The organism is Ureibacillus thermophilus (assembly GCF_004331915.1).
GTDB lineage: Bacteria > Bacillota > Bacilli > Bacillales_A > Planococcaceae > Ureibacillus > Ureibacillus thermophilus.
Map to the genome: position 1 here is coordinate 1644780 of NZ_CP036528.1, position 57671 is coordinate 1702450.

General features: G+C 39.3%; 59 protein-coding genes and 1 pseudogene (1 of these 60 only partly in view). 56 read left to right on the forward strand and 4 right to left on the reverse strand.

Translation table 11 applies throughout. The features are described from left to right. Positions 1-103: 103 nt before the first annotated feature. Positions 104-352, reverse strand: a complete 249-nt coding sequence (locus DKZ56_RS08135; protein WP_208649523.1) for a ferredoxin — start codon at positions 350-352, stop codon at positions 104-106. Between the two features lie 108 nt (positions 353-460). Between DKZ56_RS08135 and DKZ56_RS08140 the strand changes: the two genes are divergently transcribed. The 38 genes from DKZ56_RS08140 (at position 461) to DKZ56_RS08325 (ending at position 35156) form a co-directional block, all read left to right on the forward strand. Further along, on the forward strand, positions 461-1501 hold the full coding sequence (locus DKZ56_RS08140; RefSeq protein WP_208649524.1) for a YpbB family protein: 1041 nt from the start codon (positions 461-463) through the stop codon (positions 1499-1501). After that, on the forward strand, positions 1492-2934 hold the full coding sequence (locus DKZ56_RS08145; protein WP_208649525.1) for a RecQ family ATP-dependent DNA helicase: 1443 nt from the start codon (positions 1492-1494) through the stop codon (positions 2932-2934). The genes DKZ56_RS08140 and DKZ56_RS08145 overlap by 10 nt, the downstream gene beginning before the upstream one ends. Before the next feature lie 114 nt (positions 2935-3048). Next, a complete protein-coding gene (locus DKZ56_RS08150) occupies positions 3049-3672 on the forward strand; it encodes a LysM peptidoglycan-binding domain-containing protein (RefSeq protein WP_208649526.1) in 624 nt (207 codons plus the stop codon). Positions 3673-3758: 86 nt separating this feature from the next. Continuing rightward, the gene (locus tag DKZ56_RS08155; protein WP_208649527.1) at positions 3759-4517 is read left to right on the forward strand and encodes a metallophosphoesterase; all 759 of its coding nucleotides are present in this window, start codon (positions 3759-3761) and stop codon (positions 4515-4517) included. 65 nt (positions 4518-4582) lie between these two features. Next, positions 4583-5554 carry a YpdA family putative bacillithiol disulfide reductase gene (locus DKZ56_RS08160; protein WP_208649528.1) on the forward strand — a complete coding sequence of 324 codons (972 nt, stop codon included), beginning with the start codon at positions 4583-4585 and terminating at the stop codon, positions 5552-5554. A 258-nt stretch (positions 5555-5812) separates the two neighbouring features. After that, complete coding sequence (gene prsW, locus DKZ56_RS08165; RefSeq protein WP_208649529.1) at positions 5813-6487, forward strand: glutamic-type intramembrane protease PrsW; 675 nt, start codon at positions 5813-5815, stop codon at positions 6485-6487. A 205-nt stretch (positions 6488-6692) separates the two neighbouring features. Continuing rightward, on the forward strand, positions 6693-7463 hold the full coding sequence (gene sleB / locus DKZ56_RS08170; RefSeq protein ID WP_245989646.1) for a spore cortex-lytic enzyme: 771 nt from the start codon (positions 6693-6695) through the stop codon (positions 7461-7463). A 12-nt stretch (positions 7464-7475) separates the two neighbouring features. Further along, positions 7476-8765, forward strand: coding sequence for a PepSY1/2 domain-containing protein (locus DKZ56_RS08175; RefSeq protein WP_208649531.1), 1290 nt, complete (start codon positions 7476-7478; stop codon positions 8763-8765). Between the two features lie 76 nt (positions 8766-8841). After that, entirely contained in the window at positions 8842-9498 is a 657-nt protein-coding gene (locus DKZ56_RS08180; protein WP_208649532.1) for a flagellar brake protein, read from the forward strand. A 119-nt stretch (positions 9499-9617) separates the two neighbouring features. Next, positions 9618-10292: a (d)CMP kinase gene (gene cmk, locus DKZ56_RS08185; protein WP_208649533.1), complete on the forward strand. Its 675-nt coding sequence runs from the start codon at positions 9618-9620 to the stop codon at positions 10290-10292. A 125-nt stretch (positions 10293-10417) separates the two neighbouring features. Next, positions 10418-11563 carry a 30S ribosomal protein S1 gene (gene rpsA, locus DKZ56_RS08190; RefSeq protein WP_208649534.1) on the forward strand — a complete coding sequence of 382 codons (1146 nt, stop codon included), beginning with the start codon at positions 10418-10420 and terminating at the stop codon, positions 11561-11563. A 129-nt stretch (positions 11564-11692) separates the two neighbouring features. Further along, entirely contained in the window at positions 11693-13006 is a 1314-nt protein-coding gene (gene der, locus DKZ56_RS08195; RefSeq protein WP_208649535.1) for a ribosome biogenesis GTPase Der, read from the forward strand. Between the two features lie 17 nt (positions 13007-13023). Next, positions 13024-14037 carry an NAD(P)H-dependent glycerol-3-phosphate dehydrogenase gene (locus tag DKZ56_RS08200; RefSeq protein WP_208649536.1) on the forward strand — a complete coding sequence of 338 codons (1014 nt, stop codon included), beginning with the start codon at positions 13024-13026 and terminating at the stop codon, positions 14035-14037. Positions 14038-14181: 144 nt separating this feature from the next. Further along, a complete protein-coding gene (locus DKZ56_RS08205; protein ID WP_208649537.1) occupies positions 14182-14448 on the forward strand; it encodes a DUF2768 domain-containing protein in 267 nt (88 codons plus the stop codon). A gap of 15 nt (positions 14449-14463) precedes the next feature. Beyond that, a complete protein-coding gene (locus DKZ56_RS08210; RefSeq protein ID WP_342775778.1) occupies positions 14464-15183 on the forward strand; it encodes a YphF family lipoprotein in 720 nt (239 codons plus the stop codon). 91 nt (positions 15184-15274) lie between these two features. Beyond that, the gene (spoIVA, locus tag DKZ56_RS08215) at positions 15275-16753 is read left to right on the forward strand and encodes a stage IV sporulation protein A (RefSeq protein ID WP_208652207.1); all 1479 of its coding nucleotides are present in this window, start codon (positions 15275-15277) and stop codon (positions 16751-16753) included. 215 nt (positions 16754-16968) lie between these two features. Next, positions 16969-17241 (forward strand): HU family DNA-binding protein, encoded by a 273-nt coding sequence (locus DKZ56_RS08220; RefSeq protein ID WP_208649539.1) that lies wholly within the window; start codon positions 16969-16971, stop codon positions 17239-17241. 219 nt (positions 17242-17460) lie between these two features. Further along, complete coding sequence (folE, locus tag DKZ56_RS08225) at positions 17461-18030, forward strand: GTP cyclohydrolase I FolE (protein WP_208649540.1); 570 nt, start codon at positions 17461-17463, stop codon at positions 18028-18030. Positions 18031-18087: 57 nt separating this feature from the next. Beyond that, positions 18088-18309, forward strand: a complete 222-nt coding sequence (mtrB, locus tag DKZ56_RS08230; RefSeq protein ID WP_208649541.1) for a trp RNA-binding attenuation protein MtrB — start codon at positions 18088-18090, stop codon at positions 18307-18309. Positions 18310-18376: 67 nt separating this feature from the next. After that, positions 18377-19129, forward strand: coding sequence for a heptaprenyl diphosphate synthase component 1 (locus DKZ56_RS08235; RefSeq protein ID WP_208649542.1), 753 nt, complete (start codon positions 18377-18379; stop codon positions 19127-19129). A gap of 16 nt (positions 19130-19145) precedes the next feature. Beyond that, complete coding sequence (locus DKZ56_RS08240) at positions 19146-19850, forward strand: demethylmenaquinone methyltransferase (protein ID WP_245989390.1); 705 nt, start codon at positions 19146-19148, stop codon at positions 19848-19850. 14 nt (positions 19851-19864) lie between these two features. Continuing rightward, complete coding sequence (hepT, locus tag DKZ56_RS08245) at positions 19865-20839, forward strand: heptaprenyl diphosphate synthase component II (protein ID WP_208649544.1); 975 nt, start codon at positions 19865-19867, stop codon at positions 20837-20839. 111 nt (positions 20840-20950) lie between these two features. Further along, the gene (gene ndk, locus DKZ56_RS08250) at positions 20951-21367 is read left to right on the forward strand and encodes a nucleoside-diphosphate kinase (RefSeq protein ID WP_208649545.1); all 417 of its coding nucleotides are present in this window, start codon (positions 20951-20953) and stop codon (positions 21365-21367) included. Between the two features lie 227 nt (positions 21368-21594). Then, the gene (locus DKZ56_RS08255; RefSeq protein ID WP_208649546.1) at positions 21595-22365 is read left to right on the forward strand and encodes a CheR family methyltransferase; all 771 of its coding nucleotides are present in this window, start codon (positions 21595-21597) and stop codon (positions 22363-22365) included. Positions 22366-22520: 155 nt separating this feature from the next. Continuing rightward, positions 22521-23702 carry a chorismate synthase gene (gene aroC, locus DKZ56_RS08260; protein ID WP_208649547.1) on the forward strand — a complete coding sequence of 394 codons (1182 nt, stop codon included), beginning with the start codon at positions 22521-22523 and terminating at the stop codon, positions 23700-23702. 2 nt (positions 23703-23704) lie between these two features. After that, positions 23705-24796 (forward strand): 3-dehydroquinate synthase, encoded by a 1092-nt coding sequence (aroB, locus tag DKZ56_RS08265; protein ID WP_208649548.1) that lies wholly within the window; start codon positions 23705-23707, stop codon positions 24794-24796. Continuing rightward, positions 24793-25164, forward strand: coding sequence for a chorismate mutase (gene aroH, locus DKZ56_RS08270; RefSeq protein WP_208649549.1), 372 nt, complete (start codon positions 24793-24795; stop codon positions 25162-25164). Before aroB ends, aroH begins: the two co-directional genes overlap by 4 nt. A gap of 15 nt (positions 25165-25179) precedes the next feature. Then, positions 25180-26280, forward strand: coding sequence for a histidinol-phosphate transaminase (gene hisC / locus DKZ56_RS08275; RefSeq protein WP_208649550.1), 1101 nt, complete (start codon positions 25180-25182; stop codon positions 26278-26280). Continuing rightward, positions 26277-27374, forward strand: a complete 1098-nt coding sequence (locus DKZ56_RS08280; RefSeq protein WP_208649551.1) for a prephenate dehydrogenase — start codon at positions 26277-26279, stop codon at positions 27372-27374. Before hisC ends, DKZ56_RS08280 begins: the two co-directional genes overlap by 4 nt. Positions 27375-27403: 29 nt before the next feature. Continuing rightward, positions 27404-28693 (forward strand): 3-phosphoshikimate 1-carboxyvinyltransferase, encoded by a 1290-nt coding sequence (aroA, locus tag DKZ56_RS08285; protein ID WP_208649552.1) that lies wholly within the window; start codon positions 27404-27406, stop codon positions 28691-28693. A 103-nt stretch (positions 28694-28796) separates the two neighbouring features. Further along, the gene (locus DKZ56_RS08290; RefSeq protein WP_245989392.1) at positions 28797-30053 is read left to right on the forward strand and encodes a tetratricopeptide repeat protein; all 1257 of its coding nucleotides are present in this window, start codon (positions 28797-28799) and stop codon (positions 30051-30053) included. A gap of 13 nt (positions 30054-30066) precedes the next feature. Next, positions 30067-30621, forward strand: a complete 555-nt coding sequence (locus tag DKZ56_RS08295) for a ReoY family proteolytic degradation factor (RefSeq protein WP_208649553.1) — start codon at positions 30067-30069, stop codon at positions 30619-30621. A 399-nt stretch (positions 30622-31020) separates the two neighbouring features. Continuing rightward, on the forward strand, positions 31021-31470 hold the full coding sequence (locus tag DKZ56_RS08300; RefSeq protein WP_208649554.1) for a YpiF family protein: 450 nt from the start codon (positions 31021-31023) through the stop codon (positions 31468-31470). A 163-nt stretch (positions 31471-31633) separates the two neighbouring features. Further along, positions 31634-32134 (forward strand): QcrA and Rieske domain-containing protein, encoded by a 501-nt coding sequence (locus DKZ56_RS08305; RefSeq protein WP_208649555.1) that lies wholly within the window; start codon positions 31634-31636, stop codon positions 32132-32134. Between the two features lie 22 nt (positions 32135-32156). Then, a complete protein-coding gene (gene qcrB, locus DKZ56_RS08310) occupies positions 32157-32831 on the forward strand; it encodes a menaquinol-cytochrome c reductase cytochrome b subunit (RefSeq protein WP_208649556.1) in 675 nt (224 codons plus the stop codon). Between the two features lie 45 nt (positions 32832-32876). Beyond that, positions 32877-33671, forward strand: coding sequence for a menaquinol-cytochrome c reductase cytochrome b/c subunit (locus tag DKZ56_RS08315; RefSeq protein ID WP_208649557.1), 795 nt, complete (start codon positions 32877-32879; stop codon positions 33669-33671). A gap of 151 nt (positions 33672-33822) precedes the next feature. After that, a complete protein-coding gene (gene lhaT / locus DKZ56_RS08320) occupies positions 33823-34425 on the forward strand; it encodes a lipoprotein heptaprenylglyceryl N-acetyltransferase LhaT (protein ID WP_208649558.1) in 603 nt (200 codons plus the stop codon). 53 nt (positions 34426-34478) lie between these two features. Then, the gene (locus DKZ56_RS08325) at positions 34479-35156 is read left to right on the forward strand and encodes a zinc metallopeptidase (protein WP_208649559.1); all 678 of its coding nucleotides are present in this window, start codon (positions 34479-34481) and stop codon (positions 35154-35156) included. A 740-nt stretch (positions 35157-35896) separates the two neighbouring features. Here DKZ56_RS08325 and DKZ56_RS08330 read toward each other — a convergent pair. Next, complete coding sequence (locus DKZ56_RS08330) at positions 35897-36748, reverse strand: YitT family protein (protein WP_208649560.1); 852 nt, start codon at positions 36746-36748, stop codon at positions 35897-35899. A 249-nt stretch (positions 36749-36997) separates the two neighbouring features. Here DKZ56_RS08330 and dapB point away from each other — a divergent pair, with 249 nt between their 5' ends. From dapB to DKZ56_RS08420, 18 genes and pseudogenes are all read left to right on the forward strand, one after another. Continuing rightward, positions 36998-37795 (forward strand): 4-hydroxy-tetrahydrodipicolinate reductase, encoded by a 798-nt coding sequence (dapB, locus tag DKZ56_RS08335; RefSeq protein ID WP_208649561.1) that lies wholly within the window; start codon positions 36998-37000, stop codon positions 37793-37795. Positions 37796-37819: 24 nt separating this feature from the next. Further along, entirely contained in the window at positions 37820-38230 is a 411-nt protein-coding gene (gene mgsA, locus DKZ56_RS08340) for a methylglyoxal synthase (protein WP_208652209.1), read from the forward strand. Positions 38231-38362: 132 nt separating this feature from the next. Next, the gene (bshA, locus tag DKZ56_RS08345) at positions 38363-39502 is read left to right on the forward strand and encodes an N-acetyl-alpha-D-glucosaminyl L-malate synthase BshA (RefSeq protein WP_208649562.1); all 1140 of its coding nucleotides are present in this window, start codon (positions 38363-38365) and stop codon (positions 39500-39502) included. Further along, positions 39499-40683 (forward strand): CCA tRNA nucleotidyltransferase, encoded by a 1185-nt coding sequence (locus DKZ56_RS08350; protein WP_208649563.1) that lies wholly within the window; start codon positions 39499-39501, stop codon positions 40681-40683. The genes bshA and DKZ56_RS08350 overlap by 4 nt, the downstream gene beginning before the upstream one ends. Further along, positions 40661-41647, forward strand: coding sequence for a biotin--[acetyl-CoA-carboxylase] ligase (locus tag DKZ56_RS08355; RefSeq protein ID WP_208649564.1), 987 nt, complete (start codon positions 40661-40663; stop codon positions 41645-41647). Before DKZ56_RS08350 ends, DKZ56_RS08355 begins: the two co-directional genes overlap by 23 nt. Positions 41648-41925: 278 nt before the next feature. Then, positions 41926-42759 (forward strand): 3-methyl-2-oxobutanoate hydroxymethyltransferase, encoded by an 834-nt coding sequence (gene panB, locus DKZ56_RS08360; protein WP_208649565.1) that lies wholly within the window; start codon positions 41926-41928, stop codon positions 42757-42759. A gap of 3 nt (positions 42760-42762) precedes the next feature. Beyond that, entirely contained in the window at positions 42763-43626 is an 864-nt protein-coding gene (gene panC / locus DKZ56_RS08365) for a pantoate--beta-alanine ligase (RefSeq protein WP_208649566.1), read from the forward strand. Beyond that, positions 43619-44002: an aspartate 1-decarboxylase gene (gene panD / locus DKZ56_RS08370; RefSeq protein WP_208649567.1), complete on the forward strand. Its 384-nt coding sequence runs from the start codon at positions 43619-43621 to the stop codon at positions 44000-44002. Before panC ends, panD begins: the two co-directional genes overlap by 8 nt. Before the next feature lie 593 nt (positions 44003-44595). Then, positions 44596-45799 (forward strand): annotated as a pseudogene (locus DKZ56_RS08375) (group II intron reverse transcriptase/maturase). Between the two features lie 151 nt (positions 45800-45950). Continuing rightward, positions 45951-47291: a dihydrolipoyl dehydrogenase gene (lpdA, locus tag DKZ56_RS08380; RefSeq protein ID WP_208649568.1), complete on the forward strand. Its 1341-nt coding sequence runs from the start codon at positions 45951-45953 to the stop codon at positions 47289-47291. Between the two features lie 107 nt (positions 47292-47398). Beyond that, entirely contained in the window at positions 47399-50173 is a 2775-nt protein-coding gene (gene dinG, locus DKZ56_RS08385; protein WP_208649569.1) for an ATP-dependent DNA helicase DinG, read from the forward strand. A gap of 43 nt (positions 50174-50216) precedes the next feature. Continuing rightward, positions 50217-50696 carry a cell wall elongation regulator TseB-like domain-containing protein gene (locus DKZ56_RS08390; RefSeq protein ID WP_208649570.1) on the forward strand — a complete coding sequence of 160 codons (480 nt, stop codon included), beginning with the start codon at positions 50217-50219 and terminating at the stop codon, positions 50694-50696. Between the two features lie 15 nt (positions 50697-50711). Then, positions 50712-51905, forward strand: a complete 1194-nt coding sequence (locus DKZ56_RS08395) for a pyridoxal phosphate-dependent aminotransferase (RefSeq protein WP_208649571.1) — start codon at positions 50712-50714, stop codon at positions 51903-51905. A gap of 65 nt (positions 51906-51970) precedes the next feature. Beyond that, positions 51971-52690 (forward strand): DnaD domain-containing protein, encoded by a 720-nt coding sequence (locus DKZ56_RS08400; protein WP_208649572.1) that lies wholly within the window; start codon positions 51971-51973, stop codon positions 52688-52690. 10 nt (positions 52691-52700) lie between these two features. Beyond that, a complete protein-coding gene (gene nth / locus DKZ56_RS08405) occupies positions 52701-53360 on the forward strand; it encodes an endonuclease III (protein ID WP_208649573.1) in 660 nt (219 codons plus the stop codon). Beyond that, on the forward strand, positions 53357-53710 hold the full coding sequence (locus DKZ56_RS08410; RefSeq protein ID WP_208649574.1) for a YpoC family protein: 354 nt from the start codon (positions 53357-53359) through the stop codon (positions 53708-53710). The genes nth and DKZ56_RS08410 overlap by 4 nt, the downstream gene beginning before the upstream one ends. A 138-nt stretch (positions 53711-53848) precedes the next feature. Beyond that, positions 53849-54055, forward strand: coding sequence for a helix-turn-helix transcriptional regulator (locus DKZ56_RS08415; protein WP_208649575.1), 207 nt, complete (start codon positions 53849-53851; stop codon positions 54053-54055). Then, positions 54052-54537: a hypothetical protein gene (locus DKZ56_RS08420; RefSeq protein WP_208649576.1), complete on the forward strand. Its 486-nt coding sequence runs from the start codon at positions 54052-54054 to the stop codon at positions 54535-54537. The genes DKZ56_RS08415 and DKZ56_RS08420 overlap by 4 nt, the downstream gene beginning before the upstream one ends. Before the next feature lie 74 nt (positions 54538-54611). Here DKZ56_RS08420 and DKZ56_RS08425 read toward each other — a convergent pair whose 3' ends face one another. Together DKZ56_RS08425 and recU are read right to left on the reverse strand one after the other, a co-directional pair. Next, positions 54612-57269 carry a penicillin-binding protein 1A gene (locus tag DKZ56_RS08425; RefSeq protein ID WP_208649577.1) on the reverse strand — a complete coding sequence of 886 codons (2658 nt, stop codon included), beginning with the start codon at positions 57267-57269 and terminating at the stop codon, positions 54612-54614. Between the two features lie 23 nt (positions 57270-57292). Beyond that, positions 57293-57671, reverse strand: partial view of a Holliday junction resolvase RecU gene (gene recU / locus DKZ56_RS08430; protein ID WP_208649578.1) — the 3' portion only. The gene runs 242 nt beyond the window's last position; the window shows 379 of its 621 coding nt (coding positions 243-621); its start codon lies off the right edge, out of view — the gene reads right to left on this strand; its stop codon occupies positions 57293-57295.

Consider the following 57671-nt stretch of genomic DNA (forward strand, 5'->3'; position numbering starts at 1 on the left):
TGAAAACTTGCGTCAATGATCTTAATTGAACCGCCGTATACGGAACCGTACGTACGGTGGTGTGAGAGGACGGGAGTTAATCGCTCCCTCCTACTCGATTGTCTTATTCAAATTTCAATGGATCCCCATCAAATGGTTCGTCTGCCACTTTAATGGAATCTGTTGGGCAGCCTTCAAAAGCATCTTGCATATCTTCCAGCAAATCTTCTGGTACTTCAGCAGTCCCCGTGTTATCATCTAAAATAACAAAGGCAATTCCTTCATCGTCATAATCATAAATGTCAGGAGCTGCTGCACCGCAAGCGCCGCAAGCAATGCATGTATCTTTATCTACAATTGTATATTTTGGCATATAAATCTCTCCTTCTTTCTATCGAGCTTCCTAGTTAAAGCTTCTTTATTATTCTAAAACTGTTTATATTACTTTTCAACATCAAGACTGTAAAATGGAGGTTCTGATTTGCTATTTCAGTATTTAGTCTTAAATATTCTAAAAATCCTAGAAAATGAACGAACCATTTCTTCCCCTTATCATTTGTTGAAAGGGAAGCGATCAGGCCAGACGATTCAAGATGTAGGCATTTTTCATTTGCATCCATACTTTGGCATCTTCCCAAAATTGTCGCGAAATACTTATGATGAAGTCATTCAAAAACTTGTAGAGCAGCAATACATTTTTTTAACAGAAAACAGTTTCCGATTGACTGATAAAGGAAATGCTGAGTGGCGGCAGTATGACCCTCTTCCTTTAAACGGATGGCAATATCGGGGAAATGAACACCTCTTTTTCTCAAGGCTATCCCTCGTCGTCCAAAGTTTATCCCATGCTAAAGAAAAGGTAATGACCTTCAGCCCCATTCAAAAGGATGAAGACATTCAAAGATGGGTGAAAGGATTTTTAATGAGACATGATTATAAATCGGGACTCCTCAGCCATAATCTATACGATGAAATGCTGCAAAGCCTTGGAAGCGCCAAAGTCCATGAACAGGCAAAAGAAATTGTGGTGAAGCGTTTAACAGGCTACAAAATCCATGGCTTTACTTGGGAGCAGCTCAGCAAGGAATTGGAGATAGAAGAATTGGATGTTCAACTGTTATTTGTTGCCTGCCTTCATCAATGGCTGAATGAAATTTTGTCAAACCCTCATCCATATCCTTATTTATATCAAATGACGAATCAAGTGCGTTCGGAAATTCCGTTGACCGGTTCAGCTTATTATACGGCCCTTTTATTTAAAAAAGGGTATTCTGTTGAACAAATAAGCCAAATACGGAAGCTAAAGCGAAGCACGATTGAAGACCATTTAGTGGAATTGGCAATCAACGACCCTACTTTTCCAATCGAACAGTTCATCCAATCCGAAGATATACAAAAAGTTCTTTATGCGGTAGAAGATTATCAAACGAAAAAGCTGAAAGTCCTCCGAGAAGTACTTCCCAATTTATCCTATTTCCAATTGCGTCTGGCTCTTGTGAGAGGTGAAATCAAATGCAATTAGAACAGCTCTTAAAAAAACATTTTGGTTATCCTTCCTTTCGCCCTGGCCAAAAGGAAGTCATTGAGCAATTATTAAATGGACGAGACACTATCGCCCTGCTTCCGACAGGTATGGGGAAATCGTTATGCTACCAGCTACCGGGATACATATTCAACATGCCGGTATTGATTATTTCGCCGCTACTTTCCCTCATGCAAGACCAAGTGGATCAGATGAAACAGTTTGGAGAGAAGAGAGTTGTGGCCATCAATTCTTTCTTAAATCGAAAGGAAAAGCAGCATGTATTAAATCATTTACATGGATATCGTTTTATTTTTATTTCTCCAGAAATGTTGGTCCAGCAGCAAGTCATGAATCGGCTGAATGAGTTGGATTTGGCTCTGATTGTGGTGGATGAGGCCCACTGCATTTCCCAGTGGGGATTTGATTTTCGCCCGGATTATTTAAAAATAGGGGAAGTATTCAAAGAAAACCGCCCGCCCATATTGGCATTATCCGCAACGGCGACGGAAAAAGTGCTGGAAGATATCCGCCGTTTCTTAATGATGAAAGCGCCTTTTGAATATATCCATTCTGTAGACCGCCCAAATATTCGCTTTGGAAAAAAGGTTTTTCAAACTAAGGAAGAAAAAATGGAATGGCTTCTCGAGCATGTTTCCCATACGGAAGGGCCAGGCATTATTTATACCCGCTCAAGAAAAAGAACGGAAGAATTGGCATCGCAATTGTTGGAGCGCGGGGTGTCCGTTTCTTCTTATCATGGAGGGAAAGAAGGGGAAGATCGTCAATTTATCCAGCAGCAGTTTATTGAAGGCTCCCTTGAGTGGATTGTAGCCACGAATGCTTTTGGCATGGGGGTTCATAAAGAAAATGTGCGCCAAATCATTCACGATACGATGCCATCGAATGTGGCGGATTATATGCAAGAAGTTGGAAGAGCGGGGCGGGATGGACAAGATGCCATTGCCATTTTATTGTATTGCGATGGAGATGAAGAAGTTGCCCGATTTATTGCTACAGAAGATTTGCCGAATGAAAATCATATAGAATGGTACGAAGAATATGCGAATAAGAACATTAATCCAAAAGAGATGATTCAAGATGGGCTGATTTCTGAAACCACTTTCCGCGTGCTGCATTATTGGATGAATCTTTATTCAAAGGAAGAAGTGAAAGGAATTTTCCGCCAAATGGCAGGTGAAAAATATCGATTAGTGTATGAGATGCTGAAAGTTGTTAAAAGTGACTGCTGCATCCGGGAACAGCTCGTCCACTATTTTGGACAAAAGTTAAAGGAAAAGCCGGAACATTGCTGCGAACATTGCGGCATCGATTATCAGCGCTTCCTTCATCCGAGAAAAGAGTTCTATACAAAGCACGTAAACTTTAATTGGCAATTGCGACTGCGACAAATATTGATAGGAATTGACTGAAAAAGCAACAACCCTTTCTTTTTCGACAAAATTCTATGAAAATAGAAATTTCCTCTCATTTACTTTTTCTATAATTTTCGTCATAATTAAATCAGACGTATTGGGAGGTGCCGTATGACTGAAAAAGATTTTCGCCAAAAGATAGAAGAACATCGACAAAGGATTGAGATAGAAGATGCGAAAACTAGATTAAGCCGCACTGAGCGTCGCCGCAAAAAGAAGAAAAAATCAAAAGAAACTCCATTGCTGACAACACTCACGGTGATTTTAATCGGCATCCCTTTAGCCATCTTAATTTATGTGTGGGGCTTTTGGGAACCGGACCAGGAAGAAGTGGCAGTTGATAAAGACGAGAATGTTGTGGAAATTCAAAGAAACAATGAAGTATCAGCGAAAACCAATGAAAATGATGAGGATTTAGAAGAGAAAGAAACTTCATCTGAAACGGCAAAAAAAGATGGCAAATCCGACGATGAAGAAAAGCCATCAGCAAAAGAGAAAAAGAATAATCAATCAAATCAAGAAGAAAAAGCTTCTACATCAAAAATAAATCATAATGCTTCCGAGAAGCAAACTTCTTCGCAAACAATACATACTGTAAGCGCGAACGAAACTTTATTCCGTATTGCTAAGCGATATTATAGCGACCCAATCAGCGGCGTCGAAAAAATTAAAAGAGCTAATCATTTGTCTTCGGATGTGATTAGTCCAGGACAGTCGCTTGTCATCCCGGAATAAAATCAAGTAAAATATTATACATTACTGTTGAAAAGACGCTGGTTGTTCACCACGTCTTTTTGTTTTACCGGGAGGGGTGCTTGTACATGGTTGGTTTGGCAGCGGTCCTTGTTATTTGTTCAGGGCTTTTACTCTACATGGTGAAGATAGCCTTTGAAAATAACGTCGTGCGCCATAAATTAACGTTAAAAGGAATGAAGGAAAAATATTCAATTTTTTTTATTTCCGATATCCATACCCGCACCATTAGCGATAAAATGATTCAAAGCATTAATGAACCTATTCAGGCTGTCATTATTGGAGGGGATTTAGCGGACAAAAGAACGCCGATTTCGAAAATTTATCAAAATCTGAAGCTTCTCCGCTCATTAGGCCCTGTTTATTTTATTTGGGGGAATAACGATCGGGAAGTGGGGGAAGAACGTCTAAGAAAGATTTTTCAAGAGATGGACGTGCAAATTATCGAGAATGATGCGGTTCTTCTGCCGAATATGATGAACAGATGCTGGCTTAGTGCAGTAGATGATGTTTCATCGCGCAAAGCTGATCCGCAAAAAGCCTTTGAAAAATGCCAACCAGAGGATGCGGTGATTTTTGTGTCCCATAATCCAATGCTTTTTTCACGAATCAAAAATTTTCATGCGGATGTTTGGCTGGCTGGACATTTGCATGGAGGACAAATTCGATTTGGCCCTTTCGGCATTCATCCCCTAGGCTCTTTTACCTCTGTTGAAGGAAAATATACCCTCATTAGCAATGGCTACGGAACAACAATGATTCCTTTGCGCTTTGGTGCAAAACCCGAGTGCCACATCATCGAGATAAATTTTCAAGATACCTTCTAACCCCATAGTTGACAATTCGCGGTATAATAATCTAGTAGTTTGTTGAATATAAGGAGTTGTGAACAATGCAAAAAGTAGATGCGATTATCGTTGGAGGAGGCCCTTGTGGTTTATCGGCAGCGATTGAATTGCAAAATATCGGGTTGAAGCCGATTGTGATTGAGAAAGGCAATGTGGTGAATGCCCTTTATCATTATCCAACCCACCAAACCTTTTTCTCCACAAGTGAAAAATTGGCCATTGGCGATGTGCCGTTCATTATAGAGCAGCGGAAGCCGAGCAGAAATCAAGCCCTTGTCTATTATCGCGAAGTAGTAAAATTAAAAAATATTCATGTGAACCGTTTTGAGAAAGTATTGTCTGTGGAAAAACGTCCGGATGGGTTATTCACCGTTACATCGGATAAAGCTCAATATGAAACACCTTATGTTGTTTTGGCAACAGGCTATTATGACCATCCAAATTATATGAATGTTCCTGGAGAAGATTTGCCAAAAGTGTTCCATTATTTTAAAGAAGCCCATCCTTTTTTTGATACAGATGTCCTTGTCGTTGGAGGAAAAAACTCAGCGGTTGATGCAGCGCTGGAATTGCATAAAGCAGGGGCCCGCGTAACAGTTGCATACCGCGGCAATGACTTTTCACCGAGCATTAAACCATGGATTTTGCCGGAATTCCAATCATTGATTCGAAACGGTGAAGTAGTGATGCACTTCAACACGACGGTGAAAGAGATTCGTGAAAAAGAAGTGGTCTTAAATATCGATGGCAAAGAAGAAGTAATAAAAAACGATTTCGTCTTTGCTATGACCGGTTATCATCCTGACCATGAGTTTATTCGAAAAATCGGCGTAACGATAGATGAAGAAACAGGACGTCCTACATATGATCCAGAGACAATGGAATCCAATGTAGAAAATTTATTTATTGCCGGGGTGCTTGCTGCCGGAAATAATGCGAATGAAATTTTCATCGAGAATGGAAAATTCCACGGGGGCTTTATTGCAAAGGCGATTGAAAATAAGAGAAATCAATAATTCTTAAAAAAAGGGGACGTCTGAAAAGTTGAGACGTCCCCATTGCGGCTTTAGCTAGAGTTTTTGCCGCAGATAAATTGCGGACGAGGAGGCGCGTTTTGTGACCACCGCAGGGAAAATTTTTAAGAGAATATTCCTATAAGAAGTAAGGCTGTTTCCGAAAGTGTTCGACTTTCGGAAACAGCCCTTTTTATTGTTTTCCTTTAAAAAAGATAGTTGTTACTATAAAATATAATTATATGGAAGGGAGCGTCGATATTGTTTATATTACTTTCTGCAGCGATTGCTCCAGGTTGTGCGTTATTTAGTTATTTTTATTTGCGGAATCAAATGGCGACGGAACCTCGAAAAACCCTTTTTCGGACATTTATTTTTGGCCTTTTAATCACTTTCCCAATTATGTTCATTCAATATGTTGTACAGGAGGAAGGGATTATCGCCAATCCGTTTCTTCGCAATGTTATTTTTACCGGTGCATTGGAAGAATTTTTTAAGTGGTTCATTATTTATGCCTTTATTTTTCGCCATGTAGAATTTGACGATCCGTATGACGGGATTTTGTATGGAGCAGCTGCTTCTTTAGGGTTTGCCACATTGGAAAACATTCTTTACTTACTTACGTTCGGAATTGACACCGCTTTTATGCGCGCTTTATTGCCTGTATCAAGCCATGCGTTATTTGGCGTTGTGATGGGGTATTATTTTGGAAGAAGCAAGTTTACGAAAACGAAATATTCAAAGGAATTTTTAGCCTTATCTCTCATAGCTCCATTTATTTTGCATGTCATCTATAATTCTATTTTAATGTTCGAAGATTACTGGCTATATTTAATGGCGCCGTTTATGCTGTTTTTATGGTGGTTTGCTTTAAAGAAAGTTAAACTTGCCCATGAGCATTTAATTAAACATTTAGTGGAACAAAATAAAATTTAGAAAGACTTGAAAGAACCAATGTACTTTCAGGTCTTTTTTATTTTTTAAAAACAACCATAAAAATTTGTTCACTGTACATAATAATCCCTGAATGGTCGTTTCGATTGAAGATGCGGCCATTTTTTCATGATGGGTATAAATGTTGCTAAATTTAACATGCTATGAAAAAGGAGTGAAAGAGATGTTCAGAAAAATTCTTGTTGTCATGCTATATTTCATCGCTGCATTTAGCACGATTGCGCTTATGAAACCAGAAGAATCTTTCGCTTTTTCCAATCAAGTTATTGAACGGGGTGCCTTTGGCGATGACGTAATCGAGCTGCAAGCAAGATTGCAATATTTAGGATTCTATCACGGAAAAATCGATGGAAAGTTCGGATACGGAACGTATTGGGCATTGCGAAACTTCCAGGAAAGCTACGGTTTAAAAGTGGATGGAATTGCTGGTGCAGAAACAAAAAGGGTGCTCGTGAGAAACAGCGATTTTGACCGGGAATGGGTACATGCGCAAATCAATGCCGGCAGAGAATTTACTTATTATGGAGGAATACCGCTTGACCAACAAGTAAAAGGAGGAAGAGGTTCATCGGGAAGTACAAGTTATCAGCTGCCTTCCAAATTTACAGAGCAGGATTTGCAGCTGATGGCGAATGCGGTTTACGGTGAAGCAAGAGGAGAGCCATACGAAGGGCAAGTAGCGGTGGCGGCAGTAATTCTAAATCGATTAGAATCACCAGATTTCCCTAATACCATTTCCGAAATTATTTTCCAACCAGGTGCATTTACAGCAGTGGCAGATGGACAAATTTGGTTGACGCCAAATGAACGGGCGAAACAAGCCGTTCTTGATGCGATGAGCGGATGGGATCCATCTGAAAACGCCCTTTATTACTTTAACCCGCAAACAGCTACAAGCAAATGGATTTGGACAAGGCCGCAAATAAAACAAATTGGTAATCACATCTTTTGCTATTAAAGGAGCGACGTTATGAAAAGTTTAGTGTATTTACTTTCCATTGCTGTGATAGCATTAGGGTTTTATGCATACGATGTCCGTTCGGATAATCAACAGTTGAAACAAACAATACATGCTCAATATACAAATTCTTTATCCAGCGCCAGCGAAAAATTATCTTATTTAGAACGGTCTGTAGCACAATCTTTATTGTTCCAAGATGAGAAAGCATTGCAAAATGAACTTGATAATATTTGGCGTACGAGCAATGAATTGCGTTCATTTATCAGCAGTTTGCCGCTTAATCAAGAGGTGGCCAATCAATGGCTTCGTTATATTGGGAAAATTGGCGATGAAGCAAAAAGAGCGTCAACGAATGGAGATTATGAAACTTGGCAAAAGAAAATGAATGTCGTTCATAATAATTTAGAAAAATTAACAGAGGAATGGGCTGTTGCGACTGCTCAGTTTTATGAAAATGATGAAGACTTTGATAAATGGAAGCAAGTAGCAAAAATGGATCTCGAAGAATCTCCTTTTAAAAATTTGGCATCCAATTTAAAAACTTACACGGAAAAGGATTTCCCTTTAACAACAAGTGAGTCCGACTGGCTGAAAAAGCGCGATTTGAAACATATCAGAGATCGGGAAATTACGAAGGATGAAGCCATTCAAGTTTTGGAACAATTAGTTCCGGGAATTAAAGATGCCACTTATACCGTTTCGAAAAACAAGGAAGATGCACCATATCCTTTCTATCACATTCAATTTGTGAAAGGCAGCCGTGTAGGATATGCAGACATTACTGTAAAAGGTGGACACTTAATCTCCTTCTTGTCTGAACGTCCTGTTCAGCCGGATCGTAATATTACGCAAGAAAAAGTGAAAGAACTGACAAATCAATTTATTGAACGTGCTGGATATGATGATCTACAAATCATTGAAATGCGTGAAAACCATGAAGCATGGCACGTTCACCTTGCACGGGTGGCTGGTAAACACAATGCAATCGTCTATCCAGATGGCATCCAAATGAAAATATCGAAAGACAGCGGTGAATTATTAGGGTTGAATGCAATGGAATATGTCCAAAAGGAAACGATCAATGATGATCAACCAGTGAACCCAATCGACTGGAAACAGTTTTTCCGTCCAAATACTGTGGTGGAAGAAGAACGCTTCATTTATACAGAAAATGAAGTTTATCAGCTAAGATTATGCTACGAAGTGATTGCGCGATTTGAGGACAATATTAATGAAACTTACCGAATAGTTGTGGATACGGAGAACCATGATGTTTTAAAAGTGGAGCAATTACCATAATTGTTCAAATACCCTAGAATTTTTAACCGTTTCGTGCAATAATTAATATTAGATTATTGTGCGAGGCGATTAATCAATGGAAGTAAAGATAGGGACATCTATTATATTAGAACCGTTAACATCCGATTATGATGATGATGATATTAAATGCAAAGTGATGGATAAAAAAGACAATATCCTTTACGTTAGTTATCCGATAAATGTTCAGACGGGCAAAACTTTACATTTGCTAACAGGTACTGAATTTCGGGCGATTTTTCAAAAAGAGGACAAAATTTATTATGCATTCGAAACGAAAGTGCTTGGCCGAAAAAATGATCATATTCCAATGATTATGCTCTCATGCCCTCCAGCAGAAGAGTTCACAAGAATACAGAGAAGGGAATTTGTTCGCATTAAGACCGACGTAGATGTCGCGGTGGAGCATAATCATCAATTTTATCAGTTTGTAACCGAAAATATCAGCGCTGGTGGAATTGCTGTAAAATTGAAAAATCCTTCATTATTTAATTTAGGCGATAAGGTCAAACTTACAATTGTTTTACCTTATATTAATGGTAAAATACTCTATGTTCAAACGGATGCAGAGGTAGTCCGTATATATGAAAAAAATGAACAACGATTCGCAGCCTTTAAATATGTTGATATCGATCAAACGGATCAACAAAATATACTGCGTTTTTGTTTTGAGCGCCAAGTAATATTGATGAAGGAGATGAAAGACCTCCAATAGTTTCATTTTATTGGAGGGCTTTTTTATGTAAAAAATTCAAAAATGTATTTTTTGTGTTCACTGAGAAATAAAAGTAGAATATCTTTTATACGACATCTTTGGAGGGAAGTAAGAGTAGTATGAAAAAAAATATACAAATCGCAATTGATGGACCTGCTGGAGCAGGAAAGAGCACTGTAGCAAAAATCGTTGCTGAAAAACTAGGGTTCACTTACATTGATACAGGAGCCATGTATCGGGCGACAACGTATAAAGCCTTAAAAGAAAACATAAAATTAGATGATGAAAAAAAACTAGAGGAAATGCTTCTAAGAACAAATATTGATCTAAAGCCGTCTCCAAATGGACAACTTGTATTTGTTGATGGAGAAGATGTGACGGAAAAAATTCGTTCCAATGAAATTACTGCAAATGTTCCACAAGTGGCTGCCTTGGGAAAAGTTCGCGAAATTCTTGTAGCGAAGCAAAAAGAATTGGCAAAGGACGGTGCGGTGGTTATGGATGGACGAGATATTGGAACCCATGTATTAAAAGATGCAGAACTGAAAATCTTTATGTCCGCTTCTGTTGAGGAAAGAGCGCGGCGCCGACAATTAGATAATGAAAAAAGAGGAATTCCATCCGACTTTGAAAAACTAAAAGCAGAGATTGCCCTTCGTGATCAAAAAGATATGGAAAGAGAAATTTCCCCTTTAGTACAAGCAAACGATGCCATCTATCTTGATACAACGGATTTAACCATCGATGAAGTGGCAGAGAAGATTCTAAGCATGGCAAAGGAGAAAATGGAATAATCCATCTTTCTTTCCACGTATGTTATTCATAAATAAGGAAATATTTTAACTATAAGGAAAAATTTTTGTGTTTATATGGAATTTCTAATAAAATAGATAGTGTAAGATGTGAAGGAGGGTTACATATGTCCGAGGAAATGAATTTAGAATTGGGCCGTGAATTCCATGAGGGGGATATTGTAAAAGCAGTTGCTGCGAAAGTAGAAGATAAGGCAGTAACTGTCACAATAGAAGGCGCTCCATTTGATGGAATTGTGCCGATCAGCGAACTTTCCAGCTTGCATGTGGAAAAGGCATCTGATGTTGTGTCTGTCGGCGACGAGCTGGAATTAATGATTACGAAAATTGAAGATGAAAACTTTGTTCTTTCAAAACGAAAAGTAGATGCTTTAAAAGCTTGGGATAAATTAGAAGAGCTTTATGAAAAAGGAGAAGTTTTTGAAGCGGAAGTAAAAGATATTGTAAAAGGCGGTCTAGTTGTTGATTTAGGAGTTCGCGGATTTGTTCCAGCTTCTTTAGTGGAAGATTATTTTGTTGAAGATTTCGAGGGCTACAAAGGGAAAACAATGAAATTTAAAATCACGGAATTAGATAAAGAAAAAGGCCGATTAATTTTATCCCATCGTGCGGTAGTGGAACAAGAGAAAGAAAATAAAAAGAAGCAATTGCTTGAAAGTATTAAACCAGGCGATGTATTAATAGGGAAAGTTCAACGATTGGCTCCATTCGGCGCTTTTGTCGACATTGGCGGCGTGGATGGACTTGTGCACATTTCACAAGTTGCCCATGAGCATGTAGAAGATATCAGCACGGTGTTAAAAGAAGGTCAAGAAGTGAACGTAAAAGTATTATCCGTCGATCCGGCAAACGAGCGAATTTCTTTGTCCATTAAAGAGACGCTGCCGGGGCCATGGGAAAATATAAGCAAACGCGTTTCAAAAGGCCAAGTTTTGACAGGCACAGTAAAACGCTTAGTTTCATTCGGCGCCTTTGTTGAAGTGTTCCCTGGAGTTGAAGGGTTAGTTCACATCTCGCAAATTTCCCAGAAACACATCAACACTCCGCATGAAGTATTAAAAGAAGGCCAAGAAGTGCAAGTGAAAGTACTTGATGTAAATGAGCAGGAGAAACGCTTATCATTGAGCATTAAAGCCCTTGAAGAACATTCCAAAGAACAAGAGGAATTTGATTATCAATTGCCGGAAGAAACAACAGGATTTTCTATCAGCGATGTTATCGGAGATCAGTTGAAAAAATTGAAAGAACAATAAAAATTGTAGATAAAAAATGCGTGCTTTTCGTGAGTACGCTTTTTTTATGTCCATCTATGTCAAAATATGATAAACCATGAGATTTCGTGTATAATACAAAAGATAAGATTTTGGAAGGATGAAGGACAGATGACAAAACCAGTAATCGCCATCGTAGGTCGTCCAAATGTAGGAAAGTCTACAATATTCAATCGTATTGTTGGCGAACGAATTTCCATAGTGGAAGATGTTCCGGGAGTAACCCGCGACCGCATATACAGTTCGGCAGAATGGTTGAATCATGAATTCAACATTATCGATACCGGAGGAATTGATTTAGGAAGCGATGAACCTTTAATTGAACATATTCGCGCACAAGCTCAAATTGCGATGGAAGAAGCGGATGTCATTATCTTTATGACAAACGGGCGCGAAGGCGTGACGCTGCAAGATGAGCAAATTGCGAAAATACTTTATAAAACCAATAAACCGGTCGTGCTTGCGGTCAATAAAATCGACAACCCGGATATGCGTGAAATGATCTATGATTTTTATACTTTAGGATTTGGAGATCCGATACCAATTTCCGGTTCCCATGGACTTGGAATCGGGGATTTATTGGATGAATGTGCAAAACATTTTCCAAAAGAATATGAAGATGAGTATGCCAATGATGTGATTAAATTTTCGTTAATCGGCAGACCAAATGTTGGGAAATCTTCGCTGGTCAATGCCATTCTTGGCGAAGAAAGGGTCATTGTCAGCGACATTGCCGGTACGACTCGGGATGCAGTCGATACCCCTTATACGTATGATGGACAAGATTATGTCATTATCGATACGGCGGGAATGCGCAAAAAAGGAAAAGTCTATGAAAGCACCGAAAAATATTCCGTATTGCGGGCATTAAGAGCCATTGAACGTTCAGATGTGGTGCTTGTGGTATTAAATGCGGAAGAGGGCATTCAAGAACAAGATAAAAAAATTGCCGGATATGCCCACGAAGCTGGAAAAGCCATTATTATTGTCGTGAACAAATGGGATGCCATCGAGAAAAATGAAAAGACTATGAATGAATTTACGGAAACGATACGGAATCAATTTTTATTTTTGGATTATGCACCTATCGTTTATGTATCTGCTAAAACGAAACAGCGGATCCATCAAATTTTGCCGTTAGTGAAACGTGTCAGCGAAAACCATGCAATGCGCATCCAGTCATCCATTTTAAATGATGTCATTGAAGATGCGATTGCAAGAAATCCAGCACCAACGGAAAAAGGAAAACGCTTGCGCATCTACTACACAACGCAAGTATCCGTTAAACCGCCGACTTTTATAACTTTTGTGAACGATCCGGAACTGATGCATTTCTCTTACCTTCGATTTTTAGAAAACCGAATTCGTGAAACCTTTGATTTTGAGGGAACGCCAATTCGCATCATACCGCGTGCCCGTGAGTAAAATAGTGGAGGAATTCAATGAAAAAAGTAACAGTACTAGGAGCAGGTTCTTGGGGAACCGCTTTAGCTATGGTATTAACTGAAAATGGCCACGAAACGCTTATTTGGAGCCATCGAGACGATCAAGCGAAGGAAATCAATGAACGGCATACAAATGAAAAATATCTCCCAAACATTCAGCTGCCTGAAAATTTAGCGGCAACAAGCGATTTACAAACAGCCGTTGAGCATGGGGAAATACTTGTTTTTGCGGTGCCGACAAAGGCGATTCGTGAAGTGGCCGGACAAGTCATGAATTATTTAAATAAGAAAGTGCTCATTGTCCATGTTTTAAAAGGAATTGAGCCGGATACATTAAAGCGCATTTCAGAAATTTTACAGGAAACCCTTGATTCAAGTGTTGTGGAGGACATCGTCGTGCTGTCTGGCCCTAGCCATGCGGAAGAGGTGGTGTTGCATCATCCAACAACCATTACAGCAGCCTGTACAAATCTACGCTCCGCTGAAAAAATACAAGATTTATTTATGAATCATTATTTCCGAGTTTACACAAATACCGATGTCATAGGAGTGGAACTTGGCGGTGCGCTGAAAAACGTCATCGCTTTAGCGGCAGGCATTTCCGATGGTCTGAACTATGGGGATAATGCAAAGGCGGCATTAATTACACGGGGACTTGCTGAAATTGCCCGTTTAGGCGTCCGAATGGGAGGCAATCCTTTCACCTTTGCAGGACTAACGGGCATGGGAGATTTAATTGTGACTTGTACAAGTGTCCATTCCCGAAACTGGAAAGCGGGGAATATGCTCGGGAAAGGCATGAAGCTGGATGAAGTATTAGAAACAATGGGTATGGTGGTCGAGGGTGTCCGCACGACAAAAGCCGCCTATCAGCTGGCAGAAAAATATGATGTGCCGATGCCTATAACAACGGCGCTTTACCAGGTATTATTTGAAGGCAAAGAACCGAAACAGGCAGTGGATGAATTAATGCATCGCTTAAAGAAAAGAGAAATTGATTATTTGCAATAACCATGTATGAACGGGTGCCAATCGAAAACATTTTTTCGGTTGAAAGGAACCCGTTCATCCAATAAATGCACGAACGCATATTCTGTTTGTGCAGGATGAACCATTCATCCTATGTACATATTGTTTTTGAAAGGTGGAATGGTCATGATAAATCCATTCATTTTAATGGATATGAATGCATTTGTCCTCGGCTCTGCCCGCGGACCTTTAGCCAATATGAGCCCGCTGGATGTCATGTGGGTTTCCTTTTATTCCATTGCAGCAATGATTCTTTCTATTATCATGGTAACAGCGGCTCGTAAATGGATAAAAAACAGCATTTTGTCTTCCCTTATTCGATTAATTGCCTTTATCATTTTTATAATCGGAACGCTGCTTATGGTTTTAGTTGTTTCTACATGGCCATCATAATTAGGAGTGAATATGATGAAGAAGAAACCAATTCTTTTGGCAATGTTGCTACTAGCGACCTTTTTATTATCCGGCTGTTTATTTCCTCAAGAAGAACGAGTTGAAAACCAAGTGCCCGATGATGTGCAGCTCATTGCGGTGCAAAATGCCATTGATCAATATAAAGCGGAAACTGGTGTCTTGCCAATCAAAAATAAAGATATGGATACAGACATCTTTATTAAATATCCAATTGATTTTTCAAAACTCGTGCCGAAATATTTAGCCAATATTCCTGGAAATGCCTATGAAAAAGGCGGCATTTTCCAATATATTATTTGGGATCCTGAAAATAATCCGACCGTAAAACTGGTAGATTTGCGATCAGCTGAGACCATTCGGGAATTGAATCTTCGGCTTCTCTCAACAAAATATATGATGTATAAAGAACAGATTGCCGACTATGTTTATTCAATAGATTTCAAAAAATTGGGCTACAAAAATGAACTCACCGTTCCTAGCCCATATTCCAATAATCATTTGCCGTTAGTCGCTTCAACGGAAGGAAAGGCCTATGTGGATTATTCCATCGATTTAGCCCATTTTCTAAAGAACAATGACATCCATCCAGAACCAGGCGAAGATATTCGGATGTACTTGGTGGAAGCTTACCCAGTAGTGCCAGCTTATTCCTTGCCATATACGGTCAATGAAAATAATGAACCAGTATTCATGTATGATCCAACAAAAAAATAAAAAATTTAAGCCTTGTACGACTTTTCGTGCAAGGTTTTTCATATTTTAAATATATAATTCATAGATTGAAGTACGTAAAGGAGGAGCTACAATAGGGGAACAAATCTTTCAACAAATAGCTGAAAGAACAAATGGTGATGTATATATCGGTGTTGTTGGGCCTGTAAGGGTTGGAAAGTCCACATTTGTGAAAAAAATGATGGAGTCGATTGTTCTTCCGAATATTGTAGATGAGGAAGAACGAAAAAGAGCGCTGGACGAGCTACCACAAAGCTCACCTGGTCCTGTCATTATGACGGCAGAACCAAAATTTGTTCCTGCCCATGGAACAGAAATTTGCATCGGGGAAAGTGAAATACCTTTCCGCATTCGCTTTGCTGATTGTGTTGGTTATATCATTGATGGAGTCAAAGGCTATGAAGATGAAAATGGACCAAAATATGTGCATACGCCATGGAATGCAGAAGCCATACCATTCCAGGAAGCAGCTCGAATCGGAACAGATAAAGTCATCCGCGATCATGCTAATATCGGGGTTGTAGTGACAACAGATGGCACAGTCAACGGAATTGCCCGGGAAGCTGCACAAGTGGCGGAAGAACAAATTGTTGAACAACTGCAGGAAATCGGAAAACCATTTGTCGTCATCTTAAACAGCCAATATCCAAATAATCAAAATACGCAAAAATTGCGCAATGAATTGCTTGCAAAATATAATGTTCCCGTAATTGCGACATCCATTGATCAAATGACATTAAAAGACATGGAGTATATTTTAGAAGAAGCGTTGTATGAATTCCCAGTAGAAGATATTGAAGTGGAGAAGCCGGATTGGCTGGATGTTTTAGAGCCTAGCCATTATGTGAATGCCACGGTTTCTGAAGCAGTAGGCAATGTTCTAAACTCTGTAACTAAAATTCGGGATGTCCACGGGGCAGTGGAAGAATTAAGGGAAATTGATTTTATTGAAAGCTGCGAAATTGAAAAAGTCGATGCAGGCCTTGGCGTTGCAACGGTGCGCATCACGTTGAAACCGGAAATTTATAAAGTAGTATGCAACGAATTTTTAGATGCGCCGATTGAAACGAAAAAAGATTGGCTCTTATTCATTAAAGAAGCACAAGAGGCGAAGAAGGCGCAGAAACGCTTCCGTGAAGCCATCGAAGAGGCAACGGTGAATGGCTATGGCGTGACGTTGCCGACAGTGGAAGAATTCGAACCAAGCGAGCCTGAAATTATTAAGCAAAACAATTTCTACGGGGTTCGAATGAAGGCGAAAGCCCCTTCATATCACATTATCCGCGTTGATATGGAGTCTGAATTTTCGCCGCTTATCGGTTCAGAGTTCCATAGCCAGCAGCTGTTGAAAGACTTGCAATACGCCTATAGACACGATCGGGAAGCGTTATGGCAGACGCAATTGTTTGGAACGCCGCTTTATGAAGTGTTGACGGAAAGCATCCGCTACAAAATGAATGCTGTACCTCCAAGCGCGAAGAAGAGAATGCGCCAAACAATTGAAAGAATGGTAAACGAAGGAGAAAAAGGCCTCATTACGTTTATTATTTAAAAAAAGTGAAATAATAAAAATAATGGAATATTATTAAGGACTTTTTGTCACTGTAGACGAAAAGTCCTTTTCGTTATCTTCTTTTGTTCGTCATGTTTAAAAAATACCACTTTTCTTGGACAAACATGCATAAATACAGTTGCGCCAAGTATTTCATTATGTTACTCTTTTTACATGATTTAGCTTTTCTAACCCTTTGAGAGGAGGTGAATGGCATGAATAAAACAGAATTAGTAAACTCTGTTGCAGAAGCTGCTGGTCTTTCTAAAAAAGACGCTTCTAAAGCAGTTGATGCAGTATTCGATATAATTCAAGACACTCTTGCAAAGGGTGACAAAGTGCAATTAATCGGTTTTGGAAACTTTGAGGTTCGTGAACGTGCTGCACGTAAAGGACGTAATCCACAAACAGGGGAAGAAATCGAAATCGCTGCAAGCAAAGTTCCAGCTTTCAAACCAGGTAAAGCACTTAAAGAAGCTGTAAAATAAAGCTTCTTTAAAAATTACATAGAGCAGTCGTCATGAATATGATGACTGCTCTTTTTACATATTATAATATTAAAGAATGATATATCAATTTTACCATTTAGGTCAAGAAAACTCATCAAAAAATTCAAAATGAATAAAAGCCTTTTGCGATTCACGTCTGTATATGCTACGATTCAATTTGACAGTGTTGTGCTTTGTCGAATTTTAGGAGGAACTTTTATGTCGAATGTTGATTTAAAAAAAATAGAAGAAGCGGTAAAAATGATTTTAGAGGCCGTAGGAGAAGACGTTAATCGTGAAGGACTCATCGATACACCGAAACGAGTTTCAAAAATGTATGAAGAAATGTTTAAAGGGTTGAATGAAGATCCAAGAAGTTTGTTTGATACGGTCTTTCATGAGAATCATGATGAATTAGTTCTTGTAAAAGATATTCCTTTCTATTCGATGTGCGAACATCATTTGGTCCCATTTTATGGGAAAGCCCATGTTGCATACATACCCCAACACGGACGGGTAGCCGGTTTAAGCAAAATTGGACGGTTGGTGGAATCAGTCAGCCACAGACCTCAATTGCAAGAACGCATTACAACGACAATTGCGGATATTCTGATGGAAAAATTAGAACCCCAAGGCGTTTTTGTGATGATAGAAGCAGAACATATGTGCATGACCATGAGGGGATTAAAAAAACCGGGAACCAAAACGGTGACTTCTTGTGCAAGAGGCATTTATGAAGTAGATGATGTAAAACGCCAAGAAGTGATTTCATTTATTCAAATGTCTTAATTAACAAATTAGATTATGTTATGATAACAAAGAAAAAGTTAGATGTGAGGGAGAAGTATGAACCAATCTGATTATGTCGTAATTGAAGCTGAAGAAGATGGCGTACATGTAATTGGTTTAACTCGAGGAGAAGATACAAAATTTCATCATTCCGAAAAATTGGATGCCGGAGAAGTGATGATTGCCCAATTTACTGAACACACTTCGGCTATGAAGATTCGCGGAAAAGCAAAAATTTATACAGCTCATGGCATTATCGAAAGTCAGTCAAAAAAATAAAATGCTTTGTATGACGACTGTAATAACTGCAAGAGTCAGTGTTTAAATGTGGAATGGAGTAATACCTATGGATACATCATATATTGAAAAGCATATCGAACAATTGAAAAATGATATTTATCAAAAGGTGCATCAGAAAACACTTGTGAAATATACAGGTAATCCATTGGTGGATGAAAATCAATTATTTTATTTGCTGTTGCCGTTTTTTAACGGGGAATTCTGGAATGATGATATATATAAAGGGATTATTGCGGTAGGGATTGTACAAGCATCCCTTGCGAAACATAACCTCGTTGACGAGTATAATGCAACAACTAAAGAGCAACAGCTGACAGTGCTTTCTGGCGATTATTACAGTGGTCGGTATTATGAAATTTTAGCGAAATCCGGTAATATTTCATTAATTCGTCAACTTTCTGAAAGCGTTATATTAAGATCTGAACATGAAGTTCGAGTATATGAACCAATCCCTTATGCCATCGATGATTGGTTTGAAAGCTTATCAGTGATTGAATCAGAATGTATCAGTAGATTTTATCAAATATACAATTTCAATAAGTATGCTAAAATCATGCAACATCATTTATTAATTCTTCGATTACAAAATGAACTACTAAACTATAGAAAAGGTAATAGCTCTCTGATTTTACAAAAAATGATCGAAAGTTTTGAATCGGGTAATTCAATACAATTTGAACAGATGCTTCAAACTAAAATTGATGAGCTTATTCATCAATTGCAGGAATTGCTACGCATCTCTTCTATGAAAGCTGAATTGAAACAATACATTGCAGAACAGTTGATTAGAGAGAGTTAGAAAGGTTATGAAAATAATGGAAAAATCCAAAGAGCAACGTGTCCATGAAGTTTTTGAGAAAATTTATAAAAATTACGATAAAATGAATTCCGTGATCAGCTTCAATCTTCATGTCCGTTGGCGTGAAGATATCATGAAGCGAATGAAAGTAAAACCAGGATCCAAATGTTTAGATGTTTGTTGCGGTACAGCCGATTGGACGGTTGCCTTAGCAAAGGCAACTGGTGAAAATGGCGTCGTCAAAGGGCTCGATTTCAGCAAAAATATGTTGAAAATTGGGGCTGAAAAAGTAAAGCCCTATCCTCAAGTGGAGTTAATCCATGGAAATGCAATGGAACTTCCCTTTGAAGATAATACCTTTGACTACGTTACCATTGGATTTGGGTTAAGAAATGTACCGGATTATATGCAGGTTTTAAAGGAAATGCATCGCGTGTTAAAACCGGGCGGAATGGTTGTTTGTTTAGATACATCTCAGCCGGAAATTCCCGTATATAAACAATTGTTCCGTTTTTATTTTCGATACATCATGCCTTTATTTGGAAAAATTTTTGCAAAAAGTTATGAAGAATATTCATGGCTGCAAGAATCCGCAAGCACTTTCCCTGGAATGAAAAAACTTGCCAAAATGTTTGAAGAAGCGGGATTTGTAAACGTCTCATACAAAAGCTATAGCGGTGGAGCAGCAGCAATGCATATGGGATTTAAAAAAGAAGGTTAGGGAGAGGTTAGCGAGTGGAAAAGATGAAATTAAAAATGCTCTATTCCGATTTTAAACCGGATATAGACATCATCGAAAAAGAATTAGAAAAAGCGCTCTATTCAACGTCGAATGTAGTAAACGACGCCTCTCTCCATCTATTGCATGCGGGCGGCAAAAGAATTCGCCCACTTTTTGTTTTAATGAGTGCAAAATTTGGTCAATATAATATTGAACGAATGAAATATGCTGCTGTTCCCCTTGAATTGATTCATATGGGTTCTCTCGTACATGATGATGTCATCGACCATTCCGACATGAGACGGGGGCGTCCTACCGTTCGTTCTCAATGGAATAATCGGGTTGCGATGCTTACAGGAAATTTTATTTTTGGACGCGCCATTCAATATGTATCGCATATTGAGAATCCAAAGGCCCATCAAATTTTAGCACGGACGATGGTTGAAATCTGCAATGGAGAAATCATCCAAATTGAAGATAAATACCGCTTAAATCAAAACTTGAAAGATTATTTCCGCCGCATCAAACGGAAAACGGCCATCCTTATTGAATCAAGCTGTGAAGTGGGGGCCGTTGTGGCTAATGTGGATCCGGTCAATACAAAACGGTTAAAACGATTCGGCTATTATGTCGGCATGAGTTATCAAATTGTGGATGACGTATTGGATTTTATATCAACAGATAAACAATTAGGGAAACCAGCAGGAAGCGATTTATTGCAGGGAAACATTACACTGCCGATTTTGCTGATGAAAGATCATCCGAAAATTACTCGATTTATTGAACGGGCTTCCAAAGGTTTAGTCACGGAAGAGGAACGAAAGGAAATGCTTAAAATCGTTCGCAGCTCAGATGCCATTGAAAAAGCGTTAAAAATCAGCGATCAATATTTAGCGAAAGCGATGAAAGAAGTAGAGCAATTACCTGAAAATCCCGTAAAGAAAAAATTAAAAGAAGTGGCATTATTCATTGGAAAACGCAAATTTTAAAAAATTTGCTCACTATAGCATTTTTTTAGTTGAAGCTTAGACTTGATTTTGCTAACATTTAGCAGTGAGCAAAAACCTGATACTTTGTAGAATTAAGGAGTTGTTAAACACATGGCAATCGAAAGAACATTTTTAATGGTAAAACCAGATGGTGTAAAACGCCAAGTAGTTGGAGATATTATCGACCGTTTTGAACGCCGCGGCTTTGTAATGCGCGGAGCAAAATTAATGAATGTACCTCGCGAATTAGCGGAAAAACACTATGAAGAACATAAAGAAAAACCATTCTTTAATGAATTGGTGGACTTCATCACTTCTGGGCCAGTATTTGCAATGGTTTGGGAAGGTGAAAATATCATTAAATTAGCTCGCGTAATGATGGGAGCTACTAAACCTGAAGAAGCTCAACCAGGTACAATTCGTGGTGACTATGCGGTAACTATTTCTGAAAACGTTATTCACGGTTCCGATTCACCATCTTCAGCTGAACGTGAAATTAAATTATGGTTTAACGATGAACTAGTTTAATAAAGCACGATACTAGTAAAACTATCCCACAGCAATCGTTCCGCTATGGGATAGCTTTTTTTATACTTTTCTTTGGAATTTTGATAAATCCCTTCAATAATTTGCTATATTATACATAAGATAAATATAATATTCACATTAGAAAGTTATTTTTGATTTTTTCTATATTTCAGAAAAGAAAAATTTTATATATAATAATTGTACGTCATTAGAGGGGATCGATATTTATGAATGACTACGAACTGTTTGTTCAAGGTATAAAGAAATTAACAGGAATTGATTTATCACTATATAAAGAAGCACAAATGAAACGCCGATTAACCTCTCTTTATGAAAAAAAGGGATATAAGAATTTTGTCGAATTTTTGCGTGCAGTAGAAAAAGACAGAGATTTATTAAACGAATTCCTGGATCGAATGACCATTAATGTATCTGAATTTTATCGAAACGCAAAACGTTGGGAAGTCCTTCAGAATAAAATTTTCCCCAAACTCTTGGAAAAAAATAAGCGGCTGAAAATTTGGAGTGCAGCTTGTTCCACGGGGGAAGAACCTTATACGATTGCGATGGTGCTTTCCAACCATGTGCCTTTTTCAAATATTCAAATATTAGCGACCGATATTGATGAAAATTGCATTCAAAAAGCAAAGAGGGGGGTTTATCCTGAGCGTTCTTTAGCGGAAGTGCCTCCGAATATAAAATCAAAATATTTTATTCAGGAAGGGCCATTTTTTCGTGTAAAAGATGAAATCAAAAATACAGTAACTTTCAAAAAGCACAATTTATTAAGTGACCCATATGATAAAAACTATGATTTGATCGTTTGTCGCAATGTCATGATCTATTTTACTGAAGAGGCAAAGGACCATATCTATAAAGAATTTAGCAATTCTTTACGGCCAGGTGGTATATTGTTTGTAGGATCGACAGAGCAAATTTTTAATCCTAGTCGTTATGGTTTTGAAGTGGAAGATACGTTTTTTTATCGTAAAATATGAGTTATGAAAAGGGCGCTTTTCGACTTGTGCGAAAAGCGTATTATCTTTTATTCAAGGTTTTTTAACTCAATTATTCGATTCACCATGTTTTTTCATAGCCATTATGTTATATTAAAAAATACATACTTTAACGAGTTGAAGGGAGAAAGTGTTTGATGAGATATTTAACTGCGGGGGAATCTCACGGTCCTCAATTAACAACGATTATTGAAGGGGTGCCATCCCTTTTGCCAATCACAGCGGAACAAATTAATTACGACTTAAAACGTCGCCAAGGGGGGCATGGTCGTGGCCGCCGCATGCAAATCGAAAAAGACACAGTGGAAATTGTGGGTGGCGTTCGGCATGGGAAAACATTAGGTTCTCCCGTTGCATTAGTTGTAAAGAATGACGACTGGAAGCATTGGACAAAAATCATGGGGATTGAACCGCTACCTGAAGATATGGATCCTTCCGAAATCAAACGCCAAATTTCGAGGCCGCGTCCAGGACATGCTGATTTAGTCGGCGGAATTAAATATGGCCATCGGGATTTAAGAAATGTGTTGGAGCGTTCCAGTGCAAGAGAAACGACAGTACGTGTGGCTGCTGGTTCTGTAGCAAAAGCCCTTTTAAATGAGCTGGGCATTTCGGTAGTAGGCTATGTAACAGAAATCTACGGCATTCAAGCAGATCCTTCCAAAATTGATGGGAAATCAGCTGATGAAATTCGCCAAATCGTTGAACAGGACCCTTGTTATACCTTCGACCCAGAAGCTTCAGTCAAAATGGTGGAGGCCATTGATGAGGCGAAAAAAGCTGGAGATTCCATCGGAGGCATTGTGGAAGTGATGGTGGAAGGAATGCCTCCAGGAGTAGGGTCTTACGTACATTATGATCGAAAATTGGATGGCAAATTAGCCCAAGCAATGCTTTCCATCAATGCCTTTAAAGGGGTAGAGTTTGGCATCGGGTTTGAAATGGCGCGAAGAAGAGGTTCTGAAGTGCATGATGAAATCATATGGGATGAAGAGCATGGCTACCAGCGCCGAACAAATCGTTTAGGTGGTCTTGAAGGCGGTATGTCAACAGGAATGCCAATCATTGTTCGCGGGGTCATGAAGCCAATACCTACTCTTTATAAACCCCTTGAAAGTGTGGATATTGAAACGAAAGAACCGTTTAAAGCGAGCGTTGAGCGTTCGGATGCATGCGCGGTGCCGGCTGCATCGGTTGTTGCGGAATGTGTAATTGCATGGGAAATTGCCAAGGCGATTGTTGAACAGTTCCATAGCGACCAATTGCCGCAATTAAAAGCCCAAATCGATGAAGTACGTAAAATGGCGAAGGAGTTTTAATTATGCAAATTCCAGTGAATGCAAAGAGTCATTCTTATGAAGTGTTGATTGGCAGCGGGATTTTACGTTCCGCTTGCGAGTCTCTTAAAGACAAAATAGAAAAAGCCGATAAGCTTGTGGTATTTACAGATGAAAATGTATGGCAGGCGCAGCAAAACTATTTTGTTGAAAATTTCCCTTATCCTTTTGAAGTTTTTGTCATGCCTGGAGGAGAAGCTTGTAAAAGTTTTAAAAATTTTGAAGATGCCCACACTTTTTTAATTGAAAAACATTGTTCCCGTAAATCTCTCGTATTTGCTTTTGGAGGAGGTGCCGTTGGAGATTTGACGGGATTTGCAGCGGCCACTTTTATGCGCGGCATTCCTTATATCCAGATTCCCACTACGATTTTAGCCCATGATTCGGCAGTCGGTGGGAAAACGGCCATCAATCATCCTCTTGGAAAAAATCTTGTAGGTGCTTTCTATCAGCCGGAAGCTGTCATTTACGATATCAACTTTTTAGAAAGTTTGCCGAGTAAAGAAATTCGCTCAGGAATGGCCGAAGTCATCAAACATGCGCTTATTTCTGATGAAACATGGCTGAAAGAATTGTTACAGACGCCATCGATTACCAATATAGAAAAAAAACTTTTAGCAAAGCACTTAAAATCCGGCATTGAAGTGAAGGCAAACATTGTAGCGCAGGATGAGACAGAACATTCTGTCCGAAAATTTTTAAACTTCGGACATACATATGGTCATGCCATTGAAGCGGCAGCTGGCTATGGAGGCCTTGCCCATGGGGAAGCAGTGATGATTGGGATGGTTTACGCCCTCATCCTCAGTGAAAGATACGGCAATATTTCCAGGGAGTTTACAAAGGAATTTCTAAAGTTTGCCTACAATAATAATTATCCATTCAAAGAAGTATTCAAATATACTTTTGATGATTTATATGAATATATGTTGAAAGACAAAAAGATGGAATATGGAAAGTTGAAATTCGTGTTATTGCAAGAAATCGGAAAACCATATGTAAAAGAGATTGATGAATTGGAATGCCGAGAAGTGGATAGGGAGCTTCGCCATCTGCTAGAGGAGGTTTGCAAATGATTCGCGGCATACGTGGCGCGATTACCATTGAATCGAATACGCCTGAAGAGATTTATAGCGAAACCGAGAGATTAGTAAAGGAAATGGCAAAAGTAAACAATGTCATTCCTGAAGATATTGCTTCGGTGATTGTGACAACAACGCCGGATATCAATGCCGCGTTCCCAGCAAAGGCCGTGCGTTCCATTGAAGGATGGAAATATGTGCCGATTATGTGCACCCATGAAATGAACGTCCCAGGGGCATTGCCTTTATGCATTCGGGTATTGATGCACGTGAATACGACCGTGCCTCAAAAAGAGATCCGGCACGTTTATTTAAATGATGCAGTAAAACTCAGACCAGATTTAGTGAGTGAAAATCAATAAGAAGGAGCGTTCATCATGAAATTCAAAGAACAAATATATGGAATGAAAGCTTATCAACCAGGTAAACCAATTGAAGAAGTGCAAAGAGAGTTTGGATTAAACGAAGTGGTCAAATTAGCTTCCAACGAAAATCCTTTTGGCTGTTCACCAAAAGTGAAAGAATTTATCAAAGAGAACGGAATCAATTTTGCCATTTATCCGGACGGATATGCTCAAGAGCTTCGTACAGCCGTAAGCAAACATATTGGTGTAGAAGAATCTCAATTGTTGTTCGGCAATGGTTCTGATGATTTGATTGCTATTATTTCCCGCGCTCTATTATATCCTGGCGTCAATACGGTAATGGCAGATCCATCTTTCTCACAATATGCCCACAACGCCGAAATTGAGGGAGCGGAAATCCGCAAAGTGCCCCTTACTGACGGCAAACACGATTTAAAAAAAATGCTTGAAGCTATTGATGAGAATACTTCCATCGTTTGGGTTTGCAATCCGAACAACCCGACAGGCACCATCGTTTCAGATGAAGAATTAAGCGCCTTTTTAGAAAAAGTGCCAAAAGATGTGCTTGTTGTATTGGATGAAGCGTATTATGAATATATTACAGATCCTTCTTATAAAGATACTCTTCGTTACATTGAGAAATATCCAAATGTTTTGATTATGCGCACGTTCTCAAAAGCATATGGTTTGGCTGCATTCCGTGTAGGTTACGCCATTGCACAAGCCGATTTAATCGCAAAGCTTGATCCAGTCCGCGCCCCATTCAACAACACGGTGCTGAGCCAAAAAGTAGCTATTGTGGCATTAGAGGATCAAGAATTTATTAAAGAATCAGTAGAGCAAAATGAAAAAGGAAAACAGCTCTATGTTGAATTTTGCGAAAAACATGGATTGAAATATTATCCTACACAAACAAACTTTATTTTATTTGAAGTGAAAACAGATAGCGACGTCATTTTCCAAGAAATGATGAAACGCGGTTTTATTGTCCGCAGCGGCAATGCGTTAGGCACCCCTGGATTCATTCGCGTTTCATTCGGTACAGAAGAACAAAACAGCAAATTTTTATCGCTTCTTGAAGAGGTATTGAAGGAGCAAGGAGTATTGGCATGACCAGAAATGTTTTAGTCATAGGTTTAGGTTTAATAGGGGGATCCCTCGCATTAGCCCTGCAGAAATCCCCTGAAACGAAAGTGATTGGCTACGATATATCAGAAAAAACAAGAGAGCTTGCAGAAGCGTTGAATGTTGTTCATGAAGTGGCAGAGGATGTAGAGGAAGCGGCAAAAAAAGCAGATTTCATTTTTTTTGGGACGCCGGTAAATGCCACCCTAGAATGGATGGATCAACTGAAACAGTGGCAGCTAAAAAAGAATGTCATTATTTCGGATACGGGCAGCACGAAAGGATTAATTATGAAAAAGGCCGAGGAGCTGCGCGAACAAAGAATTACCTTTATCGGCGGCCATCCGATGGCAGGTTCCCATAAAAGCGGCATTGCGGCGGCGAAACCTTACCTTTTTGAAAATGCGTACTATATTTTAACGCCTTTTGACGATGAAGACGGGAATAATATTATCGCATTGCAGCAATTGTTGAAATTTACTCTCGCAAAAATTGTCAAAATCAAGGCGGAAGAGCATGATCACATGACGGCGGTCGTCAGCCACTTTCCACATATTGTTGCAGCTTCTCTTGTCCATCAATTGCATGAGGAAAATAAAAAATTCCCGATGACAAGCATGCTGGCGGCGGGAGGTTTCCGTGATATTACCCGAATCGCCTCATCAAATCCGATGATTTGGCGAGATATTACGCTGCAAAATCGAAATGAACTCGTTGGACAACTGGATGCTTGGATTGATGAAATGCATCGGGTGAAGAAAATTTTATTGGAAAATGATGATAAAACCATTGAAGCCTATTTTCAAAAGGCAAAAGAAGTTCGAGATGCATTGCCAATTTCGACAGGTGCATTCTATACTACATACGATTTATATGTGGACATTCCAGACTATCCTGGTGTGATTTCAGAAATTACAGGTTATTTGGCAGAAGAAAAGATCAGCATCACGAATATTCGAGTGGTTGAAACAAGAGAAGATGTCTTTGGTATTTTAGTCATCAGCTTCCAAAATGAAAAAGACCGTGAGAAGGCAATGAAATGCATTCGCTCACATACAAACTTTGAAATGCATGTCTCTTAAACTTGTGTTGAGGAAAGGAGGAAATCAAATTGACTGCAAAATTACTTGCTTATCATCAACCTCGCCTAGAAGGAATCGTTACTGTACCAGGGGATAAATCCATCTCCCATCGTGCGGTTATGTTTGGTGCCATCGCAAAAGGAAAAACAACGGTAACAGGATTTCTTCATGGGGAAGATTGCTTAAGTACAATCGATTGTTTCCGTAAATTAGGTGTTGATATTTTCGTGGATGGCACAAATGTGGAAATCAATAGCCCTGGAATGGATGGCTGGCAAGAACCAAAGGAAGTTTTATACACAGGCAATTCCGGAACGACGACAAGACTCATGCTTGGAATTTTGGCGGGAACTAATTTCCATAGTGTAATGACAGGAGATGCATCCATCGGGAAACGTCCTATGGATCGCGTGACAAAACCATTGCGGCAAATGGGAGCCCTTATCAGCGGACGAGAAGGTGGAAAATACACGCCCCTTGCCATTCAAGGAACATCTTTAAAAGCCATCGACTATACGATGCCAGTGGCGAGCGCCCAAGTGAAATCGGCCATTTTGCTTGCAGGTTTGAAAGCGGAAGGAACAACGATTGTGCGGGAAAAAGAAATTTCCCGGGACCATACAGAGCGGATGTTGAAACAATTTGGAGCAAACATTGAAGTGAAGGATGGAGTCATTTCAATTGAAGGCGGACAAGAACTCTACGGAACGCACATCGATGTGCCTGGAGACATTTCCTCCGCTGCTTTCTTCCTAGTGGCTGGAGCGATTGTCCAGAATAGTGAAGTAGTTTTGAAAAATGTAGGCATTAACCCAACGCGTGCCGGCATTATAGAAGTAATGGAACAAATGGGAGCAAATTTGACAATCAATCAAGAAAAAACGGAAGCAGCAGAACCGACAGCAACCATCACTGTCCGCACTTCCTACTTAAAAGGAACAACCATCGAAGGGGAAATCATCCCTCGTTTGATTGACGAAATTCCAATTATTGCGCTATTAGCAACGCAAGCAGAAGGAACGACGATTATTCGAGATGCGGAAGAGCTGAAAGTAAAGGAAACGGATCGCATTGCGGCAGTCGTAACGGAGCTGGAAAAACTTGGTGCGGATATTACAGCCACTGATGACGGTATGATTATCAATGGTCCAACAAGTTTGAAAGGCGCAAAATTAAATACTTATGGCGACCATCGCATCGGCATGATGGCAGCCATCGCTTCATTGATTACCGACTCGCCGGTGGAAATCGACGACGCAGATTGTATTGCGGTTTCTTATCCGACATTTTTTGAACATTTGGATTCGTTGATAAAATAGCAGATATAAAAGGTTCATCGACTATAAGATGAACCTTTTTTCTTGTCTATCGATACTTTGTTTTGTAGCATAATGATAGAAAACGAAAGCAAAGGTGAGAGCATTGAATAGCATTACTCAAGATATTATTCAAGCAATTGAAGACGGTGCAATGGACCGCATTGATGCATTGCTTGAAACATTATTTTTAAAAGAATCCCCTGAAGTGCAATATGAAATGTATGAGCTATTATGGCAATATGGATACATACAACAAGCGAAACGAGTATTGGAACATTTACGATTCCTTTTTCCTGATGAAGCGCAAATTGCCATTGACTACGCTTCTGTGCTGATTGAATTAGGTGAGGAAGAAGAAGCGCTCGATTTATTAACAACAATAGATGAGAGCGCGCCGGAATTTCCGCAAGTTTTGCTTATTTTAGCGGATTATTACCAAATGCAGGGGTTATATGAAGTGGCGGAAAAACAAATTAATGAGGCCTTGGAAATTTTGCCGGATGAACCTCTCATTCAGTTTGCCAAAGCGGAATTGCTCTTTGAAATAGGACGATTTACGGAAGCGGCCCGCCTTTATGAAAATTTGCATAAACAGGAAAAAGAAATCGCGGGCGTATTGCTTGCGGAAAGACTGGCAGAAGTCTATCGGGCAGGAGGGGGTTATGAAAGAGCCCTTGATTATTACATGGAAGCATTGGAAGAAAAAGTGACAGCCGATTTATTATACGGCAGCGCTTATTGTGCCTTCCAATGCGAAAAATATGAAACGGCTATCAGACAGCTGGAGGATTTAAAAGAACTGGATCCGGATTATTTCAGCAGCTATCTGCTTTTGGCTCAAAGTTATGCCATGCTTGAAGACAATAAAAAAGCATATAGTATTATAAAAGAGGGAATCAAACGAGATGAATATGAGAAATCCTTCTATTTATTTGCTGGTAAAATTGCATTAAAAAATAAACTGGCTGAAGAAGCTGTTGAATATTTGCAAAAAGCCATTGAACTAGATCCGGAATATATGGAAGCGATTCTTGTGTTAATGTCTGTTTACCATCAAATGGAGCGTTATGAAGACATTATTGACCTATATGAAAACCTTGAAAAAGAACAATTCGAATGGACTTCATTATCTCCTTTTGTGGCAGATGCATATGCAAAAAATGAACAGTACGAGCGAGCATACGAAATTTATAAATCAGCATATAATGAATTAAAAGATGATCCATCTTTTCTAGAAAACTATTGTTATTTCCTCATTGAAGATGGAAAACGGGATGAGGCCCGAGAAGTTGTTCAGCGGTTAATCCAATTGCAGCCGACAGAAGTGCAGTGGTTGGATTTACTTGAAAGTTTAGACTAGGGGAGGGACATTCATGACTTCTTCCGTACCAATCGCCGACAAAAAAAACTTTGTACGCTGGTTTTTGAAAAACTTTCAACTGAAGCGAAGAGAGTGCGTATGGATTTTAAATTATTTGCTCAGCAATGATGAATTGCTTGAACATATTCATTTTGTCGAAGAAGCCCACTATTGTCCGAGGGCGATTGTCATGTCAACTGTTGATTCCAACGGCGTGCCGTTTCGATTTTATAAAGGCAATATTATGACAAGTGATGCGGAAAAATCTTTTCATGATTTAAGGTTATATCCCAATGAAGATATGTACATTCAGTTGAATTTTCCAAATGTGCCGCCAAACCCATTATATTTGGCAGTGTTGGAAGAAAATCCGTATATGCCAAAATATTTAAATATTAACGAAAAAGATCGGTTGATTGCGGAAGAAATACTCAATACAAGCATGCTCACATTTCAGGAAGAAACATTATTAAGAGAAATCGATGAAGCACTCGACCAAGGAGACAAAGAAAAATTTTTAGAGCTTTCAAATCTATTACAAGCTTTAAAAGAAACGTCTAAACACTAGAAAAATTCGAGGCTGGGACATAAACAAAAAATGAAAGGGGCAGTTGAAAGAGTTTTGATAAACAATTGATATAACGAAAAATTGATTGAAGTGACGGGGCAAATTTCTGTCGCGCACGCTTAGTCACAAAGCGGAGCAAGCTCAAGGAAGTAAATTCAAAGCTTTCCTGCGACGAGCCCTCTCGAGACCACGAGGAGCGAAGCAATGACTCAGAGGAGGGCCTGCGGAAAGCGTCCCCGGAACGGAAATCAATTTTAATAACATATCAAAAAAACATCATTTTCTCCTTGGAGAAAATGATGTTTTTTTAGATTTGTCCCAGCCTCGGTTTTTTTATTTTCATCATGTGGGGTATAATAAAAAGAAATGATGAAAAAATATTACTTTGGAGGAATACTCATGTATTTTCAAGTGAAAGATGTTCAACAATATCAACAAAATAAAGAATTTATTGATACTGCAATCGTTCCGCTTCTATCATTGGATTTTGCGGAAGATAAGATGGTCAAAAGCAGCTCGGAAGTGGAGTTTTTAATGGCATTGACGTCCTTTATTGAACAGCAATTTAAAGGGCGCTTAATGTTAATTCCTCCATTTTCTTATACAGAAGATATGAAAAACGAAGAGCTTGTCCAAAAGGTGAAAGAAAATATTCAAAAGGGAGGCTTTAAGCATGTCATCTTCATCACTTGCGATCATTCCTGGACAAAATGGCAAGATAAAATCGATTTAATTTGGCTGCCGGCAATACCGATTGAGTCGATGGACAAGGATGTAAAAAAACGAATATTGGAAGAACAATTGAAACAAGTCCTTCCATTATTAACATCTAAGTGGTATGTACAGTAACAATTCCTTCAAGAATTGTTCACAATCTAATGAAATCCAATATATTGCAATATTGACCTGCCCATTTTATTGATATATCATAGATATGTCCTAGTTTATACTATTATTAATTATAAGTAATTATGTCTGTTGGACTGACCTTTAAGTTAGAGGGGGGAAAAGGATGAGTAACAAAAAGGTTTCAAGACGTCAATTTCTTAACTACACTTTAACTGGTGTTGGTGGATTTATGGCGGCAGGTATTTTAATGCCAATGATTCGTTTTGCAATTGATCCAGCTTTACAAGTAAAAGCTGAAGGTGATTTCATACTTACTAGCCAAAAAGTAGCTGACTTAACAGACGTACCTGTACGTGTTGACTTCTCTTATGAACAAGTAGACGCTTGGTATAAGTCAGAAGTTTCCGAAATGGCTTGGGTTTACAAAGAAGGCGACAAAATTATAGCGCTTTCACCAGTTTGTAAACACTTAGGATGTACAGTAAACTGGGAAGGTGGCGAACACAAAAACGAATACTTCTGTGCATGTCATGGTGGTCGCTATGAGAAAAATGGTAAAAACATTCCGGGTACACCACCAACAGGTCCGCTAGATCAGTATGAAGTTTCTGAAAAAGACGGTTACTTAATGCTTGGGAAGAAAAAACCAAACACATTAGCTTAAAAAGTTAGGGGGTACAACACAAGTGCTAAACAAATTATATGATTGGGTCGATGAGCGTTTAGATATCACTCCGATTTGGCGTGATATTGCCGACCACGAAGTGCCAGAGCACGTTAACCCTGCACATCATTTCTCAGCATTCGTATACTGTTTCGGAGGACTTACATTCTTTATTACAGTCATCCAAATTTTATCTGGTATGTTCTTAACAATGTATTATGTGCCAGATATTGAAAACGCTTGGAAATCAGTATACTACTTACAAAACGAAGTAGCGTTTGGTGAGATTGTGCGCGGTATGCACCACTGGGGAGCATCATTGGTAATCGTAATGATGTTCTTACATACGCTTCGTGTGTTCTTTACAGGTTCTTATAAGAAACCTCGTGAGCTTAACTGGATTGTAGGTGTATTAATTTTCTGTGTAATGTTAGGTCTTGGATTTACAGGATACCTACTTCCTTGGGACATGAAAGCGTTGTTTGCGACTAAAGTAGGACTTGAAATTGCAGGTTCTGTTCCATTTATTGGTGAATTAATTAAAATCTTGCTTGCTGGTGACGCTACAATCATCGGTGCCCAAACTTTGACACGTTTCTTTGCGATTCACGTATTCTTCTTGCCTGCTGGTTTATTCATCTTGCTTGCAGTGCACTTTATTATGATTCGTCGTCAAGGTATATCAGGACCACTATGATTTGAATTTGTGTTTTGATTCGTTAGTTCAAAAGGAGGGGACAACATGCATCGCGGAAAAGGAATGAAATTTGTCGGCGACTCCCGCATTAAAGCGAATAATAAAATGCCGAACAAGCCAAAAGACTATTCCGAATATCCTGGAAAAACAGAAGCCTTTTGGCCGGACTTCTTACTAAAAGAATGGATGGTTGGTGCTGTTTTTCTAATCGGATATTTAATTTTAACGGTCGCTCATCCTTCACCATTAGAGCGTCCAGCTGATCCAACAGATACATCGTACATTCCATTACCAGACTGGTATTTCTTATTCTTATACCAATTATTAAAATATTCATTTGCTGCTGGTGACTACAACGTTATTGGTGCAATTATAATTCCAGGATTAGCCATTGGGGCATTATTATTAATGCCTTGGTTGGATAAAGGACCTGAGCGTCGTCCATCAAAACGACCAATTCCTGTTGCAATTATGTTATTAGTTGTAGCTTCAATGTTCTATTTAACTTGGGAATCTGCGGCTCACCATGACTGGGAAGCTTCAAAAGCTCAAGGTCAAATCACACCAAAAGATTTAGGTTTAATCCCAGATATTGAAATCGATGAAAATTCTGAAGGATATAAAATCTTCCAAACTCAACAAACATGTATAGGTTGTCACGGTGGTGATTTAACAGGTGTTGGCACTAACCCTATGCTACTAGGTAACGAATTGACTGCTGATGAAGTTCTTGATATCATTAAAAACGGTCGTGGTGCAATGCCTGGTGGACAATTCTCTGGTACTGATGAGGAATTAAAAATCTTAGCAGAATTCATTGCAAGTTTGAAAGAAGAATAATTTATTTTTTATTGTAGGGGCTAGTTTGATACTGGCTCCTTTTTTAATACATAAAATTCCGAAAAAATTCACATTCTGCCACCGGATTTGGTAATATTACTTATGAAAAAAATTCATAACATATTCTCGTTTTGATTAAAGGAGAAACAGAATGAAAACATTATTTCCGCAAATCCTATACTTGCTTGGGCACCGTACAACTTTAACGGTTCTGTTCATCATCAATTTTTCAGGAACGATTTATGGGTATATTTGGTATGCTCCGCAGCTTTCACGGACAGAACCCCAATTTTTGATCTTTGTGCCAGACAGCCCTACAGCTAGTTTATTTTTTTGTTTAGCCATTGCCGGCTGGCTGTTGGGAACGAACTTCAAATTAATGGAAGCTCTAGCTCTTATAACGCTGGTTAAATACGGCATTTGGGCGGTTGTCATGAATATACTTACATTGATGGAGATTGGATCCATTGGTTTTACAGGCTGGATGTTGATTGTCTCCCATTTTATGATGGCGGTAGAAGGAATTTTATATATATTTAAATACCGTTTTACTTTCCTTCATCTTGCAATTGGGGCGGTTTGGACGTTGCACAATGATGTGATTGACTATGTTTATGGGCAAATGCCGACTTACAGCAGTTTATATAAATATGCAGACCATATCGGATACTTCACTTTTTGGCTTTCTATCGCATGTATTCTCATTTCCTATTATTCCTATAAGAAGGGCGATTATTTGCAAAAAATCAAATAATTCATTAGAATTATAATTAAGAAAAGGTAGGAAAGGAGATTAAAGACAACAGGATGTATCTTCTATATTTTCTCATTATTTTGTTATTGCCAATTTATGCGCAATTAAAAGTTAAACGCACTTATAAACATTTTTCAGAAGTTCCTGGCTCCAAAGGGTTGACGGGTGCCCAAGTGGCTCGAATGATTTTAGACAGCCATGGACTTACAGATGTCCGAGTAGTTCCTACGCAAGGAATTTTATCAGACCATTACAATCCGATGACAAAAACGGTTGCATTATCGGAAGGAAACTACTACAGCGACTCTTTGGCTGCTGTTGCTGTTGCAGCCCATGAATGCGGACACGCCGTTCAACATCAAGAGTCCTACTCTTTTTTAGTTTTGCGTTCTAAACTTGTTCCTGTTGCAAACTTCTCATCAAACTTGTCATGGATTTTTGTCATGATTGGTTTGATTGCCCAAAGTACAAATATGCTTTTATTAGGGATTATTTTGCTTGCTGCCGGCGTCTTATTCCAAGTCGTGACATTGCCTGTGGAGTTTGATGCTTCCAAACGGGCAATGAATGAGGTCATTCAATTAGGCATCATCAGTAATAGCGAAGAAAATGGGGCACGCAAAGTGTTAAGTGCAGCAGCGTTAACATATGTAGCCGCAGCTGCAGTGGCTATTCTTGAACTGGTGCGATTAATTTTAATTTTTACTAACATGAATTCCAATGAAGATTAATCGGAAAAGGGGCTGTTCAGAAAGTGTTCGACTTTCTGGACAGCCTTACTTCTTATGGTAATATTCTCTTAAAAACTTTCCCTGCGGTGGTTACAAAACGCGCCTCCTCGTTGCAGTTTATCTGCGGCGTAGCACTAGCTAAAGCCGCAAAGGGGACGTCTTGAAATGACTTTTCAGACGCCCCCTTTTCTTTTAACCTATACTTGTTTTTATATATAAAAGAAGAAAGTTCAAGAAAAAAATTCAAATTCTATACGAATCGGCTAATAACCCTTCTTATTCATTAATAAGATCTAGCAAAATCGGCTTGAATAAGGAGGGAGCAGATGAAAATTGATTATTCAAAATTTTTCTTGTTCGGTTTGTTTATCGTTGCCATGATTTTGATTTTTGCCATTTATTCCGTAAAATTATCGCTGGATTTTCTCTCCATATGAAGAAAATAATAAGAGGCTGGGACATAAACAAAAAATGAAAGGGGCAGTTGAAAGAGTTTTGATAAAAAATTGATATAACTAAAAATTGATTGGAGTGACGGGGCGACTCCTGCGACGAGCCCGTGTCTCGAGACACCGCAGGAGCGAAGTAATGAGCTCCGAGGAGGCTCGAGCCGGGCCCGCGGAAAGCGTCCCCGGAACGGAAATCAATTTTAATAACATATCAAAAAAACATCATTTTCTCCTTGGAGAAAATGATGTTTTTTTAGATTTGTCCCAGCCTCTTCATCAATCAATCTTTTTCTATTCTTCAATGCGGAATCCTTCGCCGGTGACGTCTTTTACATCAATGATGGATACAAAAGATTTTGGGTCAATTTTGCGGATGATGGATTTTAATTGAACGATTTCATTTCTGCCAACAATGCAGTACAATACATCTTTCGGCTGTTTTGTATAGTAGCCGTATGCATGAAACACCGTAATGCCTCGTTCCATTTTTTCGGATACGGTTTTTGCTATTTCTTCAGGCTTGGAAGAGATGATGAAAGCCCCTTTAGCAGAATATGCCCCTTCCTGCACCATGTCGATGACTTTTGCGCCGACGAAAACGGCGACGAGTGTATACATCATCGTAATAGAATTTAAGTAAGTAAACAGTGAAGCAATCAGCACGAAGGTGTCGAAAAAGAACATCGTTTTTCCCATGCTCCAGCCCACATATTTATTGACTAGCCGGGCAATGATGTCTACACCGCCAGTCGTCCCGCCGCATCGGAAAATGATGCCTAAACCAATGCCGACAAAGACGCCCGCAAATAATGAAGCGAGCAACAAATCGTTTTTCAAATCGAGCGTGAATTGGTAAGCTTGGAAAATTTTCAAAAAGAATGAAACGCTGAGGATTCCAAAAATTGAGTAGAAAAACTCTTTACGTTCAAGCAATTTCCAACCTAAAATAAATATTGGAATGTTTAAAACAATGTTTGTAATAGCTGGATCGAAACCCAACGTAAAATATAAAATCAACGAGATTCCACTAAATCCGCCTTCTCCCAGCTTGTTCAGCATATTAAAATGAACAAAACCGAAGCTGAAAATGGCAGTTCCTAGAATAATGCCAATAATCTCTTGAATTTTTATATCTTTCAACATATGACCTCCTTAAAAAGGCAAAAATAGGCGGGATTGCATGTACTATTATGTTTTATTTTTCTACTTTTGACAACTCCTGCCCTTTTCATTACGATGTTTAAAAAGGAATTTTGACAAAGCGTGTTGTCGAAATTCATTGAAAGGTGAATTTTCATTAGTATGTGAGCGATTTGAAATACGATGTACTATTAAATTCAGCATTCATAGCCAATACGAAATCACTTAAATGACATGAAAGGACGAATGACCATGACAATCAGAGTAGCAATCGCAGGATGCAGAGGAAAAATGGGGAAAGAGGCGGTCAAAACCGTTGTAGCTCAAGAGGGAATGGAACTGGTGGCAGCTCTTGACTATAAGCATGTAGGAGAGAGTCTTGCAGAACTTGAAATGTTTCCTGCCGATTTAGATGTACCTATTTATTTGAATTTGGTTCAATTAATAGAAGAAACAAAACCGGATGTGTTAATTGACTTAACGAGTCCACAAGCGGTTTATGAGCATGTAAAAGTTTCCCTATTGCATCAAGTTCGTTCGGTTGTAGGGACAACCGGTTTTACAGATGAACAATTAGAAGAATTAACGCAGCTGGCAAAAGAACAAAATACGGGCTGTATCATTGCACCAAATTTCGCAATTGGCGCTGTGTTGATGATGAAATTTGCAAAAGAGGCTGCAAAATATTTACCAAATGTGGAAATTATTGAATTACATCACGATCGCAAATTGGACGCTCCTTCCGGTACAGCAAAGAAAACGGCTCAAATGATTGCAGAAGTTCGCGAAGAGCAAAAGCAAGGCCACCCATTAGAAAAAGAAACGATGCCTGGTGCAAGAGGCGCTGATTTTGAAGGCATGCGCATCCACTCAGTACGACTTCCGGGATTAGTGGCCCATCAGGAAGTGATTTTTGGAGGCAAAGGTCAGTTATTGACGATTCGCCATGATTCCTTCAATCGTGAATCCTTTATGGATGGCATTGTTTACTGTGTCGAAAAAGTAATGGAATTAGAGCAACTAGTATATGGAATGGAAAATATTTTATAAAAGATTGGATGAATGTATATGAAAATGAAAATCGCATTAATTGCCCACGATAGCAAAAAAGATAGTCTTGTTGAGTTTGCCATTGCATATAAAGAAATATTGTCACAGCATGAATTATATGCAACAGGAACAACAGGCCGCCGCATTATCGAAGAGGCAGGGCTTTCCGTTACTTGTTTTCGTTCCGGTCCTTTAGGTGGCGACCAACAAATGGGAGCAATGATTGCAAACAATGATATGGATATGGTATTTTTCTTCCGCGATCCATTAACTGCTCAGCCTCATGAGCCTGATTGTACAGCGCTTATTCGTTTGTGCGATGTATACAATATTCCTCTTGCTACCAATATGGGAACGGCAGAAATTTTGTTGAAAGGCTTGCAAGAAGGATTCGTGGATTGGCGTTTAATTCAGGAAAGAAAATCATCGAATTAATTCTCCTATAAGGAATTATATTTTCTTTTGTTGTTCCATTTATTGGGGATTTCGCTGTTGAGTCTTTTCGTATGTTGGATGAAAAAATTGAATATAATCTTTATTATTTCTAATTGAAAGGGCGTGTGCCGGATGAGAAAATTAAAGATTGGCATTACTTGTTACCCAACAGTGGGTGGGTCAGGAGTGTTAGCGACAGAGTTGGGGAAGAAACTCGCAGAACGAGGACATGAAATCCATTTTATTACATCTAGTGTGCCTTTTCGATTAAAGAAAATTTATCCAAATGTTTATTTCCATGAAGTCGAAGTAAACAATTATTCGGTGTTTCAATATCCTCCTTACGATATTGCTTTAGCAAGTAAAATGGCGGATGTCATTATAAATCAAAACTTAGATGTATTGCATGTTCACTATGCGATTCCACATGCGGTGTGCGCAGTTCTTGCCCGCGAAATGTGCGGACAAAATATTGGCATTGTGACGACTCTTCATGGAACAGATATTTCGGTATTAGGCCAAGATTCAAACCTTGCTCAAGCAATTAAATATGGCATTGAAAAATCCGACATCGTAACAGCAGTATCCAACGCATTAAAAGAACAAACATATGAAATGATTAACCCGAATAAAGAAATTGAAACGATTTATAATTTTGTTGATGAAACGGTCTTTAAACCATTAGATGAAGCCCCGTTGCTGAAAAAACAATACGGCATTCGAGAGGATGAAAAAGTGATCATCCATTGCTCGAATTTCCGAAGAATTAAAAACTTGCCGGATGTAGTTGAAACATTCATTCAAATTCGAGACCACATTCCAGCGAAATTGTTGCTTGTTGGCGATGGACCGGAGCAGCATCGGGTAATGATGCAAGCGAAAAAATCGCCGTATAAAGAAGATATTTTATTCTTAGGGAAACAAGAAAACGTGGAAGAATTGTTTTCTATAAGTGACTTAAAGCTATTATTATCTGAAAATGAATCTTTTGGTTTAGTGCTGCTTGAAGCAATGGCCTGCGGTGTGCCGGGCATTGGAACAAACGTTGGAGGAATTCCTGAAGTGATTGATCATGGCGTCAATGGATATATTGTTGAATTAGGCGATGTTCATCAAGCAGCTGCCTATGCCATTGAATTATTGGCGGATGAAAATAAACATGCAGAGTTCAAGCAAAATGCCATCCAAACAGTGCAAACAAAATTCAGTGCTGAACCGATTATTGATCATTATGAAGAACTATATTATCGATTGGCGGCATTAAAAGTATGAAAACACGGAATGATTGGGAAACAGCATTGCGCGTCATTGAAAAAATTGAAAAAGCAGGTTTTGAAGCGGTGATTGTTGGCGGTGCTGTCAGAGACCATTTGCTTCAAAGGAAAATCCATGATGTTGATGTCGCAACAAATGCGCTTCCAATGGAAATCAAAAAGATTTTTAATAACACCGTCGACGTTGGAATTGAGCACGGGACGGTCATTGTTCTCGATGAAGGCAGCCCGATTGAAGTGACGACATACCGCACCGATGGAACATATACGGATTACAGAAGACCGGAAGAAGTGACTTTTGTGCGGGAGTTGCCAAAAGATTTAGAGCGCCGTGATTTTACCATCAATGCGATGGCTTATACAAAAGATGGCGGCATTATCGACCTTTTTGGCGGAAAAGAAGATTTAGAAAATCGAATTATCCGGGCTGTAGGAGATGCCAATTCCCGATTCCGGGAAGATGCTTTAAGAATGCTGAGGGCTGTCCGTTTTGTGGCGCAGCTTGGTTTTTCCATTGAAGAATCAACGATGAAGGCTATTCAAAAAGATAGCGATTTGATTGAATTTATCGCCCATGAACGGATTCATATGGAACTATCAAAAATGTGGGTGGCGGATTATGTTTATTTAGGAATTGAAGCGCTTGTTGAAAGCCATTTAGCAAATTATTTGCCTGGTAATTTTGCGGAGCATTTGGATGAGTGGAAATATTTTTATACTAAAAAACCGGAAGTTGGATGGGCTTATCTTTGTCTGCTTAACCGCAATGAAATGGAAAATATTATGGAATATTACAGATATTCGAATAAAGAAAAATACTTTGCAAAAAATGTTCTTCATGTTTACGATCGACTTTTAAACAGATGGAATGAAGTCGATTACTTTTTGAACGATTTGGCCATTCTTGAAACAGCTTATGACTTTGCAGTATGGCAAGGAAAAACAGTTCCTTTTTCCAGAGAACATATTGCGCAAGTGAAAAAGCATTTGCCGATTCAATCGATGGATGAATTTGCGTTGAATGGCCATCTGTTGATGAAATGGACTGGAAAAAGGGGAGGCCCTTGGATTAAAGAAGCATTAGACAAAGCTCTATACGCAGTCTTAACGGGTCAAGTAAAAAATGAAGAAGAACAGTTAAAGGAATGGTTCTACAATGAATTTATCCATGAAAGATAAAATATTGCAACATTTCCTGCAATCGAAAGGAGAGCCGATTTCCGGGCAGCAGCTGGCAGATGAGTTGGGAATTTCCCGCACAGCGATATGGAAACATCTTCAAACACTTCAAGAGGAAGGTTATAAATTTATTACGATTAAGAAAAAAGGATATCAATTGGTAGCTGCACCAGATCGGGTTGATGCTGCAAAAATTTCGTCTTTTTTAAAAACAAAACGTTTTGGCTATTCTATCCATTATTTTGAAGAAATTGATTCGACCCAATCCTATGCACAAAAATTGGCCAGACAAGGGGCTGAAGACGGCACCGTTATCATTGCAGAAGAGCAAACGGGCGGTAAAGGAAGAATGCAGCGAATTTGGCATTCTGCAAAGGGGAAGGGTATTTGGATGACGGTGATTATTCGCCCCAATATTCTTCCCCACCAAGCCCCTCAATTGACGTTAGTGGCTGCAGTAAGCGTTGTGATGGCAATGAAATCTTTATACCAAAACTTTACGCCGGAAATTAAATGGCCGAATGATATTTTAATCAACGGCAAAAAATGCGCAGGCATCTTAACGGAAATGCTGGCAGAGATGGACAGGGTCGATGGCTTATTGATTGGAATCGGCATCAATACTAATCATGAACTGGACGATTTCCCAGAAGACATCCAATCTATTGCAACTTCTATTGCCATTGAAGAAAAGAAAAAAGTAGACCGGGCCGAATTGGTAGCAGAGATACTGAAAAATTTGGAGCATTTTACCGATGAATATGTCGAAAATGGTTTTACATCCATTAAAACATTATGGGAAGAACATTCAGGCACCATCGGTAAACGAATTAAAGCCTCCACCATTCGGGAAACGATTGAAGGACAAGCAATCGGCATTACCGATGAAGGAGTGCTTGAGATTTTATTGGATGACGGACAAGTGAAAAAAGTTTATTCTGCCGACATTGAAATTCAAAATTGAATTGTTGTTTCGAACAACTTCCAGTCTTTTAAAGGGACAAGTTCTTTACAAACTTGTGAAATTTCTGTATCTTTTTTATTAAGTTGCTTATTAAAATGGACAGTATCTTCATGAACTGTACCGAAAGCAACAGAAAAAAAGAGAATCTGCCTTGATCGCTAATGACAGGGACGGAAGAAAACAAGTTCGAAACACACCGAACAGATACTATCCTTCTGTCCATTTTTGGAAGAAGGATTTTTTGTTTTCTTCCTCCGAATTTAAAAAGGGGGAAATATATGAACACAACAACAGATTTCATAAAAATGAAAGCTAATGGGGAAAAAATTGTCATGGTGACGGCTTATGACTACCCTGGAGCGAAATATGCGGAACAGGCAGGAGTCGATATGATTCTTGTCGGAGATTCATTAGGGATGGTCGTTTTAGGCTATGAGTCGACGGTGCAAGTGACTGTAGATGATATGATCCACCATGCAAAAGCGGTTCGCCGCGGTGCAAAGGATACGTTTATGGTGGTGGATATGCCCTTTGGCTCTTACCATGGAGACCCAAACGAAGCGCTGAAAACAGCTGTCCGCATGGTGCAAGAGTCAGGGGCAGATGCCTTGAAAGTAGAAGGTGCGGGAGAAGTCCTTTATGTCATTAAAAAATTAGTACAAGCTGGTATTCCTGTAGTTGCTCATTTAGGTTTGACCCCTCAATCAATAGGAGTGCTTGGAGGATATAAAGTGCAGGGGAAAACGGCTGAACAGGCGAAAAATTTAGTGGAAGATGCCCTTCGCTGCCAAGAAGCAGGCGCCATGGCAGTTGTATTAGAATGCATCCCTCATCAGTTGACTGAAATCGTTTCTAAAAAATTGGTTATTCCAACAATCGGCATTGGCGCGGGTCCTGAAGCGGATGGCCAAGTATTAGTGTTCCATGATTTTTTGAGATACGGAAGCCATCATATTCCAAAATTTGTGAAAGCCTTTGCTGATGTGGGGGAACAAGTTCAAAAGGGAATGGAAGGTTATATAAAAGCGGTCAAAGACGGTTCGTTCCCTGCTCTTGAACATTGTTTCACCATGAAAGAGGAAGAATTATTTTCGATTTATGGAGGAACCTAACCAATGGAAGTTGTACAAACAATCGCTGAACTAAAATCAATCGTGCGAAAAGTAAAATCCGAGGGAAAAACAATTGGTCTTGTGCCGACGATGGGATATCTTCATGAAGGGCACATGGCGCTTGCGAAAAAGGCAAGAGAAGAAAACGATGTTGTCATTATGAGCATTTTTGTCAATCCTACCCAATTTGGACCGAATGAAGACTATGAATCATATCCAAGAGATTTAGAGAGGGATCGAAAAATTGCTGAATCCGTTGGGGTTGACATTGTGTTTGCCCCATCCGTTGAAGAAATGTATCCGACAGATGGAGGCATCCGCATTCATGCTGGCAGACAGGCAACCATTCTTTGCGGTGCATCAAGACCAGGCCATTTTGACGGGGTGCTGCAAGTGGTGACAAAATTATTCCATTTGGCAGAACCGACAAGGGCATATTTTGGCCAAAAAGATGCCCAGCAAGTCGCCATTGTGACGACTCTTGTGAGAGATTATAATTTCCCGTTAGAAATTCGAACAGTGCCAATCGTACGGGAAGAAGACGGTCTAGCAAAATCCTCCCGAAACGTTTATTTGTCGGTAGAAGAGCGGAAAGAGGCTCCGGCAATCTTTCAATCTTTGAAACTGGCAAAAGAAGTATTTTTATCTTCCCATGATGCAGAAAAAGCGACTCGCGCAGCAAAAGAGTATATTTTAGAGAAAACAAAGGGACGTATTGATTATGTGGAGTTGTTATCCTATCCAGATCTAACACCTGTGGATGAGACAACGGAACAATTTTTGCTTGCAGCGGCGGTATTTATCGGGAAAACGCGCTTGATCGACAATATCATTTTTTCAAAAGAAGGAGAAATGAAGAATGTTTAGAGAAATGATGAACGCTAAAATTCATCGTGCGCAAGTAACAGAAGCCAATTTAAACTACGTCGGTTCCATTACGATTGATGCGGATCTTTTAGATGCGGTCGGAATGCTTCCAAATGAAAAAGTGCAAGTGGTAAACAACAATAACGGTGCACGGTTTGAAACATATATCATTCCCGGAAAGCGTGGAAGCGGGGTTATTTGTGTAAATGGTGCTGCTGCCCGTCTTGTTCAAGAAGGGGATATTGTTATTATTATTTCATATGCCTATGTAGAACAGGAAAAACTGGCTGAACATAAACCGACTGTTGCCATCATGGGAGAAGGCAACAAAATTAAAGAAATTATCCACTATGAACCGGAAGCAACAGTGCTATAAATAGAAAAAGGCAAATTGGAGAGGGAATATCCAATTTGCCTTTTCGTGCGCCCGGCATGTACATGAACTATAGGGTGTAAGTCCCGAACCCCGAAGACAGAAGTAGAGGTTAGCCAAGAGCAAGGGTGTCCGTGGTGACGCGGAATCTGAAGGAAGCTGGAGGCAAAACACCGGTCCGAGGAACACGAACCTCATATAAGGCTAGGTATGATTGAGTGAGTTTGCGAAACAAAACAAAGCTCTTTCTGTCGAAGGTCATATCGAGTAAATGAGGCGGATAGATGGTGTGAAAGTGCATGTACTTACCCGGGGAGGTCTGGCGGATAGGTGAAATACGCTTCATAACCTACTTAGTGATAAGTAGCTGAACCGTCAGAAGTCAGCAGAGGTCATAGTATTAGTTGGTTTAGAACTACTAAGAAGGACCGAACAATTAAGAGAGAATAGCCCTTGGCATTCAGTGAGTCATGATGAACACAGAAAACGTAGTACCTCACTTGAGGAAGGAAGCGGTGAATCCCGTGGGGGACCTCTTGGAGGGTGGAGTGACCACTGGCATAAGAAGACAAGCTATTCACGGAAGGAGAATAACGATGCTTTTGAATCAAATCCTGTCACGGGAGAACATGCTTCAAGCACTAAAACGTGTAGAACAGAATAAAGGAAGCCACGGAGTAGATATGATGCCCGTACAAAACCTACGACAGCACATAGTCGAAAACTGGCTAACTATTAAGGAGGCAATTCTCAAGGGAACTTATGAACCAATGCCAGTCCGCAGAGTCGAAATCCCGAAACCTGACGGCGGTGTTCGTTTACTAGGAATCCCTACCGTAACAGACCGTTTGATTCAACAAGCAATCGCCCAAGTACTTTCAAAAGTGTATGACCCTACATTCTCTGAAAACAGCTACGGATTTCGACCAAACCGAAGTGCTCATGATGCGGTGAGGAAAGCGAAAGAATATATAAGAGATGGACATCGATGGGTTGTAGATATGGACTTGGAGAAATTCTTTGATAAGGTCAACCATGACAGATTAATGGGTACACTCGCGAAGAGAATCCAAGATAAACCATTACTGAAATTGATTCGTAAGTATTTACAATCGGGCGTCATGATTAATGGTGTGGTTTGTACTAGATGAACTAGATAAAGAATTGGAAAGAAGAGGACACAAATTCGTTCGATATGCGGATGACTGTAACATTTACGTGAAAAGTAAACGAGCAGGGCTTCGCACAATGGCAAGTATCCAGCGATTTATTGAAGGAAAACTACGACTGAAAATAAATGAAAAGAAATCAGCGGTCGACCGTCCATGGAAACGTAAGTTTCTAGGATTTAGCTTTACCTATCATAAAGAGCCAAAGGTTCGTATCGCAAAAGAAAGCCTTAAACGAATGAAGAATAAAGTTCGTGAAATCACATCACGCAAGATGCCCTACCCGATGGAATACCGCATTCAGAAACTGAATCAATATCTAATGGGATGGTGTGGATATTTTGCGTTAGCAGACACCAAATCTATATTCCTTGAATTAGACAAATGGATTCGTAGAAGACTTCGAATGTGTCTATGGAAGAACTGGAAGAAACCGAAAACAAAGATACGCAACCTTATTCAACTTGGCGTACCACAATGGCAAGCGTATGAATGGGGAAATACTCGGAAGAGTTATTGGCGTATTTCAAATAGTCCAATATTACACAGAACCCTTGGTAACTCCTATTGGAGAAACCAAGGGCTGAAAAGTCTTGAAGCTCGTTATGAAAACTTGCGTCAATTATCTTAATTGAACCGCCGTATACGGAACCGTACGTACGGTGGTGTGAGAGGACGGGAGTTAATCGCTCCCTCCTACTCGATTGTTTATGAAAACATTTTCTTAAATTGCCATTGATTTACAAATTATTGAATGGTAATTTTTTATATGAGGTGATGTGATGAAAAAATATGATGTTGCAATTATCGGTGCAGGTGCCGGTGGATATGTGGCCGCCATTTATGCGGCAAGAAGCGGGCTGAATGTTGCTTTAGTTGAGAAAGGAAAAGTCGGAGGGGCCTGCTTTAATTTAGGCTGCATCCCATCCAAAATTATGATTGAACATTCCAAGCTTATTCAAAAAATGAATCAAGGAAAAGAATGGGGCATTACATCGGGGCCTGTTCAGATAGACTTTCCAAAATTAATGCAGCGAAAGGATGTCTTGATTCAACAATTATTGGAAGATATCCATCGTTATATTGGAAATAACACGATTACTTTCTATGAAGGAAAAGGGGAAGTCTCAAAAGATTTAACCGTGAAAGTGAACGGAGAAGAATTTCAAGCGGAACATATCATTTTAGCAACGGGAAGCAAACCATTTGTGCCGCCGTTTAAAGGGCTAGAGACGACCACTTATTATACGACGGATACAATTTTTCATATCAAGGAGCTACCTAAGCAATTAACGATTATCGGCGGTGGGGTCATTTCCATTGAGATGGCTTTCAGTTTAGCTCCACTCGGGACAAAAGTGACGATTTTAAATCATAGCCATGATATTTTGCAGACAGAAGAGCCAGATGCACGGCCCATTATCCGCGAAAAATTGTATGATTTTGGGGTCGAACTTGTATTGGATTTTGAGTTTAAAGAATTTCGTGGAAATAAAATTGTGACGTCTCGAGGTGTTTATACATACGAAAACTTATTATTTGCAACGGGAAGAAGACCAAATGTAGAAATTGCCGAATCTCTCGGGCTGGAAATGAATGGTCGCTTTATTAAAGTCAATGAACATTATGAAACAAGCATGCCGCGTGTATATGCAATCGGCGATATTATCGGCGGGTATCAATTAGCCCACGCGGCAAGTGCGGAAGGCATTCATGTCATTGAAACGATTCTTGGAAATCATCCTGAGCCAATCGATCAATCTGCTATTCCACGGTGCGTTTATTCTACTCCGGAAATCGCAACTTTTGGCGTAATGGAAGATGAAGTCAATCCAGAAGAAGTAATTGTGACAAAACTTCCATTTAAATTCAACCCAAAAGCCCTGATGGAAGGGAATTCAGATGGCTTTATTAAATTCATCTCCAGCAAAAAAGATAACCGCATTTTAGGAGCCTGTGTTGTAGCAGACGGGGCGACGGAAATCTTGAATTCCATGCTTGCGGTGAAAGTGGCTGGGGGAACTGCGGAGGATTTAGGAAAAATCATATTCCCGCATCCGACAAAGAGTGAATTGATAGGAGATGCAGCGCGCACAGTTTTCTGGAAAGGCATTCATATTTAACTAAGGAAAGTTGGTGCGAAAAGGTTGTTTGAAACCTTTTCGCATTTTTTATATCTATGTTACAATTCGCATATAGCTAAACTAATCAATTGTGAGTTGAGAAATAAATGGATAATCAAAAATATGTCATCGTAGATTTGGAAACAACTGGACATTCTCCAAAAGCAGGAGATCGAATTATTCAAATTTCTATGGTCATTATGAGAAATTGGGAAGTGGAAGAAACTTTCACGACTTTTATCCACCCAGAGCGGTCCATTCCCTTTTATATACAAGACTTAACGAACATTTCAGAACGCGATATTGAAGGCGCTTTTCCTTTTGAATATTATGCAGAGGACATTTATGAACGATTGCAGGACGGCATCTTTGTCGCCCATAATGCCGATTTTGACTTATCGTTCTTGCAAGAGGAATTTGAACGGGCTGGACTTTCAAAATGGAAGGGAAAGAAGATTGATACTGTAGAATTATCAAAAATACTCTTTCCGACAGCGCTGGGCTTTAAATTGGGCGATCTTGCAAACGATTTGGAAATTCCCCTTCATCATGCCCATCGTGCAGATGATGATGCAATGGCAACAGCTCTTTTATTGAAAAAATGCTGGGAAGAAATTTTAATGCTTCCCGTTCAAACGATTGAACAATTGCATAAACATTCTTTTAAATTAAAATCAAATATCTCCCATTTGTTATTTCAGGCATTGCAAATAAAGCGGAAAACCATTGAAGATGAAGACAAATTTGCCCATTATCATCAGCTTGTTTTCAAAAAGAAACCGCCCATTGCCAGTGCACCTGATTTAAAAACAGTCTATCCTTCTTCTGATGAAGAAAAACAAGAGCTTCTTTCAAGACAGTTTCCAAATTTTGAAAAAAGAACAGAACAATTTCAAATGATGGATGCAATTTGGGAAACGCTAGAACAGAAAAAGGAAATGATGATTGAAGCATCTACAGGTGTAGGTAAGACTTTGGGCTACTTGCTGCCGGCCTTTATTTATGCCAAACAGCAAGGAAAGAAAATATGCATCAGCACCTACACTTCCGTTTTATTGGAACAGCTTTTATATAAAGAAATTCCGAAAATCGAAAAGGTCTTCGGAATCAAGATTCATGCTACCCTCCTAAAGGGAATGCAAAATTATATAGATATTGAATTATTTGAACAGCTGCTTGAACAAGGGGAGCACTCCTATGACGAAACATTGACCATAATGCAAATTCTTGTTTGGCTTTCTAAAACGGAAACAGGGGACTTAAGCGAATTGAATCTTTCCGGCGGAGGACAGCTTTTGATTGAAAAAATCCGAAAAAAACGCCGAAACGAAAACCCTTTTGATTTTTATGAAAGAGCCATTCAAGAAAGTATGGATGCGGATATTATTGTGACTAATCATGCGATGCTGCTTGCTGATTTGGAGCGCCTTGAACCTATTTTCCAATCGATTGACGGGTGGATTATCGATGAAGCCCATCAATTGATTCAGGCCGCCATCCACCGCCAGCAAGTGATTTTTTCTTATGCCCAATGGAAATATTATTTTGGCCAAATGGGTCTTGCTTCAGAAGATGGGCTTTTTGAAATCTTTCAAAAAGCCGCTATGAAAACAGGACGATTTTCCAAACCATTATTCATTCAGTTGGAAAAGTCTTTTCAAAAAACGGTCAACCTTTTTGAGCAAGTGATGGAGACAATCGTTTCCTCCATGAAAAATCAAAAGCAGACTTATTTTGATTATAAACGGACCGCATTTTTGAAAGATTTATCATTTCATCCATCTTTGTTAAAAGAAGTTTCCCGCTCTTTGCAACATTGGATTGATTTAGCCGAACAAGCATCCATACATTTTCGCCAAAATGTTGATGAATTATCAAAGGAAAATAAACTCCTTGTAGAACGATGGGATTACTGGATTCGCGAATGGAAACTGAAATTAGCGGAATGGGATGAACTTTTCTTTATAGAAAAAAATCATTATGCCCTTTGGATTGAATGCGATAACCGCCAAATTCCAGGCAGCATCCGCATTTATAAAAAACCGATTGAAATTAGAGAATCCATCGAAAAACTATTTCATTCTTTAAGAAAAAATGCGGGCATTATTTGGACTTCAGGAACGCTCACCATTCCGAACAATGAACGGTTTATCGCCAATCAATTAGGCATTGCAAAAGATGTTCCAATTTTGAAGCTAAATGCGCCGCAAAACTATTACGGAGGCGCGAAAGTCTATATTGCAACAGACATGCCGGATATCCAAGGAGTTCCCCAATCCGAGTATATTGAATCTGTAGCAGCAGCCGTGACGCAAATTGTGCAATCCATTGAGGGGCGTTGTTTTGTGCTGTTTACATCCCAGGATATGTTGAAACGGACTGTAGAACTTATTCAAGAGGCGGAATTATTGAAGGATTATTTATTATTTGCCCAAGGCGTGACAAGCGGCAGCCGGATGAGGCTATTGAAATCCTTTCAAAAATTTCCACGGTCCGTCTTGTTTGGCACGAACAGTTTTTGGGAAGGAGTCGATGTGCCCGGGGAGGATTTAAGTGCGGTGATTATTGTCCGATTGCCTTTTTCCTCTCCGGATGAACCAACATTTAAAACAAAAGCAGCCATCTTAAAAGAAAATGGGCAAAATGCTTTTACCGACTTATCGTTGCCGGAAGCCATTTTACGATTTAAACAGGGATTTGGAAGACTCATCCGCTCTTCGAAGGATAAAGGGGCATTCATTGTATTGGACCGGCGAATTGAAACAAAATCCTATGGCACAGAATTTCTTAAAGCACTTCCAAACATTAAAATTGAAAAACTCCCTTTACAACATATGGTGAAAGATTTACAACATTGGTATAATAGCAGTGAAGAAAAGTAGCGGGTAAACTACTCTTCATCATATAGAAAAACAAGGTGTTCAAATGAAAAATTGGATTATTTTTATCATAAGTTTTGTGTTAATATTAACTATTGGAATATCTAGTTTAGTCCTCTGGAAAGCATCAAGCCCATTCTCAAAAATTGAACAGCAGGCAATAGATTTGGCAATCTCGTCAAACTTAATCAAAACGGCTGCTGATGCTTATGTATATAATGGCAATAAGCCTTACGTTACCGTTTTAGGCGTTGATGAAGAGGGGGTTGAGAAGGCCGTTTTTGTACCAATTACATTAGAAGAAAAATCGATACAAATGGTTGAATTGAAAGATGGCATTTCAGAGGAAGAGGCTATTTCGATTTTAGAAAAAAAAGATGTTAAAAAAGTGCTTCATACAAAATTAGGCTATGAGGAACCGGGGGCTGTCTGGGAAATTGCTTATATTAACAAATCGGACAAACTCAACTATGTCTACATTTTGTTTGAAGATGGACAATGGTGGAAACGCATTTTGAATTTATAGAGGAGTCGATTAGGAATGAAAGAATTATTGGCCAATCGTGTAAAAACTTTAACACCATCATCAACTTTAGCAATCACTGCCAAGGCAAAAGAAATGAAAGCACAAGGCATCGACGTGATTGGACTTGGAGCCGGAGAACCTGATTTTAACACTCCACAAAACATCATTGATGCTGCAGTTGATTCAATGCAAAAAGGATTTACAAAATATACTCCATCTGGAGGGCTTCCGGCTCTAAAAGAAGCGATTATCGAAAAATTTAAACGAGATAATCAATTGGAATATAAGCCAAATGAAATCATCGTCGGCGTTGGTGCAAAACACGTTCTTTACACTTTATTCCAAGTTATTTTAAATGATGGCGATGAAGTCATCATCCCAACGCCATATTGGGTTTCCTATCCTGAGCAAGTAAAACTTGCAGGCGGGGTTCCTGTTTATATTGAAACAACGAGCGAACAAAACTACAAAATCAATGCTGCGCAATTGAAAAATGCTATTACGGATAAAACAAAAGCGTTGATTATCAACTCTCCAAGCAATCCAACGGGAATGCTCTACACGCGTGAAGAATTAGAAGAGATTGCAAAAGTAGCCCTTGAACACAACATTCTCATCGTTTCAGATGAAATTTATGAAAAACTTGTATACAATGGTGCTGAGCATTTCTCCATTGCACAAATTTCAGATGAAGTAAAAGCAAAAACAATCGTAATTAACGGTGTTTCAAAATCCCATTCCATGACAGGCTGGCGAATCGGATATGCAGCAGGGGACGCAGATATTATTAAAGCTATGACCGATTTAGCATCTCACTCTACTTCCAATCCAACGACTGCCTCTCAATATGGAGCAATTGAAGCGTATAATGGGCCGCAAGATTCTGTAGAAGAGATGAGAAAAGCCTTTGAATCACGTTTAGAAGCCATTTATCCGAAATTAAATGCCATTCCTGGCTTTAAAGTAGTTAAACCTCAAGGTGCCTTCTATTTATTGCCGGATGTAAGCGAGGCGGCTGCAAAAACTGGTTTTGCTTCAGTGGATGATTTTGCAAGCGCATTGCTAACAGAAGGAAACGTTGCAGTCATCCCAGGCTCTGGCTTTGGTGCGCCTTCCACAATCCGCATCAGCTATGCGACTTCTTTGGACTTGTTGGAAGAAGCAGTAAGCCGCATCGAAAAATTTGTAAAAGATCGTTGGCAAGAATAATAAATTTCCAAATCAGGGCGTCCGTATTTACGGGCGCTTACTTTCTAATGAAAGGAGTCACGGCGGTGAAGGAACAAAATCATCGACTCCGTAAGTGGACTGAGCAAAAAAATGTGAACATCCCAGAGCTTTTTTTTCGCCATTATAAAAAATTAGGCATCTCGGATAATGAAGCCATGCTATTGTTGCAAATATTGGCCTTTCATTCAGAAAACGTTTATTTTCCGACTCCTAATGCGTTGGCTGAGAGAATGCACTATACGGATGAAGAAATTCTAGCCAAACTGGAACGCCTCGTTCAAAAGGGTTTTTTAGAAATCTCCCAAGGATATGACGCAAACGGAATATTGTATGAAAAATATTCCTTATTTCCATTATGGGATCGAATTTTGGATATCGTTGATAAACAAGCAATCCATCAAGAAGAGCAGCAAAAGAAAAAAGAGGAAGGAGAAATCTTTACCCTTTTTGAACAAGAATTTGGCCGTTTGCTTTCCCCAATAGAAATTGAAACGATTTCTTCTTGGCTGGATCAAGATCAGCATTCCCCAAAAATTATCCGGGAAGCATTAAAAGAAGCGGTGCTCGCCGGAAAATTATCTTTTCGTTACATCGACCGGATTTTATTCGAATGGAAAAAGAAAAACATTCGCACTATCCAACAAGTGGAAAAGCAACGGGAACAATTCGTTAAACAAAATTCACCTTCCATCCCTCCAAAGCAATTCACACCGGAAAATCACAAAAAAGTGCCATTTTACAATTGGTTAGATGAAAGAGAATAGGGGAGATCAAATGTTGACAAAAAAGCAGTGGGAACATTGTTTAGAAGTCATCGATCAAATGTTCCCTGATGCCCACTGTGAGCTGGTACATAAAAATCCGTTTGAATTATTAATTGCAACGCTTCTATCGGCCCAATGTACCGATCAGCTCGTCAATAAAGTAACAAAAGATTTGTTCCAAAAATATCACAAACCGGAAGATTATTTATCAGTGCCATTAGAGGAGTTGCAGCAGGATATTCGCTCCATTGGGCTCTATCGAAATAAAGCAAAAAATATTCAAAAATTATGCGAAAAATTGATTGCAGAATTTAACGGAGAAGTGCCAAAAACAAGGGAAGAGCTGACTTCGCTTCCGGGAGTGGGAAGAAAAACGGCCAATGTGGTTATGTCTGTGGCTTTTGGGATTCCTGCCATTGCAGTTGATACTCATGTGGAAAGGGTAACAAAACGGCTCGGTTTATGCCGTTGGAAGGACAGCGTGTTGGAAGTGGAAGAAACGCTCATGAAAAAAACGCCGAAGGAAAGATGGTCCAAAACCCATCACCAATTAATTTTCTTTGGCAGATATCATTGCAAAGCCCAAAATCCTCAATGCCATCAATGCCCGCTGTTAGATGTGTGCAGAGAAGGGCAAAAACGGTTGAAAAAAGGGTTGGTTAAACAATGATTCGGGTGAAAAAAGAAGCTATTCAAAAGGACCAGATTGAACCGTATTTTCAGAAATGGGACAAATTATCGAAAGAAATTTATCAGGCTCATGACGAGTGGAATAGAGAAATGGCTCAAAATTTAATGGAACAAGGAATTGCCCTTTTTGAAGAATTGATGGTCAAAGCTTCAGATACAGATTCTGAAAAGCTTGAATTCCATGAAGCATATGAAGCAATGCCGTTAAATGGGTTGGAGCGTTTTCAATTCATTAAAGCAAGACCAGGCCAATATGCTTGCTACGTACAGCTGGATGAATTGTTTAAAGAAGTGAAAAAGCGATTAGCGCGGCTCCGAGTGCAGAAATAGTACAGCCAAAAGCGGTTGTACTATTTTTTTAGAAAAATTTTCATAATAAAGTTAAGTATACTTTACATTTTAGTAGATGTAAAGTATACTTAACATACAATTAAAATTGTAAAGTAAACTTTACTTTTTGGAGGGGTTATGAAGAATAGGATTCGAGAATTGCGAAAAGCGATGAATATGACGCAGGAGGAATTGTCACAAAAAATTGGTGTTTCACGCCAATCCATTATTGCAATTGAATCTGGCAAATACAATCCATCCCTTGAATTGGCATATCATATCTCCAAAGTTTTTGACTTAAAGATTGAAGAAGTTTTTATTTTTGAGGAGGAGGGGGAAGAATGACGTTAGACGCAATTGGTGGCATAATTGGATTATATGGGGGATTGATATGTGGTTTAATAGGCTGGTGGTTTGGCCGCAAGCTGGCAAAAAAGAACCGAGGCCTGGATGAATTTTACCAACACATATGGAAAACGGCAAGATCCTACTCCTGGTATCTGACTATTTTTGTCTTGTATTTATTATATTCTTTGAATATATTTGGTGTTGAAATGAGCGTTCCAATGGTGTTGGCGATGTTGACGTTCATTCATATAGGTAGTTGGGGCGTGATTGGAGCCATTTTAACCATCAATTTATCAAGGCCAGAGCCATTCCAAATTTCGCCAATAATGATGGGTATTACGATCATGGTTATATCAACTAGTATTCTTACAATAATTGCTATATGGATGAAAAATATATGGATTTTATTTATAACCGTTTTACCGAATATAGTGGGGCTGTATATTGCTTTGTTGGGAAGAAAAAAGGCATTAGAATAAGTGTTTAGTTCAAAATTCAAAAAGAAAGAGGCAAGGGGAAAAGCGTATTCCACTTGCCTCTTTTTTCAATTACTTTATGGTGTTTCAGTTGTTGGAGAAGTCGGCTCTGTAGGTGGGTTGACACCGTTATTATTTCCAGTCTCATTTGGATTTCCGGTGTTTTCATTACCGGTATTTGGGTTATTATTTCCGTTATTACTATTGTTGTTTTTATTGCCATTATTGTTTTCGCTATTATTTCCGCTGTTGTTTCCACTATTGTTGTTTCCGTTTGGTTTTCCTTGGTTTCCATTGCCGTTATTGTGATTTGGCGGTGTTGGTTCAACAACTCCGTCTGGGGAATCTACTTCCGGCTCTTCAATATCGCCATCAATCGTAATTGTTACAGAAGCAGGAGAACTGCGGACATCACCAATGATGGCTACAACCGTAAATGTGTATGTTCTTCCAGCTTCAACTCCAGTAAAGGTTGCTCGTTTATCAGCAGTAGTCGTGACAACGCTCGATTTTCCATCATCGGAATTCATGGATACTTCATATAGAACAGTTGAATCTTCGTAATCTTCTGGTACAGTGAAGTCCCATGATAAGTCGACAATACCAAAGGCTGGATTCACAGCTTGTAAATTAAATGGTACGGGGATTTCTTCTTTTTCATATTCATCGGAAACCTCTGTCGGTTCTGTTCCGCGGACGAATAATTCTGTACGGCGTTTATCGCTTGGTGTATTTTTGCTTGCCAATTTTAACGGTTCAGTTCCGACTTCAATCGTTGCTTCTACAACAGAATTCGGTTTTGTAAATCGTTTTGTTTGTTTTCCTTCAGAAATTTCGACCATGATTTTGTTGAACAATACTTGTGGAAGACGGCGTTCATCCCATGTTGTAATTGGATCTGAACGTTTTTCATAACCGCTCCAAATGGCAATAGAGTAGTTTGTTGTGTATCCGACAAACCATGAATCCGGCACCGCTGAACTTGGTAAATTAAATTTACTAAAGTCTTCGGAATCATAGTTTGTTGTCCCTGTCTTACCCGCAATGTCTAATCCGGGAACTCTTGCTGCTGTACCTGTAGCGTTTGGTTTATTGCCTACGACATCTCGGAGCATATCTGTAATCATATATGCCGTATAGTCGTTCATAGCGACAACAGGTTCTTGTTTAGTTGTGATTTTCGAACCGTCGCGGAAGACGATTTCTTTAATCGTATACGGTTTATTATAGACGCCGTTATTTCCAAAAGCTGCATAGGCGCTAGCTAATTGGATTGGTGATAAGTGAATACCGCCGCCGCCAATGGCATCAGATTCATACACTTTTTCAGCATCAATGCCTAATTTAGAAATGAACTCTTTTGCTTCCCTTGCGCCGACTTCTTGGAAGGTTTTCACTGCTGGAACGTTTCTGGAAGCATATAGCGCTTCTCGGACGGTAATTGTGCCAAAATATTTTCCGTCCCAGTTGCCAAATTTTTTCCCGTTGGAATATTGATAAGGTTCATCCACAATGGTTTTGCCAGTCGACCATTTTAAATGCTCAATGGCAGGACCATAGGCAATAAGCGGCTTCATTGTGGAGCCCGGCTGTCTTCTTGTATCGTCAGCATAGTTGTAGCTTCTGCCTGCCCCATAATTTCGTCCGCCGCCAACAGCTCTTAATGCCCCGGATTTTGTATCAACGACTGCAACCCCTGATTGTATAGTTTCCGTTGGGAAATTGCTGTTATTATTCATTATGTTTTCGACCACTTCTTGAGCTTTTGGATCGAGGGTTGTGTAAACTTTGATGCCCTCTGAAAGTAAACTTGGATCTCTTTCTTCAATTTCATTTAACACAATATCCAAGAAAGCATCATATTTTGTGCCGGCAACGCTTTTTCTATGTTCTTCAGGCAATAAGCGGGAAGTGACATCGACTTTTTTCGCACTTTCCGCTTCCGCTTTAGTGATTTTGCCGTGTTGAACCATAAGGCTTAAAACGATATCGCGGCGTTTCTGTGCCCTTTCAGGATTTTTAAAAGGATTGTAATTGTTTGGACTTTGCGGCATACCTGCCAGCATCGCAATTTCATCCAATTCCAATTCATCCAGCTCTTTTCCGAAGAAATACTCCGCGCCTGTAGCAAAACCATAAATGTTTCCCGAAATTAATACTTTATTAAAATACATTTCAAAAATTTCTTCTTTGCTGTATATGCGCTCAAGCTGAATGGCTAACCATGCTTCTTGGGCTTTACGTTTCAATGTTTTTTCATTACTTAAAAATGAGTTTTTCACGACCTGTTGGGTAATAGTACTTGCACCTTGGGATCCAAAACCGCCAGTCACGTTTGCTAAAACGGCTTTTCCGAGGCGCAATACATCAATACCAAAATGGTCAAAAAATCTTGAGTCCTCTGTTGCAAGAATCGCATCAATCATTTCCTGTGGAATGTCATCATAGTCAACGTATTTTCGATTCTCCACCCCGAATGTGGCAAAAGGTTCTCCGTTCATATCATAAAATTCTGCAGAAATAGGATCTTTTAACAAGTCTTCATTAAGTTCTGGCGCAGAACTTGCGTAATAAATGAACAGTCCAGCTCCAAAAACGGATCCCGCAAGAAAAAGGGAGAGAATGGAGATAATTCCCCATTTCAACCATTTTTTCATGGGTGTTTGTTTTTTTCTTTTTTGCTTTGATGCTCGCATTTTTCTTAGTTCTGATCGAGAACGTCTATTTTCGCTCAATGCTATCGCCTCGCTTTTTTAAACTAACATTCTTTGTTGCAAATATAATTTTTAATGATGCTTATATAATCAATTCGAGGATTGTAACCTGGAATGATCTCGTAACTTTTCGTTTCAAAGGTTTCAATCGGTATCGATTTTCTTCCTCCTTCTTTCATGTTGCACCATGCTTCGTACAAAACGGAAAAGGGAAGCAAAAAGTATCGGTTCAGCTTTGAAAATCGCACAATGGTAAAGGTAATGCCTTGTTGATTCACTACATTTTTCATATGGGTGATTTGATGTTCATGTACGTTTTTCAATGGAAAAGATGATGTGCTTTCCGTTTCTTTTGCTTCGAAATCGATATAGTAGCCGTTCCAAACACCATTATAATCCGTTGTGGAAGGAGTGCGAAAATAT

Coding starts and splice junctions, on each gene's coding strand:
- DKZ56_RS08135 (WP_208649523.1), bottom strand. CDS start 352: ATGCCAAAATATACAATTGTAGATAAAGATACATGCATTGCTTGCGGC.
- DKZ56_RS08145 (WP_208649525.1), top strand. CDS start 1,492: ATGCAATTAGAACAGCTCTTAAAAAAACATTTTGGTTATCCTTCCTTT.
- DKZ56_RS08150 (WP_208649526.1), top strand. CDS start 3,049: ATGACTGAAAAAGATTTTCGCCAAAAGATAGAAGAACATCGACAAAGG.
- DKZ56_RS08155 (WP_208649527.1), top strand. CDS start 3,759: ATGGTTGGTTTGGCAGCGGTCCTTGTTATTTGTTCAGGGCTTTTACTC.
- DKZ56_RS08160 (WP_208649528.1), top strand. CDS start 4,583: ATGCAAAAAGTAGATGCGATTATCGTTGGAGGAGGCCCTTGTGGTTTA.
- sleB (WP_245989646.1), top strand. CDS start 6,693: ATGCTATATTTCATCGCTGCATTTAGCACGATTGCGCTTATGAAACCA.
- DKZ56_RS08175 (WP_208649531.1), top strand. CDS start 7,476: ATGAAAAGTTTAGTGTATTTACTTTCCATTGCTGTGATAGCATTAGGG.
- DKZ56_RS08180 (WP_208649532.1), top strand. CDS start 8,842: ATGGAAGTAAAGATAGGGACATCTATTATATTAGAACCGTTAACATCC.
- cmk (WP_208649533.1), top strand. CDS start 9,618: ATGAAAAAAAATATACAAATCGCAATTGATGGACCTGCTGGAGCAGGA.
- rpsA (WP_208649534.1), top strand. CDS start 10,418: ATGTCCGAGGAAATGAATTTAGAATTGGGCCGTGAATTCCATGAGGGG.
- der (WP_208649535.1), top strand. CDS start 11,693: ATGACAAAACCAGTAATCGCCATCGTAGGTCGTCCAAATGTAGGAAAG.
- DKZ56_RS08200 (WP_208649536.1), top strand. CDS start 13,024: ATGAAAAAAGTAACAGTACTAGGAGCAGGTTCTTGGGGAACCGCTTTA.
- DKZ56_RS08205 (WP_208649537.1), top strand. CDS start 14,182: ATGATAAATCCATTCATTTTAATGGATATGAATGCATTTGTCCTCGGC.
- DKZ56_RS08210 (WP_342775778.1), top strand. CDS start 14,464: ATGAAGAAGAAACCAATTCTTTTGGCAATGTTGCTACTAGCGACCTTT.
- DKZ56_RS08220 (WP_208649539.1), top strand. CDS start 16,969: ATGAATAAAACAGAATTAGTAAACTCTGTTGCAGAAGCTGCTGGTCTT.
- folE (WP_208649540.1), top strand. CDS start 17,461: ATGTCGAATGTTGATTTAAAAAAAATAGAAGAAGCGGTAAAAATGATT.
- mtrB (WP_208649541.1), top strand. CDS start 18,088: ATGAACCAATCTGATTATGTCGTAATTGAAGCTGAAGAAGATGGCGTA.
- DKZ56_RS08235 (WP_208649542.1), top strand. CDS start 18,377: ATGGATACATCATATATTGAAAAGCATATCGAACAATTGAAAAATGAT.
- DKZ56_RS08240 (WP_245989390.1), top strand. CDS start 19,146: ATGGAAAAATCCAAAGAGCAACGTGTCCATGAAGTTTTTGAGAAAATT.
- ndk (WP_208649545.1), top strand. CDS start 20,951: ATGGCAATCGAAAGAACATTTTTAATGGTAAAACCAGATGGTGTAAAA.
- DKZ56_RS08255 (WP_208649546.1), top strand. CDS start 21,595: ATGAATGACTACGAACTGTTTGTTCAAGGTATAAAGAAATTAACAGGA.
- aroC (WP_208649547.1), top strand. CDS start 22,521: ATGAGATATTTAACTGCGGGGGAATCTCACGGTCCTCAATTAACAACG.
- aroB (WP_208649548.1), top strand. CDS start 23,705: ATGCAAATTCCAGTGAATGCAAAGAGTCATTCTTATGAAGTGTTGATT.
- aroH (WP_208649549.1), top strand. CDS start 24,793: ATGATTCGCGGCATACGTGGCGCGATTACCATTGAATCGAATACGCCT.
- hisC (WP_208649550.1), top strand. CDS start 25,180: ATGAAATTCAAAGAACAAATATATGGAATGAAAGCTTATCAACCAGGT.
- DKZ56_RS08280 (WP_208649551.1), top strand. CDS start 26,277: ATGACCAGAAATGTTTTAGTCATAGGTTTAGGTTTAATAGGGGGATCC.
- DKZ56_RS08295 (WP_208649553.1), top strand. CDS start 30,067: ATGACTTCTTCCGTACCAATCGCCGACAAAAAAAACTTTGTACGCTGG.
- DKZ56_RS08300 (WP_208649554.1), top strand. CDS start 31,021: ATGTATTTTCAAGTGAAAGATGTTCAACAATATCAACAAAATAAAGAA.
- DKZ56_RS08305 (WP_208649555.1), top strand. CDS start 31,634: ATGAGTAACAAAAAGGTTTCAAGACGTCAATTTCTTAACTACACTTTA.
- DKZ56_RS08315 (WP_208649557.1), top strand. CDS start 32,877: ATGCATCGCGGAAAAGGAATGAAATTTGTCGGCGACTCCCGCATTAAA.
- lhaT (WP_208649558.1), top strand. CDS start 33,823: ATGAAAACATTATTTCCGCAAATCCTATACTTGCTTGGGCACCGTACA.
- DKZ56_RS08325 (WP_208649559.1), top strand. CDS start 34,479: ATGTATCTTCTATATTTTCTCATTATTTTGTTATTGCCAATTTATGCG.
- DKZ56_RS08330 (WP_208649560.1), bottom strand. CDS start 36,748: ATGTTGAAAGATATAAAAATTCAAGAGATTATTGGCATTATTCTAGGA.
- dapB (WP_208649561.1), top strand. CDS start 36,998: ATGACAATCAGAGTAGCAATCGCAGGATGCAGAGGAAAAATGGGGAAA.
- mgsA (WP_208652209.1), top strand. CDS start 37,820: ATGAAAATCGCATTAATTGCCCACGATAGCAAAAAAGATAGTCTTGTT.
- bshA (WP_208649562.1), top strand. CDS start 38,363: ATGAGAAAATTAAAGATTGGCATTACTTGTTACCCAACAGTGGGTGGG.
- DKZ56_RS08350 (WP_208649563.1), top strand. CDS start 39,499: ATGAAAACACGGAATGATTGGGAAACAGCATTGCGCGTCATTGAAAAA.
- DKZ56_RS08355 (WP_208649564.1), top strand. CDS start 40,661: ATGAATTTATCCATGAAAGATAAAATATTGCAACATTTCCTGCAATCG.
- panB (WP_208649565.1), top strand. CDS start 41,926: ATGAACACAACAACAGATTTCATAAAAATGAAAGCTAATGGGGAAAAA.
- panC (WP_208649566.1), top strand. CDS start 42,763: ATGGAAGTTGTACAAACAATCGCTGAACTAAAATCAATCGTGCGAAAA.
- panD (WP_208649567.1), top strand. CDS start 43,619: ATGTTTAGAGAAATGATGAACGCTAAAATTCATCGTGCGCAAGTAACA.
- lpdA (WP_208649568.1), top strand. CDS start 45,951: ATGAAAAAATATGATGTTGCAATTATCGGTGCAGGTGCCGGTGGATAT.
- dinG (WP_208649569.1), top strand. CDS start 47,399: ATGGATAATCAAAAATATGTCATCGTAGATTTGGAAACAACTGGACAT.
- DKZ56_RS08390 (WP_208649570.1), top strand. CDS start 50,217: ATGAAAAATTGGATTATTTTTATCATAAGTTTTGTGTTAATATTAACT.
- DKZ56_RS08395 (WP_208649571.1), top strand. CDS start 50,712: ATGAAAGAATTATTGGCCAATCGTGTAAAAACTTTAACACCATCATCA.
- nth (WP_208649573.1), top strand. CDS start 52,701: ATGTTGACAAAAAAGCAGTGGGAACATTGTTTAGAAGTCATCGATCAA.
- DKZ56_RS08410 (WP_208649574.1), top strand. CDS start 53,357: ATGATTCGGGTGAAAAAAGAAGCTATTCAAAAGGACCAGATTGAACCG.
- DKZ56_RS08415 (WP_208649575.1), top strand. CDS start 53,849: ATGAAGAATAGGATTCGAGAATTGCGAAAAGCGATGAATATGACGCAG.
- DKZ56_RS08420 (WP_208649576.1), top strand. CDS start 54,052: ATGACGTTAGACGCAATTGGTGGCATAATTGGATTATATGGGGGATTG.